We start from the raw sequence: 57,671 nt of genomic DNA, 5'->3' as shown, positions 1-57,671 counted from the left end.
GAACGTAAAAACAATCCTGCGGTTCCTAAAAGGTGTCAGGGACAGTAAAAAAATGCTCAAGGAATTCAAGCCAGATGTGGTCATTGGCACTGGGGGCTATGTTTGCGGTCCTGTGGTCTATGCGGCTGCGAAAATGGGCATACCTACAATTGTCCATGAACAAAACAGCGTTCCAGGTTTGACGAATAAATTCCTTAGCCGTTATGTTGATAAAATCGCGATTTGCTTTGAAGAAGCTAGGGAATTCTTCCCTGAGCAAAAGGTTGTGTTGACGGGTAACCCTAGAGCATCTGAGGTACTGGGGCAAGATGGAATCAAAGGCAGATTGTCTGCCGGATTAAAGCTTAAAATTCCTACTGTGCTTATTTTTGGCGGTAGCAGGGGTGCCAGGCCAATTAATGAAGCGGTCGTTAAAAGCCTTACTGAATTAAGCGGTAAATCATATCAAGTGTTATATGTTACGGGCGATGTTCATTTTGAAGATGTCCAGAAGGAAGTTGAACTTGTCGGTAATCCGGAAAATGTCATCATCAAACCATTTATTCACAATATGCCCGAGGTGCTATCCGGTGTTGATTTAACTGTAGCAAGGGCAGGAGCGACTACCCTGGCTGAACTTACTTCATTGGGGATTCCCAGCATACTGATTCCGAGCCCATATGTAACCGACAATCATCAAGAAAAAAACGCACGAGCATTAAGCGAAAACGGAGCAGCACGGCTGCTGCATGAAAAAGATCTTACAGGGCCTAAGTTGGTCGAAAGTATTGACCACATACTGGGCAATGAAGAGAAGCTGGCACATATGAAAAAGGCGGCAAAAAAACTAGGCATACCTGACTCAGCCCAGAGACTGTACCGTCTTATGGAGGAACTGGCGAAAAAGTAGCCTATAGGCATGCAGCTGCATAAAATGGTCAAAATAGCTGTATCGTGAAAGGAAGGTAATTATGAAGGATCTAGCTAACAAACTTAGGGAATTGAACATCGGTTCTGTAAAGGAAAATGAACCGCTGGCAAACCATACATCAATGAAAATTGGCGGACCTGCTGACATACTTATTGAACCTTCATCAATAGAAAATTTAAGAAAAGCGGTTGAAGTCATTAAGGATTCTGGTGTTGAATGGACCGTGATCGGCAGAGGTTCGAATCTCCTAGTTTCAGATAAAGGCATTGAAGGTGTTGTGATTAAACTCGGTTCCGGGCTTGATGATTTGGAGATCGATGGCACTAGAGTGACAGCTGGTGGAGGTCTTTCGCTAGTCAACTTTGCGATCACCATTAGCCGAAAAGGACTTTCAGGGCTTGAATTCGCTGGCGGAATTCCTGGGTCCATTGGCGGTGCGGTTTATATGAACGCAGGGGCCCATGGTTCTGATATCTCACAAATTCTGGAGAAAGCCTATGTGCTTTTTGAAGATGGCTCTCTTGAGTGGCTCGCTAACAAAGAAATGAAATTCTCTTATCGGACATCTGTCCTCCAGAAAGAGCGGCCAGGTGTAGTCGTAGGAGCCATTTTCCAACTTCAAGAAGGCAATAAGGATGAAATTGTGGCGGATCTTCAAAAAAACAAGGATTATCGCAAAGAAACCCAGCCATATAACTTTCCAAGCTGCGGCAGTGTCTTTAGGAATCCTCTTCCCAATTATGCTGGGAATTTAATCGAAAAATCAGGTTTGAAAGGCCATCAAATTGGCGGGGCACAAATTTCGGAGCTTCATGCGAATTTCATTGTGAACAAAGGAAATGCAAAGGCTGAGGATGTACTTGGTCTGATTCAGCATGTAAAGGATACTGTCCTTGATTTACATGGTGTGAAAATGGAGACAGAGGTAGAAATTATAGGTCGGAAATAGCAGGAAAGTGGTTCAAGCTGTCAAATTCTGTGATATAATAATTCATTAGATTAGGATGCTGTCCGGATAAGAAACGGCATGACAGATTCTCATGCCGTTGGTTCTTCTCTTATTTTGTGCTGTTGTACATACTTATTGTTTTCAATTCCAGGGAAAGCTTCTGATTCTAAATTTATTATAACGATGGCTTTAACCTGCAAGATCAAGAAAAAAGGATGTTATTCTTATTGGAAAAGGGTTCAGCCGATAAAGAGGGGATTGAAAATGGACAAGAGAAAAATCGTCTCAATTGAAGATCGGATTCCAAAGTTAAAACATCAAAGACGCAAGAAAGCTAATCGAAGGCTTATCATGCTTCTGGCTTTGTTTTTTATATTAATAGCCGGTGTTATCTATTTTCAGTCATCGCTAAGCAAGGTGAAAGAGATTACTGTTTCAGGAAATCAGTCCTATTCCTACGAGCACATCGTGGAAAAAAGCGGGCTAAGCTTCGAGTCAAATGTGTGGAAAATCGGCAAAGGCGAAGTTGAAGAAAAACTGGAGAAAATCCAGGAAATCAAACAAGCTACTGTGAACGTTAAGTTTCCGAATAAGGTCGCCATTGAGCTTGAAGAATATAGCAGGCTTGCCTACATTTCAAAGGGGAAGAATTTCTACCCGGTCCTTGAAAATGGAAATATTCTTGGAGAAAAGCAGATTGAAGAAATTCCTGTCAACGCGCCAATCTTAATAGGCTTTAAAGAAGGGAAGGTCCTGGATGAAATGATCGCTTCACTGGAGAAACTGCCTGAAGTTGTCATCAATTCAATCTCTGAAATTCACTCACAGCCAGTAAAGACGGATAAATATCTTGTTAAGCTGTATATGAATGACGGTTTCGAGGTAAATGCTACTCTCAGGACTTTTTCTGAAAAAATGGCACATTATCCTTCAATTGTCAGCCAGCTTGACCCTTCTAAAAAGGGTGTCATCGATCTCGAGGTTGGCTCTTATTTTAAAGCATATGAAGCAGAGGAAGCTGAGGAAGTTGAAATTGAAAAAGAAAGTGAACAGTAATCGTGTAATTCTTTCAATCGTTTTCCTGGTACTTGGCTTTATGGTCGCTTTTTCATTCCGTGTAACACAGGATGAGGGTGAAAAAGGCCAGGGCTTGACGGACAGGCAATGGGAAAAGCATTTAACTCTGAGAAACGATTTGATAGAAGAGGAAGAAAAAAACCGTGAGCTTCAAAAAGAGTTGAATGCCAAGCAGGAAAAGGTAAGGGAAATTGAGGCCAGCCTTTCCAAAGAAGCGCAGGTTTTCTTTAACATGGCTGAGGACGCTGAGAAATACCGTATGTTCCTTGGCAAGGTAGAGGTCAGTGGTAAGGGAGTAAAAGTAACTCTGGCTGATGGAGAATACGATCCTGATGAGGAGAATATCAATAATTATCTTGTCCACGAGCATCATGTGTTCAAGGTGATCAATGAACTGTACATTTCAGGAGCAGCAGCTATTTCTGTGAACGGGCAGCGAATTTCTCACAATTCATATATATTGTGTACAGGCCCCGTCATTACTGTTGATGGCTACCAGCATCCTGCCCCATTTGAAATCACTGCTATTGGTGACCCCGAGGTTCTTTCCTCCGCTCTCAATATTACCGGTGGGGTAAAAGATCAGCTTGTGAATGACCAAATTGTTTTTTCGTTAGAAGAAAAGGAAGATATTAAAATGGATCCGATTTTGGGGAAATGATGACGATCATCGCTTTTTTTCCAGAATACGAATGCCGTACATGAAATAGGTTAACAGGCTGTTTAGAATGGGATTGAATGAAAACCTCAAGAAATGGCCTAATAGAAAGCAAGGTGAATGCATTGGGCCGACCTAAGAATCTCAGCTTCAGTATTATAGCTGCAATTATTGGATTAATGGTCGCCATTCAGTTTCAAACCGTCAGGGAACCAGAAGTCAGGGATACACGTGACACTTGGCAGCTTCGTGAGGATTTAATGAAGGAGAAGGAATTACAGTCCAAGCTGCTTCTTGAAATCAGGTCTAATGAAGAAAAAATAGCTAAGTATGAAACTGAGCGGCAGCAAAGCAAGGAAGAGGTACTGCGGGAAACCCTCGCAGAATTGAAGGATGAGGCTGGACTGACCGAGGTCACCGGACCGGGGATAACTCTCTTGATTAAACCTGCTTTCAACTTGATTGTCGAAGGTGACAATCCGCCTTCGGTTTCTCCAGATATGCTTAAAAGGCTTTTGAATGAATTGAACCTGTATGGCGCGAAGCATGTTTCCATTGATGGCGAGAGGGTCATAAATACTACCGTCATCCGGGATATAAACAGGGTGACAAAAATCAATGGCCATTCTTTAAATCGTTTTCCTATTGAAGTTCGGGTAATTACGGAAAATGGAGATTCAGCTGAAAAGTTATACAATCGTATGAAGGTTTCCACGGTAGCCGAGGATTTTTTCATCGATAATCTAGAAGTGATAGTAAACAGGCCTGAGAGCACGCTGGTTGTACCTGCATATCAAGATACAATCAGGATCAGGTACATGGAACCCGTTAAAACAGACAAAGGGGGAGGCAACGGATAATGTGGCTTCCAATCATGGGGTTGGTCATCGGTGTAATCATTGGGCTATTGACCGATATCAAAATTCCTGAAGAATACTCCAACTATTTATCAATCGCGATCCTTGCAGCCCTCGATACTTTGTTCGGAGGGATCCGCGCCCAGCTGCAAAATATTTATGATGAAAAAGTTTTTGTATCAGGATTCTTTTTTAATATAGTATTAGCAGCAAGTTTAGCTTTTCTAGGTGTCCATCTTGGTGTAGACTTGTATTTAGCAGCAGTTTTTGCCTTTGGGGTAAGGCTGTTCCAGAATATAGCCGTCATCCGGAGAATAATATTGACAAAATGGTCAACAACAAGTGAAAAGTAGAAAAAAAAATGATATTTTAAAAGGGAAATATTTAATTGTGACGAATAAAGTAATGTAATTAAAAAATGAAACGCAATTAGATAGTGGCAAGAAATTGTTGTTCAAACACTAGGAATTGTTGAAGGAGGTGCCACAGAATGAACAGCAATGATATATATGTCAGTCTTGACATCGGTACATCCAGTGTGAAGGTAATCATTGGAGAAATGGTCAATGACACTTTAAATATAATTGGTGTTGGCAATGTAAAGTCCGAAGGGTTAAGAAAGGGCTCCATTGTTGATATAGATGAAACCGTTCATTCTATTAAAAGGGCAATCGAACAAGCTGAAAGAATGATAGGTTTAAAGATTAACCAGGTGATTGTAGGTGTCACCGGCAATCATGTTTCCCTGTTGCCATGCCATGGTGTGGTTGCAGTTTCCAGCGACAATCGCGAGATCACGAATGAGGACGTAGCGAGAGTCATTGATGCTGCACAGGTGGTATCGATTCCGCCTGAGCGAGAGATAATAGACGTGATTCCAAAGCAATTTATCGTTGACGGTCTTGATGAGATCAATGATCCAAGAGGCATGATCGGTGTTAGGCTTGAAATGGAAGGAACGATCATTACCGGATCAAAGACCATCTTACATAATACTCTTCGTTGTGTTGAGCGTGCTGGACTTGAAATCGTGGATATCGGCCTACAGCCGCTTGCTGCAGGAGCATTCGCGCTTTCAAAGGATGAAAAGAATATGGGTGTCGCGATGATTGATATCGGCGGCGGTTCATCAACTGTCGCTGTTTTTGAGAACGGACACTTAAGAGGTACATCTGTCATTCCGGTTGGAGGAGACCATATCACCAAGGACTTATCAATTGGTTTGCGCACGACAACTGAAGAAGCGGATAAATTGAAATTGAAGCATGGACATGCCTTTTATGACCATGCATCCGAAGAGGAAGTATTCGAGGTTTCAATCATCGGCAGCGACCAGCAGCAGCAGTTCAATCAGCTGGAAGTAGCCGATATCATTGAGGCAAGAATGGAAGAAATCTTCTCCCTTGTCCAGGATGAATTGAAACACATGAACATAAGGGACTTGCCGGGTGGTTTTGTCCTGACAGGTGGAACAGCCAATATGCAGGGTGTTCTGGAGCTTGCCCAGGATATTTTCCAAAGCAGGGTAAGAATCGCCATTCCGGATTACATTGGCGTAAGGGAACCCCAGTACACGACAGCAGTAGGCTTAATCCAATTTGCTTATAAAAACGCAAAATTAAAAGGAAAGAAAATGGAAGCAGCTTTTAGTGATTTAGAACCGAAAGAAAAGAGAGTTCAAAAACAGCCGCATCCAAAATCGAAGCCTGAGAAACAGTCTGAAGAAAAAGTCACCTCAAGAATGAAGAAATTTCTTGGCTACTTTTTTGAATAATCAGAGCTAACAGGAATTCGGCGAATTAGGAGGATTTGTCATGTTGGAATTTGATACAAATTTAGATTCACTTGCTACTATAAAAGTTATTGGTGTTGGCGGCGGCGGAAATAATGCGGTTAACCGAATGATCGAACACGGCGTACAAGGTGTGGAATTCATCGCGGTCAACACAGACGCACAAGCATTGAACCTTTCAAAAGCTGAAATCAGAATGCAAATCGGTGCGAAACTAACGCGTGGACTAGGCGCTGGCGCTAATCCTGAGGTCGGAAAGAAAGCGGCCGAAGAAAGCAAAGAACAAATCGAGGAAGTGCTAAAAGGCGCTGACATGGTATTCGTTACTGCCGGTATGGGCGGAGGAACAGGTACTGGCGCAGCTCCAGTTATCGCTCAAATCGCCAAGGACCTTGGAGCATTAACAGTGGGTGTAGTTACACGTCCATTTACATTTGAGGGACGCAAGCGTGCTGGACAGGCTGGCGGTGGAATCTCATCGATGAAGGAAGCAGTAGATACTTTAATTGTGATTCCTAACGACCGTTTGCTTGAGATTGTTGATAAGAGCACACCGATGCTGGAAGCTTTCCGTGAAGCGGATAATGTTCTGCGCCAGGGTGTCCAGGGTATTTCAGACTTGATCGCTACACCTGGTTTGATCAACCTTGACTTTGCCGATGTCAAAACAATTATGTCCAATAAGGGTTCAGCGTTGATGGGAATTGGTGTTGCTGCGGGTGAAAACCGTGCTACTGAAGCAGCTAAAAAGGCTATTTCCTCACCGTTGCTTGAAACTTCACTTGACGGTGCTCAAGGTGTTCTTATGAATATCACTGGCGGAACGAACCTTAGCTTATACGAGGTACAAGAAGCTGCTGACATCGTCGCCACTGCTTCAGACCAGGATGTAAATATGATCTTCGGTTCTGTCATCAATGAAAGCTTAAAAGATGAAATTATCGTTACGGTGATTGCAACTGGCTTCAATGAGGAAGTCGTCCAGCCTAAGCCGACAAGACCAGGTTTTGGAGGGCAGCAAAAGCCAGGTATGGGTGCTATCAAGCGCGAACAGCCTAAACGTGAAGAAATCCAGCAGGAAGCACCAAGAAGCAATCAATCTCCGCAGGGCGATGATGCTCTTGATATCCCAACATTCCTGCGCAATCGAAACAGAAGACGCTAATTTATACTTCAGCAGGGCATAGCCGAAATGGCTATGTCCTTTTTATGTATTTTTTAGAAATCTACTAAACAACATACTTTAGGAATATATGGCTACTAAAAATACAAGCATCATTTATTCCTAAAGTTAATAATCTGAAAATTGACAAAATCCGAAGGGAAAAGTGAAAATCTCTGTTGTTTTGGTGCCAGATTATGACACACTTCATAGGCCAATGACGATATACTTTTCCGTAACGGAATGATAGAGCAAGAAGCCAATCGGTGTTCATTTGCTTCAACAGTGGTTGCTAAGCTTTGCTCGGCGCTAAGTTGTTTTTTACCATCCAAAGTAGTTTGGGCGGTTTGCCAGATTGAACCGTTAAATAGCCGTTGGCATGCTTGATCATTTCAAGCAATAGGGATGAAGCTTCTGAATCTGAGTCTGGCCCAGCACTTTCAGCGGTCAAACAAGGCGTATGCGAATTCTGTACCTGTATAAGCGTTTAGAGTTTATACACTTAGATTAGTGTCTAGCTCCAGCGCCTAGCCAGTTTTCATCACTGAGAGTGCTTCTTCGAGTATCTTGCGAGAAGCGTTAGCTTTGAGCAGCTCGAGACGTTTGTCTAGTTTCGCCTCCTAGAAACGCCGAAACTTCAACTCCGGCGGCAGAAGCAAAATGCGCTTCTTTGTCGGAGTCTCCAGTTTCTGTGTTTCTGGGCAGTCGGCTACACATTTCGTTTACGGTCCGCCCAATGAAGTCAAAGAATGACTTCACTGGTCGGTCCTCCAACGCTTGTCGGGGCTGACCAAGGCGCTTGCGCTTTTCTTAGGAGGATGAGAGGTGAAGGTCTATCTGGATGTCATCTGGGCATTGAATTTATTATTTGATACGTTCCTTCTTTACTTGACTGCCATCATCCTGAAAAGACAGGTTAAGCTATGGCGGCTATGTGTGGGAGGGGCTATAGGTTCACTGCTCATTATATTATCAATTACTCCGTTTCATGCTGCAGCGGGGCACCCAGCGGGGAAACTGTTCTTTTCGATATTGATGGTCCTGGCAGCTTTTGGTTATAAAAGATTTCGTTTTTTCTTCAAGGCACTCATGACTTTTTATGTAACGACCTTTCTGCTTGGAGGCACTTTGACAGGAGTACATTACTTTATCCAATTTGATATGAACCTGGCATCGAATGTGGCCATGAACCATATTAAAGGGTTTGGCGATCCAATCAGCTGGCTGTTTGTATTGCTGGGGTTTCCGCTCGCCTGGCATTTTTCGAAGAGAAATATTGAACAATTCGAAATGACAAAGATTCAATATGAAGCACTGGCAACAGTTGAAGTGCAGTTCATGGAGATGGATTTTAACATTAAAGGATTGATAGATAGCGGCAACCAGCTTTATGATCCTATCTCAAAAATGCCAGTCATGATTTTATCCATAGCAGATTGTTTGGATAGTGTGCCAAGTGAAATCAAAAGAATTGCTGAAAATCCGGATTGTGTTTTGTCAGGTGAAGAAAACTTTTCGCAGCAGCTGGAAAATCGAATGAGAATCATTCCATGCAAGGTAGTCGGACAAGAGCATCAGTTAATCATTGCCTTTAATCCTGACAAGATCAAGATTAATACAGACGAAGGAACTTATATTGCAGAAAAGGGGTTAATATCTTTTACTGCGCAGGAACTTTCGGCTGATGGCAGTTTTCAATGTATTATCCATCCAAAAATGATGGCAGGGATGGCAAAACAAGAGCCAACGGTGAAGGTAAGCTAATATTACTATACTCAGAAATACATAATTTAGAAGGAGGACAATCAATGAAAAATTTGCGGCTTCGGATATCCTATTACTGGTATAAATTATTAATGAAACTGGGCTTGAAAACAGATGAAATATATTATATCGGCGGTAGCGAAGCGTTGCCACCTCCTTTAACGAAAGAAGAGGAAGAAGTGCTATTGAACAAACTTCCAAATGGGGATAAAGCGGCAAGGTCGATTCTCATCGAAAGGAATTTGAGACTCGTAGTCTACATCGCGCGTAAATTCGAAAACACGGGCATTAACATTGAAGACTTAATCAGTATCGGAACAATCGGATTGATCAAGGCGGTCAATACGTTCAATCCTGAGAAGAAAATTAAGCTAGCGACCTACGCTTCCAGATGTATTGAAAATGAAATCCTGATGTATTTGCGAAGGAATAATAAACTGCGGTCGGAGGTTTCCTTTGACGAGCCTTTGAATATTGATTGGGATGGAAATGAACTGCTTTTGTCCGATGTTCTTGGAACCGATGACGATATTATCACAAAGGACCTCGAGTCCAATGTGGATAAAAAATTGCTGGTTAAAGCGCTGCAGCAGCTTTCTGATCGTGAAAAGCAAATCATGGAATTGCGTTTTGGTCTAGGCAGTGGCGAGGAAAAGACGCAAAAGGATGTAGCGGATATGCTAGGAATTTCACAATCTTATATTTCACGTCTGGAAAAAAGAATCATCAAACGTTTGCGTAAAGAATTCAATAAAATGGTATAGCAGAAAAGTTTTCTATAAAAATTTTTTTCTCTCTGATAAAAGTGATAACTTGGCGGTTTTCCTGGCTGATTCTTCCTGAATTCAGTCCAGGCTTTAGGTAAATAGTGCATATTTTTCCTTCTTGCGGAGATACTGATTTTTGACAGCAGCTCCTGTGAGGAGGGAAAAGATTGACACGAAACAAAGTTGAAATTTGCGGTGTTGATACATCAAAGCTTCCCGTTCTTAAAAACGAGGAAATGAGAAAACTGTTTAGAGAAATGCAAAGCGGTGACATCACAGCAAGAGAGAAACTTGTGAATGGGAACCTAAGGCTTGTTTTAAGTGTAATCCAGCGTTTTAACAACCGGGGCGAGTTTGTTGACGATCTATTTCAGGTCGGATGTATAGGCCTTATGAAGTCCATTGATAATTTTGATCTGGGACAAAATGTTAAGTTTTCCACCTATGCCGTCCCTATGATCATCGGTGAAATTAGACGGTATTTACGAGATAATAATCCAATCAGAGTCTCACGCTCATTAAGGGATATAGCCTATAAAGCGCTTCAGGTCCGCGAAAGGCTGATGAGTGAGGCGTCAAGGGAACCAACTGCGGAAGAAATCGCCAAGGTTCTAGAGGTACCTCACGAGGAAATTGTCTTCGCTCTTGATGCGATTCAGGATCCCGTATCCTTATTTGAACCGATCTATAATGATGGCGGAGATCCAATCTATGTGATGGACCAGCTAAGTGATGAACGGAACAAGGATACAAACTGGATTGAAGAAATCGCCTTGAAGGAAGGTATGAGACGCCTGAATGAGCGTGAAAAGTTGATTCTAAGGAAGAGATTCTTCCAGGGTAAGACACAAATGGAGGTAGCCGATGAAATCGGCATCTCACAAGCCCAGGTGTCCCGTCTTGAAAAAGCAGCCATCAAACAAATGAATAAGAATATCCAAAGCTAAGCTGCCTTTTGGGCAGCTTTTTTATTTGCTTTATATAAGGGCATTAGGAAGTAGGACAACTTCATAAAAATCAAGATCCACTGAAGTAATTCATACATCTGTTTCCCCTTCATATATTTTATATAAGGGCTAATTAATGCCAAAGCGAAATCCGGAGGGATCTATATGGTTAAGGTGACAGAATTTCAAGTTAAAGATGTCGTTAATGTTTCGGATGGAAAAAGGCTTGGTAATATAGAGGATTTTGAAATCAATTTAAATACGGGTAAAATCGAGGCTGTTGTGATTGGGAGTTCAGGCAAGGTGCTGGGATTCTTCGGAAAGGAAGATGAGGTTGTGATTCCCTGGACAAATATCCTGAAAATAGGTGAAGATGTCATTTTAGTCCGGTATAAAGACAGCGGGGGATATCTGCAACAGAAAAGTGACGGTGATGAGTAACATCGTAATACTGTTGTAATGCGGTTTGTATGTGATAAACTATACAAAAACGTGTGAGGTAAAAATATGGAGCCATTCATCTTAGAAAGCCAGGAATATTTTAAAGTTAAAGAGTGGATGAAGTGTTATCCTGGACTTGAGGTTGGGTTCACGACGAAGAATGGTGGAGTGAGCCAACAGGATTCTTTTTCGGGTTTGAATTTCGGCTTTCATGTAGGAGACGAGCAGAATGCTGTTTGTGAAAATCGTCTCCTGCTGGCCGATAAGATCGAATTTCCTCTTTCCAGCTGGGTTGGAGCGGAACAAACTCATGATATCACAATCGTCAAAATTGGAAAATCAGATCAAGGAAGAGGCTCAACGACCTATGATACTTCTTTTTCAAGAACGGATGGCTTTTTGACAGAAGAGCAAGGGATCCTGCTGACACTTTGTTATGCAGACTGTGTACCGCTTTATTTCATTGAACCGGAGACCAGGCTGATCGGGGTCGCTCACGCTGGCTGGAAAGGCACTGTTCACGGTATTGCGGCGGAGATGGTCAGCAAATTTCAGCAAAATGGCGCAAAAACAGAAAAAATTTCTGCCATTATTGGCCCATCAATATGCAAAAAATGTTATATTGTTGATGAGAGAGTCATCAACTTAGTGAAAAATATACTAGATGGTGTCGATATATTACCATATAATCAATTTAGTGAAGGTCAATATTCTCTCGATTTAAAGGAATTGAACCGTCAGATCCTGTTAAAGGCAGGGGTGGAAGACGGGAATATACATGTAACCGATTATTGCACTAGCTGCCACAGTGAGCATTTCTATTCCCATAGACGGGATAAGGGTAATGCAGGCCGAATGATGGCTTATATCGGCTGGAAGGAGGATAGCCATCCATAATGAAAGTCAGAGAAAATCTGGAGGTTATCCAGAATCAAATAGCAGATGCCTGTAACAAAGCCGGGCGTAATCCAGAAGAGATCAAGATTATTGCGGTTACTAAATATGTTTCACCAGAACGGGCACAGGAAGCCATAGATGCCGGGGTCATCCATCTTGGTGAAAACCGGGATGAAGGACTCCTTGATAAAATTGGTCAAATAGAGGACAGGCCTGTATGGCATTTTATCGGTACGCTGCAAACGAGAAAAGTGAAAAACATCATTGAGCATGTTACATATATCCATTCATTGGACAGGCTGTCACTTGCAAAGGAAATCAATAAGCGATCCGATTCAAAAGTGAGATGTCTGATCCAGGTCAATGCATCCGGCGAAGAGAGCAAGCATGGGTTAAAACCGGATGATGTCATTGGTTTTGTACAAGAACTGAAGCAGTTTTCCAATATTGAAATCAGCGGATTGATGACGATGGCCCCTTTAACAGAGGATGAGCAATTGATCAGGGATTGCTTCAGGACAATGAAAAGGCTGCAAGCAGATATACAATCGCGGAAACTTGAATTTGCACCATGTAATGAACTGTCAATGGGAATGTCTAATGACTTTCAAATAGCTGTTGAAGAAGGATCAACAATGGTGCGTATTGGCACTGCCTTGGTAGGCAATGAATCGGAGGTGCATTAATATGAGCTTAAAATCAAAAATTAAGACATTTTTTTTCCTGGAAGATGAATATGACTATAATGATGAGGAAATGCTCGAGGAAGAAGCGGAGCCTTTCAAGCCCAATAAACAGCCTGTTCAGCAAAAGCAGAATGTGGTAAGCCTGCAGAGCGTGCAAAAGTCTTCGAAAGTGATCCTGATGGAACCTAGAATGTATGCGGAAGCACAGGATATTGCTGATCATTTAAAAAATCGCCGGGCAGTCGTCGTGAACCTGCAGCGCATCGAACAGGATCAGGCAAGGCGTATCGTAGATTTCCTCAGCGGAACAGTCTATGCGATCAGCGGGGATATCCAGCGGATCGGCATGAATATCTTCTTATGTACCCCGGATAATGTGGAAGTAACAGGAAATATTTCTGAGCTGATGCAGGAGCGGGATTACCAAGAGTCGAGGTGGTAGAGTAAATGGATTTAGTAATAGGTATAATAGCACAGGTAGTCAGTCTTTATCAGTGGGCCCTGATTATTTATATTTTCATGTCATGGTTCCCTAATGCAAGAGAAACAACAATCGGACAATTTTTAGCTCGTATTTGCGAACCTTTCCTGGAGCCTTTCCGCAGGATTGTTCCATCTATCGGCATGATAGACATTTCGCCAATCGTTGCTTTCCTAGTGTTGCGTTTTGCTGTCAGCGGATTATATCAGCTGGCTGCATGGTTTTAATAGTAATTAATTCTTCTCATGCAGGGTCTGAAATAGACCCTGCATGTTTTCTATCAAGGTAATAAAAAAAGGAGTACATAAATGTCTATTTACCAGCATTTCCGTCCCGAGGAACGGGAATTTATCGATCAAGTGATTAACTGGAAAGAATATGTTGAGCAAAATTATGCTCCGAAATTGACTGACTTCCTGGATCCGAGGGAGCAGCAAATTTTATCCACTGTCATCGGCAAGCATCCTGATGTAAAATGGGAGTTGTTTGGCGGTGCGCCGGGTGTCGAGAGAAAACGGACACTTTTGTTTCCTGAGTATTTGAATGCTAAGGAAGAGGATTTCCAGGTAAGGCTCTTTGGAATAGATTATGCAAAGAAGTTTGTGAATATTGAACACCGTCAAGTTTTGGGCAGCCTGATGTCCCTCGGATTAAAGCGCGGGAAATTTGGAGATATCCTGATTGACGGGGATAACGTACAATTTTTTGCAGCTGAGGAGATCGCTGATTATATCCGCGGCCAATTAGAATCGATTGGAAGGGCATCAATTGGCTTGTCTGAGCTTCCGCTTGAAAATGCTGTAGGTATTGCTGAAGAATGGAATGAAATGACCACTACCGTATCGTCAATGCGACTGGATACCGTCATGTCCGCACTGTTCAATATCTCAAGGCAAAAATCACAGCAGATCATCCAGCATGGCCAGGTTAAGGTCAATTGGACAGGTATTGAAAATACTGCTTTTGAATGCGGTGAAGGGGATGTCATTTCCGCACGTGGTTACGGGCGTGCGAAAATTATCACAATTGAAGGGAAAACAAAAAAAGATAAATATCGAGTTATTGCCGGGAGAAAAAAATAATTATATAGTAATAGAAGAAGGATTTTTAGTTTATTTGTCGAATCATAGCTTTAAGTACATAAAGGATTATAACTTAATGGGAGGTGGCGTCATGCCTTTAACGCCGTTAGATATACACAACAAAGAATTCAATAAGGGATTTCGCGGGTATGATGAAGATGAAGTGAATGAGTTTCTTGACCAGGTGATCAAGGACTATGAACTAATTATCCGTGAAAAAAAGGAAATGGAAGAAAAGCTTAATGAAATGAATTCCAGGCTTGGCCATTTTACAAATATAGAAGAAACCTTGAATAAATCAATTATAATCGCGCAGGAAGCTGGGGAAGAGGTCCGCCGCAACGCGCAAAAGGAAGCGAAGCTGATCGTCAAGGAAGCGGAAAAGAACGCTGACAGGATCATCAACGAATCCTTATCCAAGGCACGTAAAATCGCTCTGGAAATTGAAGAATTGAAGAAGCAGTCAAAAGTATTCAGGACAAGGTTCAAGATGCTGATTGAGGCACAGCTTGATATGCTGAACACCGATGATTGGGATCATCTGCTTGAATATGAATTGGATTCAACAGAATTGAAGGCTGCTGCAAGAGAAGAAGAAGATTCACTGGCTTGACGCGAGGCCGTTATTTCGCATATAATTTCATAACAAAGTGCAATACATGACAGAAACGATGACAGGGACAGTATGGCGTTCCAGTTGCTTGCTTTTCAGCGAAATGGGGAAGGTGGAAGCCCATTGCAAGCGGATAGCCAGAAAATCACCCGATAGTTCCGAGCTGAACATCCTTTTAGGATCAGTAAGCATAGGCGTGACATTCGCGTTAAGAATGCTAAGAGGACAGGATAATGAATCCTTGTCTATTTAGGGTGGTACCGCGGGAATTATAACCTTCTCGTCCCTTTTCAGGGATGAGGAGGTTTTTTTATTTTCATCGCCGTTTACTGACATGTTGTTGCAACGGTAAAAATAGGAGGAACAATAGAATGGAGTACAAAGATACTTTGCTCATGCCGAAGACCGAGTTTCCAATGCGCGGAAATCTCCCGAACAGGGAACCTGAGATCCAGGCAAAATGGGAAGAAATGAATATTTATGAAAAGGTTCAAAAGCACACAGAAGGACGCCCGCTGTTCATCCTGCATGACGGACCTCCATACGCTAATGGAGATATCCATATGGGCCACGCACTTAATAAGATCCTCAAGGATTTTATCGTCCGTTATAAATCAATGAGCGGTTTTTGTTCGCCATATGTACCTGGCTGGGACACTCATGGCTTGCCAATCGAGCAGGCATTGACGAACAAGGGTGTAAAACGCAAGGAAATGACTGTAGCTGAGTTCAGGAAGCTATGTGAAGAGTATGCCTATGAGCAAATCAACAACCAGCGCGAACAGTTCAAACGTCTTGGTGTTCGCGGAGACTGGGAAAACCCTTATATCACTTTAAAGCCAGAATATGAAGCACAGCAAATCAAAGTATTCGGCGAAATGGCCAAAAAGGGATATATCTACAAAGGCAAAAAGCCTGTTTACTGGTCCCCGTCAAGTGAGTCTGCACTTGCTGAAGCTGAGATTGAATATCAGGATAAACGTTCTGCTTCGATCTATGTTGGCTTCCCTGTACAAGACGGAAAAGGAGTTGTTGACCAGGATGTTGAGATCATCATCTGGACAACAACTCCATGGACGATTCCTGCAAATCTTGGAATCTCCGTCCACCCTGAACTGACATACGTTGTCGTAGAAGCTGATGGAAGGAAATTCCTGGTTGCTGAAGAGCTACTAGAAGCAGTTACAAGTGAAATCGGCTGGGAAAATACTTCAACAGTTAAGAAAGTTGCAGGTAAAGAGCTGGAAGGTGTCCTTGCAAAACATCCAATATACGACCGCACTTCACTCGTCATGCTTGGCGAGCACGTGACAACCGATGCTGGTACAGGGTGTGTTCACACTGCGCCAGGACACGGGGAAGATGACTTCCATGTTGGCCAGAAGTACGGCCTTGAAGTTTTATGCCCTGTAGATGATAAGGGTGTTATGACAGCTGAAGCAGAAGGCTTTGAAGGACTATTTTATGATCAGGCTAACAAGCCAATCACAGAAAAGCTTGAAGAAGCTGGTGCTTTACTGAAGCTAAGCTTCATCACGCACTCCTACCCGCATGATTGGAGAACGAAGAAACCTGTAATCTTCCGTGCTACAGCACAATGGTTTGCCTCTATCAAAGATTTCCGCGGTGAATTGCTAAAAGCCGTAGAAGAAACTAAATGGGTCCCAGCATGGGGTGAAACAAGACTGTTTAATATGGTCCGTGATCGCGGTGACTGGTGTATTTCGCGTCAGCGTGCATGGGGGGTTCCAATCCCAGTATTCTATACTGAAAACGGGGAAGAAATCATTACGGACGAAACAATCGACCATGTCTCAAATCTTTTCCGTGAGCAAGGCTCTAATATCTGGTTTGAAAAAGAAGCTAAAGAATTGCTACCTGAAGACTTTAGCCATCCTGGCAGCCCCAATGGGAAATTCACAAAAGAAACGGACATCATGGATGTTTGGTTCGACTCTGGCTCATCACACCAGGCAGTGCTTGTAGAGCGTGATGACCTCCAGCGCCCTGCAGACCTTTATCTTGAAGGATCTGACCAATACCGCGGCTGGTTCAACTCATCATTATCAACAGCAGTTGCAGTAACAGGCAAAGCTCCTTATAAAGGTGTCCTGAGCCACGGTTTCGCACTTGATGGCGAAGGCCGCAAGATGAGTAAATCAATCGGTAACGTTGTAGTTCCTTCGAAGGTTATGAACCAGTTGGGTGCGGATATCCTGCGTCTCTGGGTTGCATCCGTAGATTATCAATCAGATGTACGTGTCTCTGACGCAATCCTGAAGCAGGTTGCTGAAGTTTACCGTAAGATCCGTAACACGTACAGATTCTTGCTTGGCAATCTTTCTGATTTCAACCCTGAAACGGATGCAGTACCATTCGAGCAGCTGCGCGAAGTTGATCAGTTTATGCTAGTGAAGCTGAACAAATTGACCAAATATGTGCGCAATGCATATGACAATTATGAGTTTGCAGGCGTCTACCATGCGGTAAACAACTTCTGTACTTTGGATCTAAGCTCATTCTATCTTGATTTTGCAAAGGATGTCCTTTATATCGAAGCTGCAGACAACGCTGAGCGCCGCGCAATTCAGACTGTATTGCATGAAAGTTTGCTCACTTTGGTTAAGCTGACTGCACCAATCCTTTCGCACACTGCAGATGAGGTTTGGGCATTCATCCCATCAGCTAAGGAAGACAGCGTCCAGCTTACAGATATGCCTGAAGCCAAGGAAATCGCAAATGCAGAAGCACTTGAAAACAAGTGGAATGCGTTCATGAAGCTTCGAGACGATGTCCTAAAGGCTCTTGAAGAAGCAAGGAATCAGAAGGTCATCGGTAAGTCACTGACTGCAAAAGTGTCCCTATACGTAAACGACAGCACAAAAGAGCTCTTGGATTCAATCTCTGAAAACTTAAGCCAGCTGTTCATTGTTTCAGGGTTCGAAGTGGCAGGAAGCTACGACCAGGCTCCTGACAACGCGATCAAGCTTGAAAATACAGCGATTGTTGTTACAAAAGCTGAAGGCGAAACATGTGAGAGATGCTGGGTTGTCACACCAGAAGTCGGCAAGGTTGAAGAACACCCAACATTATGTGAACGCTGTGCAACTGTTGTAAAAGAAAATTACTAAGCATCCACTTGAACTCCGGAATTTTATCCGGAGTTCTTTTTTTTGCCAATTATCATCCTGCTTGGGAAATCCTGCAGTACATGTAAAAAGTTTAGCTGAGTCAGCAAATTGTTACGGGAAATAATAGCTGTAAACAGGAACGGGGGCAGATATATGGAAGGTAATCTTGATTACATTTACAATGAGCTCCGCGAAACGAGAACAGAATTGTTAGCGTACCTGAATCACGGCCAGAAAGATGAGAGGATTTTGCAATACATTGTTGATGAATTAAACGATATAGAAACTGCATTGGAGAAAATGGAATTTGGTGAGTATGGGAAGTGTGAAATATCCGGAGAATATTTACCCTACGAGTTTTTGCAGAGAATTCCTACAGCTAGATCAGCGAGTGAATTGGAGCAAATAGAACAATACTGTCGTAAGCCCATCTATTCGTAAGTTTTTGGGTCTTAGAAAAAGAGGTGGCACAATAAGTAAACTAAAGCTGAGAATTGGATGAAATCTACTGGAAAAAATCATTGATAATTTCCAAGTCGCCAATAAAAATCGATTATCGCCAATAAACAGCTCAATTTCGCCAATAAAATTATATTATCGCCAATAAAAATCGAAAATCGCCAATAAAAAAATTTTTATCGCCAAATAAACCATTTTAACCAGTTCAGTTATTGTTAAAATCATGATCCTAAACCACTATTTTTAGTTAGAACATTTCTTTTAGTAGGTGTTTTTTTACTAAAACTTATAATATCTGTCGTTTTAAACTTATATGTGCTAAAATTCAAAGGTAATGAATTGATGTGGAGGTTACCTTTGTGTTTTATTACATAATTGCACTGTTTGTTATTTTGCTTGACCAGGTTACTAAATGGTTTATTGTCAAAAACATGGAACTTGGAGAGAGCATAAAGGTCATAGAGAATTTTTTGTATATTACTTCGCACCGTAACCGTGGTGCTGCATGGGGAATCCTGCAGGGACAAATGTGGTTCTTCTATGTCATTACCATTATCGTGGTAATTGGCCTTGTCGTCTATATTCAAAAAGCAGCTAAGGGCAAACTTCTGCTGGGTGTTTCGCTTGGTTTCATGCTGGGCGGGGCGATTGGGAATTTTATCGACAGGGTATACCGAAAGGAAGTTGTTGATTTCATCAACACATATATTTTCGGATACGATTTCCCTATTTTCAATATCGCGGATTCTGCGCTGGTGATCGGTGTAGGATTATTGATGATTGACATGATCAGGGAAGAGAGAGAGGCGAAAAGAAAAGCTTATGGAGAAAATGGAACACATCATCAGTGAGGAACAGGCTGGTGACAGAATAGATAAAGTAGTTTCGACACTTGATGCAGATTGGTCGAGGAGCCAGGTGCAGCAATGGATCAAGGATGGCAGCGTTCTTGTAAATGGAGCTCAAGTCAAAACAAATTATAAATGCAGCTTGAATGACAAGCTGGAAATCACCATTCCGGAGCCAGAAGTGCTAGATGTAATTGCTGAGGAAATGGACCTTGAAATTTATTATGAGGACGCAGATGTTCTTGTTGTGAACAAACCCAAAGGAATGGTCGTCCATCCAGCGCCTGGACATTTGACTGGGACGCTTGTTAACGGGCTGATGGCGCATTGCAAGGATTTATCAGGCATTAATGGCGTTCTCCGCCCGGGGATCGTCCATAGGATTGATAAGGATACATCTGGACTCTTGATGGTTGCTAAAAATGATATGGCACACGAGAGCCTGGTAAACCAGCTCGTAGCCAAAAGTGTTACTCGCAAATACAAGGCACTCGTTCATGGAATTATCCAGCATGATCATGGGACAATCGATGCTCCGCTTGGGCGCGATCAAAAAGACCGCCAGAGTATGACAGTAGTCGATAATGGCAAACATGCTGTCACACATTTTAATGTAATCGAACGTTTAAAGGACTTTACTTTTGTTGAGTGCCAGCTCGAGACAGGCAGGACGCACCAAATTCGTGTCCATATGAAATATATCGGCTATCCGCTCGCCGGAGATCCAAAATACGGTCCGAAAAAGACGCTAGATATCGGCGGACAGGCACTGCATGCTGGTCTGCTTGGATTTGAGCATCCAAGGACTGGAGAATATCTCGAGTTTGAAGCTCCTCTGCCGGAGTTTTTCGTAAAGCTTTTAAATGATTTAAGAGAAAATGATTGACAAAATTCAACATGTATTTTAAGATGACTATAGTTTAATAAGTCCTTTAAAGACAGTCCCGTGAGGCTGAGAAGGAAACGGATTTGCAGGCAGGCATATGATGTATGTTCTGATGCATGCTAACACCACACGTTTACCCTCTTGCCGATACAGACAAGAGGGTTTTTTACTGGTCCGTTTTCAATCATAGACAGAGAAGGAGTGAAAACAAATGGCTGAAAAAGCGGTTGTGCTTGACAACCAGGGAATCCGCAGGGCACTGACGAGGATTGCCCATGAAATCATCGAAAGAAACAAAGGGATCGAAGACAGCGTCATTGTCGGTATCCGTACCAGAGGAATTTATATCGCCCAAAGGTTGGCGGAAAGAATCCGTGAGATCGAAGGAGCAGATATCCCGGTTGGTGAGCTTGATATCACCCTGTATCGCGATGACTTGACGAAGAAGACGGATGACCAGGAGCCTGAGGTAAAAGGATCGGATATCCCGGTCGACATCTCGAATAAAAAGGTGATTCTGGTGGATGATGTCCTTTACACAGGCAGGACAGTCCGTGCGGCGATGGATGCATTGATTGACATCGGCCGGCCGGCGACCATCCAGCTTGCTGTGCTGGTCGACAGAGGACACAGGGAGCTGCCGATCAGGGCGGACTTTGTAGGGAAGAACATACCGACATCAAGCTCGGAAAGAATCGTCGTCGAGCTTCAGGAAGTAGATGAAGAAGAACGCGTAAGCATTTTTGAAAAATAAATAATGCCCTTTTAAATGCAGTCCAGAGAGGCTGAAAAGGGGGAACACATCGCTGATGGCTTTGTGCGGGTTTTTTAACCCTTACCCTCTTTGTATCTACTGGCAAAGAGGGTTTTTGTTTTTAAAACAGAGAGGGGAATAAATATGAACAAACCGATCCTAGATATTAAAGATGTACCATCACCATTCCAATGGTTCACACTTAGTATTCAGCACTTATTCGCCATGTTTGGCGCGACAATCCTTGTACCTTACCTGGTCGGCTTAAGTCCGGCAATCGCTTTGATTTCAAGCGGACTTGGAACGATAGCTTTCCTGATCATCACAAAATTCCAGGTTCCGGCTTACCTAGGTTCATCCTTCGCTTTCATCGCTCCTGTCATAGCAGCCAAAGCAGGCGGCGGACCTGGTGCCGCAATGATTGGAACATTCCTTGCCGGACTCGTTTATGGAGTTGTTGCTCTAATTATCAAGAAGGCAGGATACCGCTGGATCATGCGCTTGCTGCCACCGGTTGTAGTTGGCCCAGTCATCATTGTTATTGGACTTTCACTTGCAGGAACAGCGGTCAGCATGGCAATGAATGTCCCTGGAACTACTGAGTACAGCTTGATTCATTTCTCTGCGGCTTTAGTAACTCTTGCAGCGACAATCGTCTTCTCGATTTACGGAAAGGGAATGCTCAGTATGGTCCCAATCCTTGCTGGCATCATTGTGGGTTATCTTTACTCAATGGCAATAGGCATCGTAGACTTCAGCGGAGTAAAAGAAGCAGATATTTTCGAGATGCCAGACTTTATCTTCCCATTCGTTCATTACAATGTAAGTATCAGCTGGGAAATCGTCATGCTGATGGTTCCAGTAGCGGTCGTCACATTGTCGGAACATATCGGCCACCAGCTTGTTCTGAGCAAGGTTGTCGGCAGAGACTATATAAAAGAGCCAGGTCTTCACCGCTCCATCCTGGGAGACGGAATGGCGACGATGATTTCCGGTTTGATCGGCGGACCGCCAAAGACGACTTACGGCGAAAACATTGGTGTCCTTGCGATTACCCGAGTGTACAGCGTGTATGTACTGCTAGGCGCAGCCATCATCGCGACAGTATTCGGATTCATTGGTAAAATTACGGCATTGATCAGCTCAATTCCAACACCTGTCATGGGCGGCGTCTCAATCCTGTTATTCGGGATCATCGCTTCATCAGGTTTGAGAATGCTTGTGGACAGCAAAATCGACTTTGGCAACACAAGAAACCTTGTCGTCTCATCGGTCATCCTGGTTATCGGGATTGGCGGAGCATTCATTAAGCTAAATGAAAACTTTGAAATACATGGCATGGCTTTAGCTGCCTTGATTGGCGTCATCCTTAACCTTGTCCTGCCAGGACGTCCTGATATTGAAGAAGATATGTTTGAAGTGGAAGAAGAAAAAAAAACTGAGAAAAAGAACGATGTAGCATAGTACCACCTTTTAATAAAGTCCAGAGAGGCTTAAAAGGGTGTTATGAGCGAACCGGCTTATTCAAGATGCACGCAACCCCGGTTTTACCGGGATTATGCCGGCAAGCTCATAGTCAAGCACCCTGTTGAACATAAAACAGGGTGCTTTTTTTCTTGAAAAAATGGAGGGGAATCAGCCATGAAATGGGATTTACTGACGACTTCACAGCTTAGTGCAACAGAAATACAGGAAATTATTTTATCCGCAAGTGAATTTGCCGGCGGGAAGATTTGGCAGCCAAAAGAGAGGCTGTTCATCAGCAATTTATTTTACGAGCCAAGCACGAGGACGAAGTCGAGCTTCGAGGTGGCTGAACGCAAGCTGGGACTTGAGGTGATCCCTTTTGAGGTCCAGACATCCAGTGTACTAAAGGGCGAAACATTGTACGACACCGTAAAAACACTTGAAGCGATTGGCACCGACGCTGTAGTCATCAGGCATAGTGCAGACAATTATTTTTCAGAACTAGAAAAAGGTATTTCAATCCCGATCATCAATGCCGGTGACGGAAAAGGGCATCATCCAACACAATCATTGCTTGACCTAATGACAATCCAGCAAGAATTCGGAAGTTTTACAGATCTTACAGTCACGATCATCGGTGATATCCTCCACAGCCGTGTCGCAAGGTCCAATGCAGATGCACTTTTGAGACTTGGAGCAAAAGTTGTTTTTTCGTGGCCTGAAGATTGGGTGAATCACAACCAGCTTCCTGCTGGCTGCTGCTATATGTCAGTAGACGAGGCGATCGAGTTGGCTGATGTGGTCATGCTCCTTCGAGTCCAGCATGAACGGCATGATGGCAAGCTTCTGTTTGATAAAAATGAGTACCATAAATCATATGGTTTAACGCTTGAAAGAGAAAAGTTGATGAAGAAGGGTAGCATTATTCTCCATCCAGCACCGGTCAATCGCGGCGTCGAAATTGCAGATGAATTAGTTGAAAGTCAGAAGTCACGGATTTTTAAACAAATGGAAAATGGTGTGTACATTAGGATGGCAGTATTAAAAAGAGCACTTGAAAATAGGAATGGGGGAATGGAATATGTCGATGCTAATCAAAAATGGCAAACTAGTTACTGAAAACGGGTTTGAATCAGTAGATATTTTAATAGAAAACGGAAAAATCATAAAAGTTGGCCCTGAAATCTCTGCAGATGCTAAGCAAATTATTGATGCAGAAGGTAAGCTGGTTGCGCCTGGGTTGGTTGACCTGCATGTTCATCTGCGCGAGCCTGGCGGAGAGAAGAAAGAGACAATTGCAACAGGGACACTGGCTGCTGCTAGGGGCGGCTTCACAACAGTAGCTGCTATGCCGAACACCAGGCCTGTTCCGGACTCAAAAGAACAGATGGAATGGCTTCAGAGAAAAATTGAGGAAACATCTTCAGTAAGGGTGTTGCCATATGCCTCTATTACTGTACGTGAACTAGGTCAGGAGCTAACGAATTTTGCAGAATTAAAAGAAGCGGGTGCATTTGCCCTGACTGATGATGGAGTGGGAGTCCAGTCAGCAGGAATGATGCTTGAAGCAATGAAAAGGGCTGCAAAGCTTGATATGACAATTGTCGCACATTGCGAAGACAATACATTGATCAATAAAGGCTCTCTCCATGAGGGTAGGAAAGCTGATGAACTGGGACTCAACGGAATCCCGTCAGTGTGTGAATCTGTACATATAGCAAGAGATATCCTGCTTGCGGAAGAAGCAGGATGCCACTACCATGTCTGCCATATCAGCACGAAAGAATCTGTCAGGGCAGTCCGGGACGCAAAGAGATATGGCATAAAGGTCACAGCGGAAGTAACTCCGCATCATTTGCTTTTAAATGAAGATGACATAACCGGAAATGATGCCAATTATAAAATGAATCCACCACTTAGAAGCAAGGCGGACCAAGAGGCATTAATTGAAGGACTGCTTGACGGGACAATCGATTTTATCGCCACTGACCACGCACCGCATACGATCGAGGAAAAAGCAGAGGGAATCCAGCTAGCGCCTTTTGGGATTGTCGGGCTTGAAACAGCGTTCCCGCTCTTATATACGCATATGGTCAAAACAAACATCATTACCTTAAAACAGTTGCTTGAGTTTTTGACTGTCAAACCAGCGAAAGCATTCGGATTGCCTTATGGAGAGCTGAAAGCTGGCGCACCGGCCGATGTGATATTGGTTGATCTTGATGAAGAAAAGGAAATCAATCCAGATGAATTTTTATCAAAAGGAAAGAATACACCATTTGCAGGCTGGAGTTGCACGGGTTGGCCAGTAATGACGATTGCTGAAGGAAAAATAGTCTGGGAAAAGGGAGTTGTGAGCGTATGAAGAAGCAGTTGATCTTAGAGGATGGCACGGTATTTGTTGGAGAAGGCTTTGGAAGTGAGACGGCGACGATTGGGGAAGTTGTCTTCAACACAGGAATGACTGGCTACCAGGAAATCCTGTCAGATCCATCATACTGCGGGCAAATTGTCACCCTGACATATCCGCTAATCGGAAATTATGGAATCAACCGAGATGATTTTGAATCAATCAGTCCTGCTGTCCGGGGGCTCGTCGTGAAGGAAAATGCCGAGTATCCATCCAACTGGCGCTCAGAACTGTCTTTGGACGCTTATCTTAAAATGAAAGACATTCCGGGCATAGCTGGAATTGATACTAGAAAGCTAACAAAAATCATTCGTAAACACGGAACCTTGAAGGGTTCAATTTGCGGGATCGATGAAAATCCCCAGGAGATTATTGCGGCTCTTGAAAGCAGAACCCTGCCGAACAATCAGGTGATGGAAGTATCAACGAAAACAGCTTATCCGAGTCCAGGTCGCGGCCACAGAGTTGTCCTTGTTGATTTTGGCCTAAAGCATGGGATTTTGAGAGAACTGAATGACCGTAATTGTGATGTGGTTGTCGTCCCTTACAATACGACTGCCCAAGAAATTCTCAGTCTGAGCCCGGATGGCATCATGCTGTCAAATGGACCTGGGGACCCGAAGGATGTTCCAGAAGCAATCGAAATGATTCAGGGCTTGCTGGGCAAGGTTCCATTGTTCGGGATTTGTCTCGGCCACCAGCTGTTCGCACTTGCCTGCGGTGCAAATACAGAGAAAATGAAATTCGGACATCGCGGCTCAAACCATCCTGTGAAGGATTTGCGAACAGGGAAAGTAGCGATGACCTCGCAAAACCATGGATATACAGTTACTGAAGACTCTGTCGCAGGGACCGAGCTTGAGGTTACACATATAGCTTTAAATGATGGAACGGTTGAGGGTCTTGCCCATAAAACCGCGGCGGCATTCACTGTCCAATATCACCCGGAAGCGTCACCAGGACCGGAGGATGCGAACGGATTGTTCAACCAATTCATCGAGCTAGTAAAAGCAGAAAAAAAGGAGGCTGTCACAAATGCCAAAGCGTAAAGATGTTAACAGTATTTTAGTCATAGGATCAGGACCGATCATCATCGGCCAGGCAGCAGAATTCGATTATGCAGGAACACAGGCGTGCATCGCTTTGCGTGAAGAAGGCTATAAGGTAATCCTCGTTAACTCGAACCCTGCTACAATCATGACTGACACAGAAATTGCGGATGTTGTATATATAGAACCTCTTACCCTTGATTTTGTCGCAAGGATCATCCGAAAGGAGCGTCCGGATGCCATCCTGCCTACTCTGGGAGGACAAACAGGATTGAACCTGGCTGTTGAGCTTGCCAATGCAGGAGTGTTGGAGGAATGCGGCGTCGAAATCCTTGGTACAAAGCTTGATGCAATCAACCAGGCAGAAGACAGGGAGTTATTCAGGAACCTGATGAACGAGCTCGGACAGCCGGTCCCTGACAGCGACATCATCCACAATCTTGAAGAGGCTTATACCTTTGTGGAAAGAGTCGGATATCCAGTGATTGTCCGCCCTGCTTTTACGATGGGAGGCACTGGGGGCGGTATCTGCAGCAATGAAAAAGAATTGATTGAGATTGTGTCGAGCGGAATTAAAAATAGCCCCGTAGGTCAATGCTTGCTTGAAAAGAGCATTGCCGGGTTCAAGGAAATTGAATATGAAGTGATGCGTGACAGCAATGATAACGCCATTGTAGTCTGCAATATGGAAAACTTCGATCCGGTTGGAGTCCATACAGGAGATTCGATTGTCGTGGCACCGAGCCAGACATTAAGTGACCGCGAATACCAGCTGCTGAGGAATGCCAGCCTGAAAATCATCAAGGCCCTGAAAATCGAAGGTGGCTGCAATGTCCAGCTCGCACTTGACCCTGACAGCTTTAACTATTATGTAATCGAAGTGAATCCACGAGTCAGCCGATCCTCTGCCCTTGCATCGAAAGCGACGGGCTATCCAATTGCCAAGCTTGCAGCGAAAATCGCTGTTGGATTGACACTTGATGAAATGCTGAACCCTGTGACGGGTAAAACATATGCTTGCTTCGAGCCTGCGCTTGATTATGTTGTAACAAAGATCCCACGCTGGCCATTCGATAAATTCGAATCAGCAAACCGGACACTTGGAACGCAAATGAAAGCAACCGGTGAAGTTATGGCAATCGGCCGTACTTTCGAAGAGTCACTGCTAAAAGCAATTCGTTCGCTGGAAGCCGATGTGATCCACCTTTCTTTGAACAATCAAAGCGAAATCAACGATGAATTGCTTGAAAAGAGAATCCGCAAAGCTGGTGACGAGAGATTATTTTACCTGGCAGAGGCAATCAGAAGAGGCATTTCCATTGAAACTCTTCACAGCTGGAGCAAAATCGATTTATTCTTCCTTCATAAATTAGAGAGATTAATAGCTTTTGAGCAAGAGCTTGCTGAAAAGAAGTTTGATCTGGAAACAGCCAAATCAGCAAAGCAGAAAGGATTTGCCGATAAGGTAATTGCCGATCTGTGGGATGTCGAAGAATTGGAAGTATACCAATGGCGGCTTGAAAACAATCTGACCCCTGTTTTCAAAATGGTCGATACTTGTGCCGCTGAGTTCGAGTCGGAAACTCCATACTTCTATAGCACATATGAAGAAGAAAATGAATCAGTAGTGACAGAAAGAAAAAGCGTCATTGTACTGGGATCCGGCCCAATCAGGATCGGTCAGGGCATCGAATTCGATTATGCAACTGTTCACTCGGTCAAAGCGATTAAAGAAGCAGGTTATGAGGCAATCATCGTCAATAACAACCCTGAAACGGTCTCTACGGATTTTAGCATCTCAGATAAATTGTATTTCGAACCGTTAACCATTGAGGATGTCATGAACATTATCAATCTCGAAAATCCAATTGGCGCTGTCGTCCAATTCGGAGGCCAAACTGCGATTAACCTGGCTTCAAAGCTTGTTGACAGGGGAGTGAAGATTCTTGGAACAAGCCTTGAGGACCTGGACCAGGCTGAGGATCGCGACAAGTTTGAACACGCCCTTTCTAAGCTTGAAATCCCGCTTCCGAAGGGAAGCACGGCAAAGTCTGTCGAAGAAGCAGCGTTGATTGCAGCTGATATTGGCTACCCGGTTCTTGTCCGCCCATCCTATGTTCTCGGCGGCAGGGCAATGGAAATTGTCTATAAAGAAGACGAACTTCTGCATTATATGAAAAACGCAGTAAAAGTCAATCCGGAATATCCGGTGCTGATTGACCGTTATCTGACTGGAAAAGAAGTGGAGGTCGATGCGATTTCCGATGGTAAAAACGTTCTGATACCGGGAATCATGGAACATATCGAAAGAGCTGGCGTCCATTCGGGTGATTCAATCGGTGTCTATCCGCCACAAAGCCTTAGCGTGGAAATTAAACAGAAGCTGGTGAACTATACAATCGATCTTGCAAGAGGGCTGAACATTGTCGGTTTGCTAAATATTCAATATGTCATTGCAAATGAAGAAGTCTATGTGCTCGAGGTAAACCCGCGCTCTAGCCGTACGGTACCATTTCTGAGCAAAATCACGCATGTTCCGATGGCGAAAATCGCTACGAAGGTCATCCTTGGCCAGAGCCTGCCTGAGCAAGGCTACGAAACCGGTCTTGTACCTGAGCAGGATGGAGTTTTTGTTAAGGTACCAGTGTTCTCTTTTGAAAAATTACGCCGCGTAGACATCACGCTCGGACCAGAAATGAAGTCTACCGGGGAAGTTATGGGCAAAGATACAACACTGGAAAAGGCTTTATATAAAGGCATGATCGCTGCCGGTATGAAAATAAAAGAATTCGGGACAGTCCTGCTTACAGTCGCAGATAAGGATAAAGAAGAAACATTGGCACTTGCGAAGAGATTCTCGAACATTGGCTATCAATTGATGGCGACAGAGGGTACAGCTAAATATCTCCAGAATGCCGGCATTAAGGTGAAAACCGTCGGAAAAATCGGCTCAGAAGGACCAAACCTGATTGATGTAATCAGAAAAGGAGAAGCACAGATGGTCATCAATACGCTGACAAAAGGCAAGCAGCCTGAACGAGATGGGTTCAGGATCCGTCGCGAATCTGTGGAAAATGGTGTGCCTTGCCTGACTTCACTTGATACTGCAAAAGCGATATTAAGAGTCATTGAATCTATGACATTTTCAGCTGATGCCCTAAAGCCGATGAAGTCGGCCAAAGAAGGTGTGCTTTCATGATCAGGCAGGAAAACTGCAAGATAGTCAGCAACAGACCAATTGCAGATAACATCTTTGAACTAGTCCTGGAAGGTGAGCTTTCAGCTGAAATGGCACAGTCCGGACAGTTTGTACATGTAAAGGTGGCAGACGGATTCGATCCGCTGCTGCGCAGGCCGATAAGCATCGCTTCAATCAATGATGGATCATTCACGATTATTTACCGCAGGCAGGGAAAAGGAACCTCCCTGCTTGCCGATAAATCCATAGGAATAAGTGTCGATGTCCTCGGACCATTAGGCAATGGCTTTCCTGCGGATGAAGCGAAGCCGGGACAGACAGCTGTCCTGGTAGGCGGCGGCGTAGGTGTTCCACCGATGTATGAGCTTGCTAAGCAGCTGGCCCGTAAAGGGGTAAACGTCATAAGCATTATCGGATTCCAGTCATCAAATGCTGTTTTTTACGAAAAAGAGCTGGCTGAATTCGGGGAAGTTTATGTGGCGACTGTTGATGGATCATATGGAAGAAAAGGATTTGTCACTGATATTCTTGATGGATTAGAGGGTCAAGCAGATATTGTCTTTGCTTGCGGTCCGACACCGATGTTGAGGGCAATCGAGAATGGTGCATATGCACCGAAAACATACTTATCGCTAGAAGAGCGGATGGGGTGCGGGATTGGAGCATGCTTTGCATGTGTCTGCCATACGAAGGATGATCCACAAGGCTTTTCATATAAAAAGGTCTGCAGCGATGGGCCAGTTTTCCAAGCAGGGGAGGTTGTCATATGAGTTCGCTATCCATTCAGCTGCCAGGGCTCAATTTGAAGAACCCGGTAATGCCGGCTTCAGGATGCTTTGGTTTTGGGAGAGAGTTCAGCCAATTATATGATTTGAGTGGGCTTGGGGCAATTATGATTAAAGCGACTACTCCTGAACCGCGATTCGGGAATCCAACTCCAAGAGTTGCCGAGACGCCAGGCGGAATGTTGAATGCAATTGGCCTGCAAAACCCTGGACTCGAAAAGGTCTTTAATGAAGAGCTTCCTTGGCTTGAGCAGTTTGATGTGCCAATCATGGCGAACATCGCTGGTTCAACAGAGGATGATTACGTAAAAGTAGCAGAACAATTATCGAAGGCTCCGAATGTCCATGCACTTGAACTAAACATATCATGTCCAAATGTCAAAACAGGCGGGATCGCATTTGGCACGGACCCGGAGATGGCCAAGGCACTTACCCGAAAGGTAAAAGAAGTGTCTGAAGTGCCTGTGTATGTGAAGCTTTCTCCCAATGTATCTGACATTGTCAAGATCGCCAGGGCAGTTGAGGAAGGCGGTGCGGATGGACTTACGATGATCAACACTTTACTTGGCATGAGGATCGACCTTATGACAGGGCAGCCGATTCTTGCGAATAAAACCGGCGGCTTGTCAGGGCCTTCCGTGAAGCCAGTCGCCATCAGGATGATCTATGAAGTCAGCCAGCGCGTATCGATCCCGATCATTGGAATGGGAGGAATTCAATCCGCTGAAGATGTCATCGAGTTTTTCCTTGCCGGTGCAAGTGCTGCTGCAGTTGGAACACAGAACTTTGTTGATCCATTTATTTGTCCCAAAATCATAGAGGAATTACCGGAGATGCTAGCAAAGATGGGAGCAGACCATATTTCGGAGTTAACGGGAAGGAGCTGGAAGAAGAATGAAAGACTCGCTTATTATCGCCCTTGATTTCCCTGGAAAAAGCCAGGTCATGGAATTCCTGAAGCCTTTTGAGCAGGAACAGCTATTTGTGAAGGTCGGAATGGAGCTTTTTTATGCGGAAGGACCGTCAATCATTGAGGAGTTAAAGAAGCAGAATCATAAAATCTTTCTTGACCTGAAACTCCATGACATTCCTAATACGGTAAAAAGTACGATGAAGTTGCTCGCTGGACTGGAATGTGACCTTGTCAATGTCCATGCTGCTGGAGGTTCAGAAATGATGAGCGCGGCACTGGAGGGACTTGAATCTGGCACAGCACCTGGACAAAAGAGACCTTACTGTATCGCAGTCACCCAGCTCACAAGCACATCTGAATGTCAGGTTAAGCAGGAACAACAAATTGTAGTAGGCTTGCAGGAATCGGTATTGAATTATGCGAAACTAGCACAAAATTCTGGCCTCGATGGGGTAGTTTGTTCTCCGCATGAAGCTGGTTTGATTCATGACAGGTTTGGCACAGACTTTATCACCGTAACCCCTGGCATCCGGCCGGCTGAAAGTGCGCTAGAGGACCAGAAGCGTACAGCTACGCCTGAATTTGCAAGGAAACAAGGTATATCCGCAATCGTTGTCGGCAGACCGATTACACGTGCCGCCAATCCCCTTGAGAGCTACCTGGCGATTAAAAGTGAATGGAAGGGTGTATATCAATGAAAAAAGAAATAGCAGAAGCATTGCTTGAAATTGAAGCCGTCAGCCTACAGCCGGATCAGCCGTTTACATGGTCTTCCGGCCTGAAATCCCCTATCTATTGTGATAACCGTCTGACTCTGTCATACCCGGCAGTTCGCAGGAAAGTAGCTGAGGGACTTAAAAACTTAGTTTCTGAGCATTTTCCTGAAGCAGAAATGGTCGCAGGAACGGCTACTGCCGGAATCCCGCATGCAGCTTGGGTGAGCGAACTGCTTGATTTGCCAATGAGCTATGTTCGCTCGAAAGCAAAGGGACACGGAAAAGGGAATCAGATAGAAGGAAAGGTGACCGAAGGCCAGAAGGTCGTCGTTGTTGAGGATTTAATCTCAACAGGAGGCAGTGTTATTGAAGCAGTTGAGGCATTGCGAGAAGCAGGCTGCGAAGTACTCGGGGTTGTTTCGATTTTTACATATGAACTAGAGAAAGGAAGGCAGCAGCTTAGCGCCGCTAATATCATAGCATATTCTTTGACTGACTTTACGATACTTGCAAACCTGGCAGAGGAAAAAGGGCTGATCACAAAGGAAAATCTTGATAGCCTGGCAGAATGGCGGAAGGATCCATCTGAATGGGGAGTAGCTGAGCATAAATAAATAAATAAATAAATAAATAAATAAATAACATGCAGCCATGAAAGGCTGCATGTTTTTCATATCAAATAATATAACGGTAGACCTAATGGAACTTATCAGTTACTGGCTATTGGATAACTCATCTTTATCATCGGCCATTGGTGGCCGCTCAAGCCATCCATTTTTTATTAACAGCTGAGCCCCATCTTCAGCATATAATCCGATTTCTGTGACAAGTCCTGTGTACTCCAATGCAAGATCTCGTCTTTGTGATACTGACAATCCTGCGCTATAAAATCCAACAGCTGCAGAAACTAATGTGACGATGTGGAATAACATCAGTTTGTCTGAAAATGGAGGTACAGTTGAATTGCTAACTTCTGATATCCATAAATTTGGAGAAGACAAATTGTCTTTAATTAAAAATGACCTAAAAGTCTCGAAATGTTTCTTACAGATATCTCTTCCTTTGTTAAAGTACTTCTGGAGTTCTTTTGATTGGCAGGTTTGTCCAAATCCAATTTCCAGCACAACTTTTACTGCTGTCTTTTGCATATTGAAACTAAGCCCGCTAATTTCCATTGCATTTAACGGACGCTTTTTTCCAAACCAGCCAGATAAATAACTTTTATTGTCTACAAAATCTATTTTTTCTGGACTATTGATATGTGGTGTTCTGCTATATATGCCTTTTTTTAGCATTAAGTGTACAGTTCGTTCGTATAATTCCATAGCTTCCTTATTGCATTCAATAAAATAGGTGATTTGGTCAGCACGAACTGAATTGCCTACTGCTCCGGCATAGCCTGTCATTCCATGCAATGTCATAATATGCATATATACCAACATAAAGGTATCTGAAAATAAGGGGGGAGCATTAAGGTTAATATCTTGTTCTATTGTAAAACCTTTTGGAACCGGGTAATTTTCTTGCTTCAGAAACTCTTTAATCTTTACAATATGAGGTTCGGCAAGGCTAAGGGCAAATTGAAGAATTTCCTTGATGTCTTCATCTTGTACCTTTTTAATGGAATGATTTAGTACACAAATTGTTAGTGAATCATTCATGTATTGTGTCCAAAGGTTCGCTAATTCCCCTGATGTCAGGCTAACGTTATGATTAATATCTTCCACGAAAAAACCTCCAACAATAAATCACATTTACATGTACGTATGTATTTTATAGATAATTACTAATGTGACGTTATTATTCGACGATAACTATCTTTTTATCCAATAACACTTTCTGCTTGTAATCTGTGTTTCAAGGTGAGTAGAACAATGATCAAATTTGGGTGGGTATACATTTTTAGGTACAAAAACGAATTCTGTCTGGTTCTTCCATTTGGCAAACTGACATAAGAATATGTTTCAATAGATATATAGCGAAATATTTACGTTCATGAGATCTAGTAGGGGGATAGACTAATGGATCAAACTATTCAGTTGCTGAAAAACATTGATAGTAGTCTCCACTACTATATTGATGAGTATGGGGCAGCCATTTATATACTATTGTTTTTGATTGTTTATTTTAAAACGGCTTTTGTTATCCTGACATTTTTGCCAGGGGATTCAATGGTCTTTGCGAGCGGTACTTTGGCGGCTACTGGAGATTTGGATTTTAAAAGCTTGTTTATGCTCTTTGCGATTGCAACTGTTTTGGGTGATAGCCAGAATTTCTTCATCGGCAAGCAGCTTGGGAAATTACAATCCCATAATCATTTTCTAGATCGAATCACTTCAGATAAATCGATTGGCAAAGCAAGAACTTTTCTGACTGACTATGGAAGAATAGCCATTACGGCATCAAGGTTTGTACCGCTTATGCGAACCTCGGTACCATTAGTCTCAGGCTATACAGGATATGAGTACAGAACATTTTTGAGCTACAATCTTATTGGAGGGATCGTATGGACTGCGTTCTGGTTAACCGCAGGATTTTTACTAGGAAATATAGCATGGGTAGAGAATAACTTATTCCTTACTTTATTAATGGTATCTTCTACTGCTTTCATTCCTGCCATCATCGGTTTTGTGAAACAATATAAAAAGAAAAAAGAGGCAATAGCCTGATAGCATGACAGATATGAGTTTAATGGTCAGAAAAAACAAAACCCGCCGGTGGATTACCTGGCGGGTTTCTTGATGCTAGTGTTTCAATTTCAAAATCATATCTTCATCCGGCGTGACGTATACGGTCTGCTGCTGTTCATAAATAACGAACCCAGGCTTTCCTCCGGCTGGCTTCTTCACATGACGCACCTTGGTAAAGTCGACAGGAACTGAGCTGGAATTCCGTGCTTTGCTGAAGTAGGCCGCAATCTGTGCTGCTTCGAGAATCGTTTCTTCAGATGGCTCTTTACTACGGATGACCACATGCGATCCTGGGATATCTTTTGTGTGGAGCCATATTTCATCGCGTGCAGCTACCTTGTTTGTTAAGTAATCATTTTGCTTATTATTTTTTCCGACAAGGATTTCAGTATCATCTGAAGAGCGGTATTTTTCAAGAATCGGCTTTAAGTTTTGCTTGTTCTTATTCCCTTTTTTCTGGCGGGCGCGGATATATCCGCCCTCAACCAACTCTTCCCTGATCTCTTCAATATCCTTTGGTGAAGCGGCTTCGACCTGCTGTAGGAGGGAATCGAAGTAGGAAACCTCGGCTCTGGCTATTTCAATTTGTTCTTTTACAATATTGACGGATTTCTTCGCCTTTTGATACTTGGTAAAGTATCTTTGGGCATTTTCCGAAGGTGTTTTCCTGGGCTCCAGCGGTATCGTGATTGATGCACCATCTTCGTCATAATAATTAACGACGGTTATTTCCTTCATGCCCTTTTCAACCATAAAGATGTTAGCGGTCAGCAGCTCTCCATATAATTGGTGTTGTTCTGCCTTTTTTGCATCTTCAAGAGTTTGTTCTAGTTTTAAGATTTTCTTCTCATTCTTCTCTTTTTCATTAGCGATCAGACGTTCTAGGTCATTGCCCTGCTGCTTGACGCGGTCCCGTTCCGCTTTGCCAAAATAAAAACGGTCGAGCAGGCGGCTCAGCGAATCAAAGGATTTTGCTTCACCCTTCAAATGTTCAATCGGAATCAGGTAAAATGCTTCTTTATTGCTCCCATTAGTAATGGAAGGTTTGTAGTGGTGTTCTCTGAAATCACTCATCATGGAGGTGAAGGCCTTTGGAATGGTCGAGCGGTTTGCGAGGCCAGCTTTAAAGACTATTTCTCTGGCCAATACCGGTGACACTCCAGCAAAATTTGAAACTAGCTGCTTATCGAGTTTGCCTGCATTAAAATCGATTACTCTTAGCACATCTTCTTCCTGGGCCTCAAACGGGTTCATTTTCTCCTGTTGGGGAGGCAAGACATACTCTTGACCAGGCATAATTGCCCTGTGCGTATTAACGGCAAATGAAACATGCTTGATGCTGTCAAGGATCATGTTCCTGTTTTTATCGACGATGATAATGTTGCTGTGGCGTCCCATGATTTCAACAATCAACTGTTTGTAGGAAATATCGCCTATTTCATTTCTTCCTTTTACTTCAAAAATAATCATCCGATCAAGGCCGGCCTGTTTGATATCTTCTATCATGAACCCTTCAAGGTGTTTGCGCAGAAGCATGCAGAACATTGGTGGTTCGTTAGGGTTATCATATTGCTCGTTTGTGATTTGAACTCTGGCGTAGCTCGGGTGAGCAGACAATAGCAGCTTATGGTTAACGCCATTTGCCCTCACAGCCAGGATAATTTCATTTTTATAAGGCTGGTGAATTTTATTTATTCGCCCCCCTTTTAAAAGGGAGGAAAGTTCGTTTGTGATGGCTCTTGTAAACAATCCGTCAAATGACATATGAATTACATCCTTTTCTATTTATCTGAAGCCTTGTCTGGTCTTACCAAGGCGCTTCCGCTTTTCTATTGTCCAGCTCCAGCGCCTAGCCCCTCGAGTCGCTTCGGTCCGCCCAATGAAGTCAAGGAACGACTTCACTGGTCGGCCCTCCAGCGCTTGTCAGGGCTGACCAAGGCGCTTCCGCTTTTCTATAAACATCTTATCATTTTTTTGGACAGGGCTGAATAAGCTTTCTTTAGAGTAGGACAAACAAGGAGGAAGTGTGATGGCCCCATGAAGTTCCATGAGATGAATGAAAATGAAATAGCGAGTGCCTTAAGAACAGATTTTACAGAAGGATTGGAAGAAAAGGAAGTAAAACGCAGACGTGAACAGCATGGATATAATGCATTGGCCGAGGGGGAGAAACAATCGGCCCTGTTATTATTCTTCAGCCAGTTCAAGGATTTCATGGTACTGGTGCTCCTTGCAGCAACTTTGATATCAGGCCTTCTCGGTGAAATGGTCGATGCGATCGCCATCATAGCCATAGTTCTTGTTAATGGGATTTTAGGTTTTTTCCAGGAAAGGAAGGCGGAAAAATCACTTGATGCCCTGAAAGAGCTTTCTGCTCCGCAGGTCCATGCTTTGCGAGATGGAGAGTGGACCAAGATTCCGTCAAAGGAAGTCGTACCTGGAGACATCCTTAAATTTATAAGCGGGGACAGGATTGGTGCGGATATCCGCTTGATTGAATCCAGAAGTCTGGAAATTGAAGAGTCAGCGCTTACGGGAGAGTCAGTCCCAGTGCAAAAAAACACAAGTCCGTTGAGAATTCCTAACCCGGGACTTGGTGATATGGAAAATATGGCGTTCATGGGCACGATGGTTACAAGGGGAACTGGAAGCGGTGTTGTTGTTGCTACAGGAATGAAAACAGCAATGGGCCAGATCGCTGACTTGCTCCAGACGGCCGAAACACAGGAAACACCGTTGCAGCGCAGACTGGAACAGTTGGGCAAAATCCTGATTACAGCAGCTCTTTTCTTAACACTATTGGTAGTAGGAATTGGAGTGCTTCAGGGACATGATCTATATACGATGTTCCTTGCGGGTGTCAGTTTGGCGGTAGCCGCCATTCCGGAAGGACTTCCTGCAATTGTAACTGTGGCATTGTCACTTGGTGTCCAGAGAATGATCAGGAAGAATGCGATCGTCAGGAAGCTGCCGGCTGTGGAGACACTGGGCTGTGCGTCTGTCATTTGTTCTGACAAAACAGGGACGATGACGCAAAACAAGATGACGGTCACTCATCTTTGGAGTGGCAATAAAACTTGGACAGTCGACGGTGTAGGATACTCACCGACAGGGTTGTTCTTTCATGATGATAAAAGCGTGGACCCGCAAAACGAAAAATCTCTGCAGCAGCTGCTGACATTTGGCATGCTTTGTAACCACGCTGAAATGATTGACAAAGATGGTGAGTACGCAATTGATGGTGACCCAACTGAAGGTGCTCTGCTGGTTGCCGCAATGAAAGCCGGCTACAGAAGAGAGAATTTGCTCAACCAGTTTGAAATTGTAAATGAGTTCCCATTCGATTCCCAACGAAAAATGATGAGCATGATTGTGAAAGATAATACGGGACGTAAATTCGCTGTTGTAAAAGGCGCACCGGATGTGCTGATTGGATTAAGTGATTCAATCCTTTGGGACGAAAGGCAGCAGCGCCTGACAAAAGATTTGACTTCTAAAGTCCAGGGCGCGATTGACGAGCTAGCTGGCAACGCATTAAGAACGATTGCGATTGCCTTCAAACCGATTCCTCAAAACACTGTAGTCCTTCATGAAAATGAAGCCGAAAAAGACCTGGTTTTCATCGGATTGCAAGGTATGATTGACCCGCCGCGACCTGAGGTGAAGACAGCTGTAAAAGAATGCCGGGATGCAGGGATCAAAACTGTGATGATTACTGGTGATCACGTCATTACAGCAAAGGCAATTGCGAATCAGTTAGGTATTTTAACCAAAGGCAGCAAAGTATTGGATGGAAAAGCGTTATCAGAGATGTCCGTTTCTGAGCTGGAGGATATCGTCGATGATGTCTCCGTCTTTGCGCGAGTTTCGCCAGAACATAAACTAAAGATCGTCAAGGCCCTGCAAAACAGAGGACATATCGTCGCTATGACAGGCGATGGTGTAAACGATGCACCAGCAATTAAGGCTGCAGATATTGGTGTGGCTATGGGGATCACAGGTACAGATGTAGCAAAGGAAGCTTCTTCACTCGTACTTCTCGATGATAACTTTGCCACTATTAAAGCAGCAATAAAAGAAGGCCGTAATATCTATGAAAATATCAGGAAGTTCATCAGATACCTGCTGGCTTCCAATGTTGGGGAGATACTGGTCATGCTTTTCGCGATGATCATGGGTTTGCCGCTGCCACTAGTGCCGATTCAAATTCTGTGGGTTAACCTGGTAACAGATGGTCTGCCTGCGATGGCATTAGGGTTGGACCAGCCTGAGGAAGATGTAATGAAAAGGGCTCCGCGCCATCCTAAAGAAGGGGTATTTGCCAGGGGGTTAGGCTGGAAAGTCGTTTCAAGAGGCTTCTTGATTGGATTAATGACTTTGTTCGCATTTATGATTGTCTATAATAGAAATCCGGATGACCTGGTATATGCCCAGACGATTGCATTTACTACGCTCGTGATGGCACAGCTGATCCATGTATTCGACTGCCGAAGCGAGAAATCAATCTTTGCCCGCAACCCGTTTGAGAACAAATATTTAGTTTGGGCTGTCATTTCATCGTTGGTCATGGTCCTTGGCGTTATTTATTCACCTGTCTTGCAGCCAATATTCCATACCGTTCCAATCCTGGCGGTTGACTGGTTATTAATCCTTGGCTTATCGGCAATTCCTACATTTTTGCTTGCAGGAACATTTTTTGCAAGAAAAACAAAGAGAAATATGATATAATCCGTTAGGTAATAGAGAAGGCTCTATTGCCTTTCTTTTTTTTGTAATACTTTCTTGCACTTACTGCTAAAAGTTTTATGAAAATTAATACGTTCTTGGTCTCGGGATTTCCTCTCGAGGTGAGAGCGGGAAAAAACAAGTATTAGAGATTACATAAATGAATAAGCCTGTTCCACGGGTCTACAGGAAACTCGACTTTTTAGAAGGCTCTTTTCTCAAACTTTGTTGCTATTGGCTACGAAATAGGATTAAGTGACCTATTGTCTATTCACAAAATCAAAGATTATTAGGAGAAAAGAGCAAGCACACTAAATACCGAACTACAAAATGGCTTTTATCACGTTAAAATCGGCTTTAGGATTTTAACAAAAATCTTTACGAAAACAGCCTTTTAGAAAGAATGGATGTGTCTGAAATGGTCGTCAGTATGACTGGGTTTGGAAGGAGCAGGGCTGAATCAGAGAGGTTCAGTGTCACAGTCGAGGTAAAAACGGTCAATCACCGTTTTTGTGAATTCCATATTCGCATGCCCCGACAGCTCCTGAAAACGGAAGAAAAAATAAAGAAGAAACTTGGCGAACACATAAAAAGAGGGAGAGTCGAAGTATTTGTAACTTTGGAGGGCGAAGGCATAGTTAGCCGAAGTGTACATATTGACTGGAAAGCCCTGGACGAATTAGTCCATCACATATCAGAAATTAAAAACAGGTACAGCATAACGGGGGATATTGAGCTCCGTGATATTGTCAGCAGGGAAGAAATCATCCATATTGAGGAAATAGAAGCTGAAAATGAAGAACTTGAACTTCTTGTCCTTTCTGCCGTTGAGGATGCAGGCAACCAGCTGGTCCAAATGCGCAGGCTGGAAGGATCAGCACTTGAAAAGGATGTATTGCAGCATATCGAACAGCTAAAAGAGAACATTTCGAGCGTGAACAAGCTGGCGCCGAATGTTGTAGAGCAGTACCGCGAGAGGCTTCATAAGAAAATGGCTGAATTTATGGATAGCCAGACAGATGAGGACAGAATCCTCACTGAGGTTGCCTTCTTTGCAGATAAAGCTGATATCAGTGAAGAGATTGCCCGGCTTGAAAGCCATGTAAGTCAATTCAAAGATATAGTGAAGGCGAATGAGCCTCTTGGAAGGAAACTTGATTTTCTGCTTCAGGAAATGAATCGCGAGGTCAATACGATTGGTTCCAAGGCGAATGATTCAAGAATTGCCAGGGAAGTTGTCGAAATGAAAAGCCTCCTGGAAAAGGTTAAGGAACAAGTGCAAAATATAGAGTAGCGTTTAGAAAGGGTCATTAAAGGCCAAAATAAATAACTGATGATTGGGGGACCATCATGGCAATAAAGCTTATAAATATAGGCTTCGGTAATATTGTTTCAGCTAACAGGATCATTTCGATCGTAAGTCCTGAATCAGCTCCTATAAAACGGATCATCCAGGACGCTCGCGACCGAGGATCGTTAATAGATGCTACATACGGAAGAAGGACGAGGGCTGTCATCGTCATGGACAGCGACCATGTCATTCTCTCCGCGGTACAGCCGGAAACGGTAGCTCACCGCCTGAATGATCGTGATGATATTATTGATGAAGGGTAGGACTAATTAATGCAGGAAAAAGGTTTGTTGATTGTTCTTTCAGGACCATCAGGAGTTGGCAAAGGAACAGTCCGGAAAGAATTATTTTCCCAGCACGATACAGCTTTTGAATATTCCGTGTCCGCGACAACGAGGCTGCCTCGTGAAGGTGAGCAAAATGGAGTGGATTATTTCTTCAAGACAAGGGAAGAGTTTGAAGAGATGATCAGAGAGGACCAATTGCTAGAGTTTGCGGAGTTTGTTGGCAATTACTATGGAACTCCAGTTGAGTACGTCCGCGAAACACTTGATGCGGGAAGGGATGTTTTCCTTGAGATTGAGGTTCAGGGAGCAAGCCAGGTAAGGAAGAAATTCCCGGAGGGACTTTTCATTTTCCTTGCACCGCCCAGCCTTTCAGAGCTTGAAAACCGGATCGTGACACGAGGCACTGAAACGGAAGATATCATCAAAGGCAGGATGAAAGCTGCAAGAGAAGAACTTGAAATGATGGAATTATATGATTATGTGGTTGAAAACGATCATGTTGAAAACGCAGCTAATCGAGTTAAGTCAATCGTTGTGGCGGAGCACTGCCGCAGGGAACGCGTTCAACATCGTTATAAAAAAATGCTGGAGGTAGAATAAATGCTTAACCCTTCTATTGACTCTTTAATGACTAAAATTGATTCGAAATATTCATTGGTATCGGTTGCTGCAAAGCGCGCGCGCAGCATGCAGGTGCACATGGATGCTAAATTAGATAAGTATGTTTCCCACAAATTCGTCGGCAAGGCACTTGAAGAAATCAACGCAGAAAAGCTTCACTTCAAGACAGCAGGAAGCCATGAAGAGTTAAATATCAACGAATAACACCGCGATAACAACCTATTTATTGGGTTGTTATTTTTTTATTTGGGTCTTTATGGGACATAGAAAACTTTATAAGCCCGAAACGGGTTATTTGCTAGTAAAAGGTCCTATAGAAATTTTTTATAAGCCCAAACCTGAAATTTTTTCCGCAAAAAGAGTCACATAGACAAACACAATAACCTAATAAACAGTGACCCAGTCAAGGCAGGTCATTATGTAAGGCTCTGTTCATGTCCCAACGATATATTAAAGTAGCTATCTTGCCTTTTTCATGCTTAATCTGTGAAAAAATGTTATAGTTCAATCATAATGATAGTTTGTTGTAAAATGGGGGTTCTCTGACATGCTGAACGGTAAAAAAATTCTATTGTGCGTGACCGGTGGGATCGCTGTATATAAGGCTGCTGCGCTGACGAGCAAGCTTACCCAGGCTGGCGCTGAAGTGAAGGTAATCCTTAGTGACTCAGCGGCTAAATTCGTAACTCCGCTCACTTTTCAGGCACTGTCCAGAAGTGAAGTTTATACAGATACATTCGACGAGAAAAATCCTGAAAATATCGCCCATATCCATTTAGCTGATTGGGCTGATTTGATTTTAATTGCTCCGGCAACTGCCAACATCATTGGCAAGCTTGCAAACGGGATCGCTGACAATATGATATCTACTACGCTCCTGGCTGCGACTGCACCGGTATGGGTTGCACCAGCGATGAATGTACATATGTACCAACATCCTGCTGTCAAGAAAAACATGGAAACTCTAAGGAGCTTCGGATATGAATTTATTGAACCGGGTGAAGGGTATTTAGCGTGTGGATATACAGGCAAGGGCCGTCTTGAGGAACCTGAGACAATCGTAGAGCTTGCACGCCAATTTTTTAATAACCAGAGCAGGGAACTTTCGGGGAAAACTCTTTTGATTACCGCGGGCCCTACAAGGGAGAAAATCGACCCTGTCCGTTTCCTCACCAACCATTCAACTGGCAAGATGGGGTATGCGATAGCAGGAGAAGCTGTGAAAATGGGAGCAAGAGTGTTCCTTGTTTCTGGTCCAGTCAATCTTGAGCCTCCGAGTGGAGCCGAATTGATCAAGGTTGAAAGTGCTGAGGACATGTATCAGGCTGCACTAGCACAATTCGATGAAGCAGACGTCATGATTGGCACCGCGGCAGTCGCAGATTACCGTCCAAAATATATATATGAAGAGAAAATGAAGAAAAAAGAAGGCGACCAGGCCCTAGAACTGGAGAGAACTAGGGATATTCTTTTTGAGCTTGGTCAAATGAAAAAGGACCAGGTGATTGTGGGGTTCGCGGCTGAAACGAATGATGTCGAAAACCATGCAAAAGGCAAGCTTGCCAGGAAAAATGCAGACATGATTGTGGCGAATAACGTTAAGCAGGAGGGTGCTGGCTTTGGTGCTGATACGAATATCGTCACCATTTACAAAAAAGATGGTACGAACATCGAACTGCCTTTGATGCCAAAAGCAGACGTAGCCCGAAATATCCTTACCGAAGTTGTTCAATTGTTAAAAAAGGATGAAAGCATATGAATATAGCAAGTGTTATTGTCGATGTGCCTGCAAAGCAAACCGACAAAACTTTTGACTATAAAATTCCTGAAAAATACAAAGATGTGATCAAGCCTGGGACAAGGGTGATCGTCCCCTTCGGTCCAAGGAAAATCCAGGGTTTTGTCAGGGATCTTAAGGGAGAGTCCAGTTTTTCGAAGCTGCGGGCAATCATCGAACCTCTTGATTTGACACCGGTATTGAATGAGGAACTTCTACAGCTGGGTGACTGGTTGACTGAGCATACATTAAGCTATAAAATCTCCTCTTATCAGGCAATGCTTCCAGCAGCATTAAAGGCTAAATATGAAAAGAAAATTGTCCTGGCAAAAGGAACAGAGATAACCGACCTGTCTGGGAATTTAATAGAGTTATTCAGAGAAAATAGAGAAATTAAATGGGAGGATGCCGTTACGAAGGGGCTTGTCCAGCAACTCCAAAAGGAGGCGGCGTCTGGCAGGGTAGATGTTGTTTACCAGGTGAAGGACAGGGTACGCAAAAAGCTGCTCAAGCATGTTTCCCCAGCAATCGATCCTGATCAGCTGAAGGAGACAAGGGATAAACTTCCACCACAGGCGTCAGGGCAACAATCTGTACTCGACTTCTTCCTTGAACATCCGGATCCTGTGGAACAAAGGCTAATACTCTCCACTCTTGGAATCTCCCAGGGATCAATACAATCACTTGTTAAGAAAGGTATACTGAAGATTGAAGAGTTAGAGGTCTACAGAGACCCATATTCAGAACGGGAATTTGAACGTAAATTCGCTCTGGACTTAACGAATGAGCAAGAAAAAGCGATTAGTCCAATACTTTCTGCAATAGAAAAGGATCTGCATGAAGTCTTTCTTTTGTATGGTGTTACAGGCAGCGGGAAGACGGAGATCTATCTGCAATCAATCCAGGAGGTCTTAAGGAAAGGCAAGGAAGCGATTGTGCTTGTGCCTGAAATTTCATTAACGCCGCAAATGGTCACGCGTTTCAAAGAACGGTTTGGTGATTTGGTGGCTGTCATGCATAGCGGCCTGTCGGCTGGGGAGAAGTATGATGAATGGCGGAAAATCCAGCGAAAGGAAGTAAAAGTTGTTGTAGGTGCGAGGTCAGCGATTTTTGCTCCATTCGAGAATATAGGAATCATCATCATTGATGAAGAACATGAAACGAGCTACAAGCAAGAAGAGAACCCAAGATACCATGCAAGGGACGTCGCAATCCAGCGGGCTAAAACATATGCCTGTCCAGTCGTCCTTGGCAGTGCAACACCTTCGCTTGAATCATTTGCACGGGCGCAAAAAGAAAGGTATACTCTTCTATCTCTGCCAAAGCGGATGAACAACCAGGCATTGCCAACTGTAGAAATCGTTGACATGCGTGAGGAATTGCGGACGGGAAACCGTTCGATGTTTTCGGTAAAGCTTTTTGAAAAGATAAAAGACAGGCTTGAGAAAAAAGAGCAGACCGTCCTATTTTTAAATAAACGCGGACATTCGTCGTTTGTAATGTGCCGTGATTGCGGATATGTCATGAACTGCCCGCATTGCGATATCACGTTGACATACCACAGATATAATGAGCAGATGAAATGCCATTACTGCGGTTATGAAGACAGGGTGCCGACAATTTGTCCTGAATGCAACAGTGAGCATATCCGCTATTTCGGGACCGGGACTCAAAAGGTTGAGGAAGAATTGTTAAAATTGATTCCTGAAGCGAGAATTATCAGGATGGATGTCGATACAACCGGCAGGAAAGGTTCACATGAAAAGTTACTGACTGCTTTTCAGGAGGGCCAGGCAGACATTTTACTCGGAACGCAAATGATTGCGAAAGGGTTGGATTTTCCAAATATTACATTAGTAGGTGTTCTTTCAGCAGACACAATGTTGAATCTGCCTGATTTCCGGTCCTCGGAAAAAACATTTCAGCTTTTGACGCAGGTTAGCGGCAGGGCTGGAAGACACAAGCTTCCTGGAGAGGTAGTGATCCAGACTTATACTCCTGAGCATTACAGTGTTGAGCTTGCCGGGACACAGGATTACGACCGGTTTTACCAGCAGGAGATGCTGATCCGGAAGGTTCATCAGTACCCGCCATTTTATTACCTTTCCCTGGTAACTGTCAGCCATGAAGAATTGATGAAAGTCGTATCAGTTACTGAAAAGATCGCAAAATTCATCTCCTCAAGGCTGACGAATGAAGCAGTCGTTCTGGGTCCTGTAGCATCACCAATCCCACGGATCAACGATAGATATCGCTATCAATGTCTGATAAAATACAAAAAGGAACCAGAACTTAAAAATGCCTTAAAAACAATACTGGATCATTACCAGCAGGAAACAGGCACAGGAGCGTTGCAGATTTCTGTCGACCTGAACCCTTATATTCTGATGTAAGGATATTTTTAAACTTATGCATTGATTGCTGCTTTCCGAGCAATAAAGTTTTCGGAATGAGCCTTCAGGAAAGTTTATGAAAAAAGATGATTGAACAAGATAATACTAATATTTAATGGATTTATTGGAGGATTTATTTTGGCAGTAAGAAAAATAGTTAATTACCCAGCAGACATTTTGGAGCAGGAATGCGAAAAGGTCACAGCTTTCGATAAAAAACTGGCAAAGCTGCTGGATGACATGTATGATACAATGATTGAATTTGATGGTGTTGGCCTGGCCGCCCCTCAAATAGATATAAAGAAGCAGATTGCGATTGTCGATATTGATGATGAGCACGGTACAATTGAATTGATCAACCCGGTGATTCTCGAGACTCGCGGTGAGCAGACTGGACCTGAGGGATGCTTAAGTTTCCCGGGATTATACGGAGAGGTCACTCGCCCCAACTATGTGAAGGTAAAGGCACAGGATCGCAAAGGCAAAAGCTATGAATTAGAAGCAGAGGAGTTTTTGGCAAGAGCGATTTTGCATGAGATTGACCATCTTCACGGTGTGTTATTCACCACTAAAGTGTCAAGATATATCGAAGAAGCTGAGTTAGAGGAGTTGAACCAGGAATGACAAGAATCGTATTTATGGGGACTCCGGACTTTTCTGTCCCGGTTTTGAGAAGATTGGTCGACGAGGGCTATAACGTCATTGGAGTTGTTACCCAGCCCGACCGCCCAGTTGGCAGAAAAAGGGTCCTGACTCCGCCCCCTGTAAAAGCAGAAGCGTTGAAACATGGCATCCCGGTTTATCAGCCAGAGAAAATCCGCCAGCCGGAAGAGCTGGATAAAATCCTGGCACTTAATCCGGATTTAATTGTCACTGCTGCCTTTGGTCAAATTTTACCAAATCAGCTCCTCGAGGCACCGAAGTATGGCTGCATCAATGTCCATGCATCCCTTCTGCCAGAGCTTCGCGGCGGTGCACCAATTCACTATGCCATCATTGAAGGAAAAGGAAAAACTGGAATAACTATCATGTATATGGTCGAAAAGCTGGACGCTGGCGATATCCTGACTCAGGTGGAAGTATCAATTACCGAAACAGATACAGTTGGATCATTGCATGATAAAATGAGCGCAGCTGGTGCAGACCTTTTGTCAGAGACGGTTCCAAAGCTGTTAAAAGGAGAAATCACTCCTGTTCCACAAAATAATGAAGAAGCTACATTTGCATGGAACATCAAGCGCGAACAGGAAAAAATCGATTGGAACAGAGCTGGCGCCGATATATACAACCATATCCGCGGCATGAACCCTTGGCCTGTTGCCTATACCACTATGGATGGATCGGTAATGAAGCTATGGGGTGCCGAAAAAGCAAACCATAAAGGAAGCGACCAACCTGGGACGATCGTAAAAGTTGAAGAAGATGGTTTTGTTGTTGCGACTGGTGATGAAACCGCAATAAAAATCACAGAACTTCAGCCAGCCGGCAAGAAAAAGATGGATGCGAAGCAATTCTTGCGTGGGGCAGGGGCAAACTTAGAGCCAGGTGTTAAGTTAGGAGACATCAATGAGTAAAAAGAAAAATGTAAGAGATACTGCATTGCAGCTCCTGGAAACAATTGAAAAGAACCAGGCATACAGCAATCTGCTCTTGAACAGCGCGATAGATAAAAATGAAATCAATCCGATCGATGTAGGGCTGCTGACAGAATTGGTATATGGCACGCTTCAGCGCAAAATGACCATCGATTTTTACCTAAAGCCTTTTATCGAGAAAAACAAAAAGCTTCAAAGCTGGGTCATCAATCTGCTTCGCATGACAGTTTACCAGATGGTTTACTTAGATAAAATCCCTGAAAGAGCGGCAATTTTTGAAGCGGTGGAAATCGCAAAACGCAGGGGACACAAGGGCATTGCCAGTCTTGTGAATGGTGTGCTCAGGAGCATCCAGAGAAATGGATTACCTTCACTTGATTCCATTGCGGATCCTGCGGAAAGAATATCCATAGAGACCAGCCATCCATTGTGGCTTGTAAGAAGGTGGGTAGACCAATTCGGTGAGGAAAAGACACTGGAAATGTGTGAAGTGAATTTAACTGCACCGCTGCAGACAGGCAGAGTCAATCTGACGAGAATTTCTCGTGATGAGTGCCTCGAGCTTCTGGAGGAAGAAGGTTTTGAGGTAGAGCCCAGTCCAATTCTACCAGAAGCAGTCAAGTGTCTGAGAGGCAATCTGGCCTCATCTAAAGCTTTCAAATATGGGTTGTTGACCATCCAGGATGAAAGCTCCATGCTGGTTGCCAACGCACTAGGCATTAGAGAAGAAGAAGTTATTCTTGATGCATGTGCTGCACCTGGAGGGAAAACTACTCATATCGCCGAGAAGCTTGGAAATAGCGGGAAGGTGATATCACTTGACCTTCATGAGCACAAAGTTAAGCTTATCTCTGAGAATGCTGAGCGTTTGGGTCTCGAAAATATCGAAGCTCAAAAAATGGACAGCCGTCAGGCAGCCACCCATTTTGAAAAAGAATCAATTGACAGGGTATTGCTGGATGCTCCCTGCTCTGGTCTTGGAGTAATGAGACGAAAGCCGGATATGAAGTATACTAAGAAAGAACAGGATTTATCACAGTTGCAAACCATTCAGCTGAGCCTGCTACAATCAGTCGCCCCGCTCTTGAAGGCTGGTGGCACACTGGTATATAGCACATGCACGGTTGACCGTGAAGAAAACCAGGAAGTAATCGAAAAATTTTTACACGAGCATCCGGAATTCGAAGGAGATACAACATTTGCAGAAAGAATGCCAGTGGCTATCAAACCATTGATCAATGGCTATGATGTGCAAATTCTTCCGCAGGACTTTGGCTCTGATGGGTTTTATATTGCTTGTTTAAGAAAGAAGGTGGAATAACATGGAACAAGAAAAAACAACTAGAAATGAAGCAACCGAGGATACAGCAAAAAAGTCCATTTATTCACTTCAGCTTGAAGAACTGAAGGATTGGCTGAAGGATCAAGGAGAAAAACCGTTCAGGGCAGAACAAATATATGACTGGCTCTACAAAAAAAGAGCAGCTTCTTTTGAAGATATGTCCAATTTGCCTAAGCCTTTGAGGGACAAGCTAGACGAGCATTTTGTCCTGACAACCCTGAGTACAATCATTCAGCAGACATCATCTGACGGAACAATCAAATTTTTATTTGAATTGCAAGATGGAGTATCAATTGAAACGGTGCTCATGCGGCACGAGTATGGAAACTCTGTCTGTGTAACGACACAGGTTGGCTGCAGGATCGGCTGTACTTTCTGTGCTTCTACCCTTGGCGGTTTGAAGAGGAACCTGGAATCAGGAGAAATCGTTGCCCAGGTCGTAAAAGTACAACAGGCACTTGATGAGACGGATGAAAGAGTAAGTTCGATTGTAATCATGGGTATCGGCGAACCGTTTGATAACTATGACCATATGCTTTCATTCTTGAAAATTATGAACCATGACAAAGGCATGAATATTGGTGCACGCCATATTACCGTATCTACAAGCGGTATCATCCCTAAGATCTATCAATTTGCGGATGAAAATATGCAAATAAACTTTGCGATTTCCCTGCATGCTCCAAATAATGAATTGCGCAGCAGGCTGATGCCGATTAATCGCGCATACAAGCTTCCTGATTTAATGGACGCAGTCCGTTACTATGTGAACAAGACAGGAAGAAGAATCAGCTTTGAATACGGCCTGTTCGGGGGTGTCAATGATCAGGTTGAGCATGCTGAAGAGCTTGCACAACTGGTTAAAGGTTTGAAATGCCATATCAATTTGATTCCGGTCAACTATGTACCTGAACGTGATTACGTAAGAACACCAAAGAGCCAAATCTTCAAGTTTGAACGTACTCTTCGCGACCGTGGAGTGAATGTGACAATCAGAAGAGAACAAGGGCATGACATTGAAGCAGCTTGCGGACAACTTCGGGCGAAAGAAAGAAAAGAAGAGACGAGGTGACAAGATGAAAGCTGTTTTCATGACAGACAGGGGAAAAGTCCGCCTGCATAATGAAGACAATGGAGGCATCTTTGTAAATCCTCACGGTCAGCGCCTTGCCATCGTAGCAGATGGCATGGGCGGCCACCGTGCGGGGGATGTTGCCAGTGAAATGACCACCAATCATTTAAAAAATCTTTGGGAAAAATCAACTCAGATACATACAGCAGAAGAAGCAGAAAAATGGATGGAAGAAGCGGTATTGCAAGCTAACAAGGAAATATTCGAGCACTCTATGAAAAACACCGAATGTGAAGGCATGGGCACGACAATCGTGGCGGCCATTTGTACGAATCTGTTCGTTACCATCGTAAACATAGGGGACAGCCGTTGTTACTTATTAAACGAAACGGGATTTAAGCAGTTGACGGAGGATCACTCTCTTGTTAACGAACTCGTTCGTTCTGGACAGATTTCCAGGGAAGATGCAGAGCATCATCCGCGGAAAAATGTCCTCTTAAGGGCGCTCGGAACTGAAGAGTCGGTTGAGATGGACGTGAAAACAATCATCTTTGAAGAGGAAGATGCATTGCTGCTTTGTTCAGATGGCCTTTCCAATAAAGTAAGCCAGGAAGAAATGGAGAGTGTCATAACAAACAAAGAACTGTCCCTCGAAGATAAGGCGGAAGAATTTATCAAAAGGGCAAACCAATATGGCGGCGAAGATAATATTACTCTTGCTATCGTCGAATACCAGGAATTCAACGAGGGCAGGTGAAGAATATGATTATCGGAAAAAGAATCAGCGGGCGTTATAAGATCAAGGATATGATTGGCGGCGGAGGCATGGCGAATGTCTACCTTGCCCATGATATGATTCTCGACAGAGATGTAGCGGTCAAGATGCTGCGTCTTGATTTTGCCAATGATGAAGAATTCATCCGCAGGTTCCATAGAGAAGCGCAATCCGCAACAAGCCTTGCCCATCCAAATATCGTCAGTATTTATGATGTCGGTGAAGAGGACGGGCTATACTATATTGTGATGGAATATGTCGATGGACAGACGTTGAAGCAGTACATACAGCAACATGCACCTGTTCCAGTTGAAGAAGCCCTGGACATCATGAAGCAGCTTACTTCGGCAATTTCAGATGCTCACCATAACCATATTGTCCACCGGGATATCAAGCCACACAATATCCTGATCGACAGCAGCGGTACAGTGAAAATTACCGATTTCGGTATTGCGATGGCTTTGAGTGCGACCAGTATTACTCAAACCAATTCAGTGCTGGGATCTGTTCATTACCTTTCTCCTGAACAAGCAAGAGGTGGCATGGCGAATAAGAAATCGGATATTTATTCGATTGGTATTGTCATGTTCGAATTGCTCACCGGCAGGCTTCCGTTTTCAGGTGAATCCGCCGTTTCCATCGCCCTGAAGCATTTACAGTCGGAGACTCCTTCCTTAAAAAGGTGGAATCCGCAAATTCCTCAAAGCGTTGAGAATATTGTCCTCAAGGCGACTGCGAAGGATCCCTTCCATCGCTATGATAATGTCGATGAAATGGAAGATGATTTGCGAACGGCGCTTGACTCAAAGCGTTTGAATGAAGGAAAGTTCGTCATTCCGGAAGACGATGAAGCTACAAAAGCGATACCAATCATAACCAATGACCGGCCTTATCATAATCTTGATGAAACAATCATACGGAAAGATGCTCCCGCTTCACAGGAATCAAATGGAAAGCCTGAGAAAAAGAAGAAAAAGAAATGGCCAATTATCATGACGGTTTTGTTTTTGTTGATCCTGACTGCGGGAATAGTAATGGTGACAATGGGACCTGAAATATTCGGTCCGAAGGAAAAGGAAGTTCCGGATGTTAGCAGCATGGAAGTAGAAGATGCAGTCGCTGAACTTATGTCTGAAGGTTTTATCATTGGAGATAGAAAGGAAATCAGTGATGATGAAGTCGAGGAAGGAAATGTCATCCGCACCAATCCGAAAGCCGGAAAAATGATCAAGGAAGGCAATGAAATCGACTTGTATATTAGTACCGGTAAAGAAAAGGTAGAATTATCGGATTATACTGGCAGGAATTACGACGATGTCCGCAAGCTGCTGGAAGGGAAAGGCTTCAAAGATATCATAAAAACCGAAGAGCATGCCGATAGTGAAGCGGGTACCATCCTTGAGCAAAATCCATCAGGTGGTGAATCCGTCATTCCTGAGGAGACAACTTTGGAATTTAAAGTCAGTAAGGGTCCAGAATTGGTAACATTGCGTGATTTAAAAGGATACAACCAAGGCAACCTCGATGTATATGAAGAAACCACTGGCCTCGTCATTGAGAGATCTGAGGCGTTTCATGATACGATACAAGCCGGATCGGTCATTTCCCAAAAACCTGAAGCAGGCACGCAACTGCCGCCAGGGAGTAAGGTAAGTGTTGTTATTTCGCAAGGGAAAAAATTGGTTCCGCAAGAAGTAACAAAGGAGATCATCATCCAATATGACCCTCAAGAAGAAGGAGTACCTCAGGAAGTCAAGATCTACATCAGTGACATGAATCGCGATGAATCAGTTCCTGCAGAGACCTTTAAGATCACTGAGGATACAACCCGTAAACTCACTTTTATGATAGCGCCAGGACAAGAGGCTTATTATAAAGTGACGGTGGACGATACACCTTATACAGAGGCCGGTGTTCCTTATCCAGAAGACTAACAGACAGGGAGTGTTGCTATGCCTGAGGGCAAAATTATCAAGGCGCTGAGCGGTTTTTATTATGTTGCTAATGAGGATGGAGTTGTCCAATGCCGAGGTCGCGGGGTTTTCCGCAAAAACAAGGTAACACCGCTTGTAGGTGACGAGGTCGTTTTCCAGGCTGAAAACGACACGGAAGGCTATATCATGGAAGTCAAAGAGCGGAAGAATGAGTTAGTCCGACCTCCAATCGCAAATGTGGATCAGGCAATCCTTGTTTTTTCAGCTGTGGAACCCGACTTCAGTACAGCCCTGCTCGACCGGTTTTTGGTTCTTGTTGAATATAACCATATCGAGCCACTCATCTGCATTACGAAAATGGATTTAACCAAAGAAGAGCAGCAGGTCCGACTTGAAAAATACGCAGAGGATTACCGAAAAGCAGGTTATGAGGTTATTTTTACTTCATCTGAAACTTCTGAGGGTCTGGAAAAATTAAAACCCCACATTGAAGGGAAGATCTCTGTATTTGCTGGTCAATCTGGAGTTGGAAAGTCATCCCTGCTCAACGCAATCCGTCCAGACCTTGAATTGAAGACCGATGATATATCTTCACATTTGGGCAGGGGCAAGCACACGACAAGACATGTCGAGCTGATTACCATCAATAATGGTCTTGTTGCCGACACGCCTGGATTCAGTTCTCTGGAATTTACCGAGATTGAGGCTGAAGAGTTGAATTCATGCTTCCCGGAAATTCGGGAAATCAGCGAGGATTGCAAATTCAGGGGATGCCTCCATATGGCTGAACCTAAGTGTGCAGTTAAAGCGGCAGTCGAGTCTGAAACTTTGCCTGAATACAGATATTCGCATTATAAGGACTTTTTGTTAGAAATCAAAGATAGAAAGCCGAGGTACTGAACCATGGTTAAAATTGCACCTTCAATCTTATCAGCTGACTTTGCCCGTTTAGGCGAAGAGATCAAGGATGTCGAGCGGGGTGGGGCTGATTATATTCATGTGGATGTAATGGATGGGCATTTCGTGCCGAATATTACAATTGGCCCGTTGATTGTCGAGGCAATCAGGCCAATAACGAAGCTTCCGCTTGATGTCCACCTGATGATCGAAAATCCTGATCAATATATCGAAGCTTTCGCAAAGGCCGGAGCTGACTACATTACCGTCCATGTTGAAGCGAGCAGGCATTTGCACAGGACGATCCAGCTGATTAAATCTACCGGTGTAAAAGCTGGAGTTGTCCTGAATCCAGCCACTCCTGTTGACAGTCTGAAGCATATTATCGAGGATATAGATATGGTGCTGCTTATGTCTGTCAATCCAGGTTTTGGCGGCCAAAAATTCATCTCCTCCGTACTTCCGAAAATCAGGCAGGTAAAAGAGCTCGCAGACTCACTTAACCCTGAACTCGAAATCGAAGTCGATGGCGGAGTGAATGAAGAGACAGCCAAGCTTTGTGTAGAAGCAGGAGCGAACGTTCTTGTAGCAGGTTCAGCTGTTTTTAATAAGGAAAACAGGGGAGCAGCCATCGCAAGCTTAAGACCATAAAATAAAGCCAGCCGTCACATGCGGCTGGCTTTATTTAGCTTATTGATTTTAGACAATTTCCTATCTTTAATAGGTCAAAAAGGAGAATGTTTTTATGAAAATAAATTTAGTAGCAGGAGGCCCGGCAAACCTGATACCAGATTTCCATTTATATGATGAAATGAATGTTATCTGGATTGGGATTGATAGAGGTGTATTTTATTTATTGAAGGCGGGTATCAAGCCATCAGCAGCTTTTGGGGATTTTGACTCCGTTTCAGAAGCAGAGTTGACAGAGATTGAAGAAGCTGTTTCGGACCTTAATAAATTCAAACCTGAAAAAGATGAGACAGATATGGAACTAGCTTTAAACTGGGCTCTTGAGCAGGAACCAGAATCCATAACGATATTTGGCGCAACCGGAGGAAGGTTAGACCACTTAATGGCTAACATCCAGCTGCTGGTCAAACCTCTTCAGCAGGGTTCTGCACTCCATATCGAAATGATTGATGCAAAAAATATTTTATTTGTTAAAAAACCAGGATGCTACTCCGTCAGTAAATTGGACGAATATAAATATATTTCCTTCCTCCCTGTTACACCAGCAGTCTCGGGAATGACACTGAAAAATTTTAAATACCCATTAAATGACTGTCATATTCCTATGGGATCGACACTATGTATTAGTAATGAACTTATTAGAGGTCATGGTACTTTTTCATTTTCTGAAGGCATATTATTAGTTGTAAGGAGCAAGGATTGAAGGTCTTCTTGGGGAGCTCTATTCATGATTCCACGGATTCATATGTAAGGAGCAATTTTTGCATACCCGCGAATATACTATACGGATGCAGAAAGAAGACTGGTTTGCGAGAGATGGTGAGGAGGGACGGTATGAGATTCTATACAATCAAACTGCCTAAGTTTTTAGGTGGCCTCGTACGGGCAATGTTAGGTGCATTTAAAAAGGATTAGAACCGATAACAAAGAATAAGCAAAGAAGGAAAGTATATGAATGCTCTTTGGCACCCTGGAAACGGGGTGCTATTATTTTACCGCCAATTGGGAAGAATGAGCATGAGGACGAAATAAAATCTGTCAGAAAATAAAAAAGGCACCCACATGGATGCCGTGCAGTTTCCTGCCGGCTACTTGAGCCAGGCAGAAGGTCTGCAACTTTTTTAATTATACGCGTTCAACTTTACCTGATCTTAGAGCTCTTGCAGATACCCAAACACGCTTAGGCTTACCGTCTACAAGAATACGTACTTTTTGAAGGTTAGCACCCCATGTACGCTTGTTAGCGTTCATTGCGTGAGAGCGTGCGTTACCAGAACGAGTTGATTTACCAGTTACTACACATTTACGTGGCATATGATTTCCCTCCTAACTGACAAAAGCTGAAACTATTTTTTGCTGCAATTATTTGCATATCGTCAGAACTGCGATTTAACAGGATAACCTTTTCTCTGACATACTTTAATAATTTATCATAGAAATTTCCCATTTGCAATAGTTCTGGCGAAAGCTATAAAGAAAAAAACCTTGACATATAGTTGGGATTCTTGCTGAATAATAAAGGGAAGATCAGAATAACTTTAAAAATTGATTGGTTTATAGTAAAATAACTGTAGCATAACGCTATTTTTCCAAAGGGGGAACGAATCATGTCCATCGAGCTAAAAACGAAGTACGGACAAATTGATATATCAAATGATGTAATTGCAACGATTGCAGGCGGCGCAGCAGTTGATTGTTATGGTATTGTCGGGATGGCTTCAAAGAATCAGATCAAGGACGGATTAACAGATATTTTGCGCAGGGAGAATTTCACTCGCGGAGTAATCGTTCGCCAGGAAAACGAAGAAGTACATATCGATATGTATATTATTGTGAGCTATGGGACGAAAATTTCCGAGGTTGCCCACAATGTCCAGTCAAAGGTAAAGTACACTCTTGATAAAACTGTAGGGCTGGCAGTTGACTCGGTCAATATTTACGTTCAGGGAGTTCGTGTAACGAACCCGTAAGAGGAGGAAAGATTTGTGTCTATTAATGTTCTAGACGGAAAACGTTTTGCGGAGATGGTCATCCAGGGCGCCAACCATTTGGCGGCGAATGCCAAGTATGTCGACGCGCTGAACGTCTTCCCTGTTCCTGATGGAGATACGGGAACAAATATGAATTTATCCATGACTTCCGGAGCTAAGGAAGTAAAGAACCATGTACAGGAGCATATCGGGAAGGTGGGTTCCGCGCTTGCTAAGGGCCTGCTTATGGGAGCAAGAGGAAACTCCGGTGTTATCCTTTCCCAGTTATTCCGTGGTTTTGCAAAAGCAATCGAAAGTAAGCCAACTGTGAACTCTGTAGAGTTTGCCGCTGCGTTGAATGCAGGTGTTGAAACAGCTTATAAGGCTGTCATGAAACCTGTGGAAGGCACGATTTTAACAGTAGCAAAGGATGCTGCCAAGCATGCTGTAGCTGTTGCCAAGAACCATGAAAGCCTTATTGGTTTGATGGAAGAAGTGCTGAAAGAAGCGAAGGCATCATTAAACCGCACGCCAGACTTGCTGCCAGTCCTAAAGGAAGTAGGAGTAGTCGATAGTGGCGGACAGGGTCTTGTATTCGTTTATGAAGGTTTCCTTGCAGAATTGAAGGGCGAAAAGCTTCCTGATTCCCCATCTGCAATGCCTAACATGAATGAGCTTGTCAGCGCTGAGCACCATAAGAGCGTTCAGAGCCACATGAATACTGAGGATATCGAATTCGGCTATTGTACTGAATTCATGGTTAGGCTTGAAGGGAAAGAAGCATTTTCTGAGGAAGATTTCCGCCAGGACTTGAGCAAATATGGAGATTCTCTTCTCGTTATTTCAGATGACGAGGTTGTAAAGGTACATATCCACTCAGAACAGCCTGGAGAGGTTCTGACTTATGGTCAAAGATACGGAAACCTGATCAATATGAAAATTGAAAATATGCGCCAGCAGCATACTGATATTGTCGGAGAATCGACAACCCCTCTTCGAACACAGGCTAGTGAGCCAAAGAAAGAAAAGCGGGAATACGGAATCGTCGCTGTCTCAATGGGTTCCGGAATTGCTGAGCTTTTCCGCAGCATTGGTGCCAATGCGGTAATCGAAGGCGGCCAGACAATGAATCCGAGCACAGAGGATATCATTACGGCGATCAAAGAAGTAAACGCGCGCAAGATAATCATACTGCCGAACAATAAAAACATTATCATGGCTGCTGAGCAGGCTGCTGAGGTAGCGGAACAAGAAGTGGTAGTCATTCCTTCAAAGACTGTTCCTCAGGGAATGACAGCGTTGCTTTCCTTTAACCCCTCAGCTGAAGCTGGTGACAATAAAGAAGCGATGACTGAAGCCATGCAGCATGTGAAAACGGGCCAGCTGACATATGCTGTCCGTGATACAAGTATTGACGGTCTTGAAATTTCAACAGGTGATTTCATGGGTCTTGCCGATGGGAAGATCATCCTGAAGGATCAGGATAAAGTCAAGGCGGCCAAGGACCTATTGGACCAGATGCTTGATGAAGACTCTGAGATCCTGACAATCCTAAAAGGTGAAGACGCTTCAGATGAAGATGTCGATTCAATCGTCGAGTTTGTTGAAAGCAATTACGGCGATGTAGAAGTAGAAGTCCATAATGGAGAACAGCCATTATACGCCTTCATCTTCGCGATTGAATAAATTTTCCGGCAGTGCTGATTCTCCTGCTGGACAAATAAAATTGTAAATATGATACTAAGAAATAGAAGGGGATTCCCCTTCTATTTCGTTTTGTATAAAAGGGATTTTCCTATTTTGATTCATAGAGAGCGCTGTTATATGTGAAAAGTTAAGCGTAATAGTATTT

General features: G+C 43.6%; 56 protein-coding genes and 1 other annotated feature (1 of these 57 running past the window's edge). Of the genes, 52 read left to right on the top strand and 4 right to left on the bottom strand.

Annotated features, from left to right (window positions below):
• From murG to ftsZ, 8 genes are all read left to right on the top strand, one after another.
• Positions 1-889: the 3' portion of an undecaprenyldiphospho-muramoylpentapeptide beta-N-acetylglucosaminyltransferase gene (gene murG / locus TY49_RS11330; RefSeq protein ID WP_041966025.1), read on the top strand. The gene continues 206 nt to the left of window position 1, outside the view; only the last 889 of its 1,095 coding nucleotides appear in the window; its start codon lies off the left edge, out of view; its stop codon occupies positions 887-889.
• A 61-nt stretch (positions 890-950) separates the two neighbouring features.
• A complete protein-coding gene (gene murB, locus TY49_RS11325) occupies positions 951-1,859 on the top strand; it encodes a UDP-N-acetylmuramate dehydrogenase (RefSeq protein ID WP_041966024.1) in 909 nt (302 codons plus the stop codon).
• A gap of 264 nt (positions 1,860-2,123) precedes the next feature.
• A complete protein-coding gene (locus TY49_RS11320; protein ID WP_041966023.1) occupies positions 2,124-2,915 on the top strand; it encodes a cell division protein FtsQ/DivIB in 792 nt (263 codons plus the stop codon).
• Positions 2,863-3,597 carry a DUF881 domain-containing protein gene (locus TY49_RS11315; RefSeq protein ID WP_041966022.1) on the top strand — a complete coding sequence of 245 codons (735 nt, stop codon included), beginning with the start codon at positions 2,863-2,865 and terminating at the stop codon, positions 3,595-3,597. The genes TY49_RS11320 and TY49_RS11315 overlap by 53 nt, the downstream gene beginning before the upstream one ends.
• 77 nt (positions 3,598-3,674) lie before the next feature.
• Complete coding sequence (locus TY49_RS11310; protein WP_084135453.1) at positions 3,675-4,454, top strand: DUF881 domain-containing protein; 780 nt, start codon at positions 3,675-3,677, stop codon at positions 4,452-4,454.
• Positions 4,454-4,804 carry a small basic family protein gene (locus TY49_RS11305; RefSeq protein ID WP_041966021.1) on the top strand — a complete coding sequence of 117 codons (351 nt, stop codon included), beginning with the start codon at positions 4,454-4,456 and terminating at the stop codon, positions 4,802-4,804. Before TY49_RS11310 ends, TY49_RS11305 begins: the two co-directional genes overlap by 1 nt.
• 137 nt (positions 4,805-4,941) lie before the next feature.
• Complete coding sequence (gene ftsA, locus TY49_RS11300; RefSeq protein ID WP_041966020.1) at positions 4,942-6,225, top strand: cell division protein FtsA; 1,284 nt, start codon at positions 4,942-4,944, stop codon at positions 6,223-6,225.
• A 40-nt stretch (positions 6,226-6,265) separates the two neighbouring features.
• Positions 6,266-7,408: a cell division protein FtsZ gene (gene ftsZ / locus TY49_RS11295; protein ID WP_041966019.1), complete on the top strand. Its 1,143-nt coding sequence runs from the start codon at positions 6,266-6,268 to the stop codon at positions 7,406-7,408.
• 576 nt (positions 7,409-7,984) lie between these two features.
• Here the strand turns inward: ftsZ and TY49_RS11290 are convergent.
• The gene (locus tag TY49_RS11290; protein ID WP_041966018.1) at positions 7,985-8,164 is read right to left on the bottom strand and encodes a hypothetical protein; all 180 of its coding nucleotides are present in this window, start codon (positions 8,162-8,164) and stop codon (positions 7,985-7,987) included.
• Positions 8,165-8,230: 66 nt separating this feature from the next.
• Between TY49_RS11290 and spoIIGA the strand changes: the two genes are divergently transcribed.
• The 24 genes from spoIIGA to pyrE all read left to right on the top strand — a co-directional run bounded on the left by spoIIGA (position 8,231) and on the right by pyrE (position 32,314).
• The gene (gene spoIIGA / locus TY49_RS11285) at positions 8,231-9,169 is read left to right on the top strand and encodes a sigma-E processing peptidase SpoIIGA (protein WP_041966017.1); all 939 of its coding nucleotides are present in this window, start codon (positions 8,231-8,233) and stop codon (positions 9,167-9,169) included.
• Between the two features lie 44 nt (positions 9,170-9,213).
• Positions 9,214-9,933, top strand: a complete 720-nt coding sequence (gene sigE / locus TY49_RS11280; RefSeq protein WP_041966016.1) for an RNA polymerase sporulation sigma factor SigE — start codon at positions 9,214-9,216, stop codon at positions 9,931-9,933.
• Between the two features lie 170 nt (positions 9,934-10,103).
• On the top strand, positions 10,104-10,883 hold the full coding sequence (gene sigG / locus TY49_RS11275; protein ID WP_023614979.1) for an RNA polymerase sporulation sigma factor SigG: 780 nt from the start codon (positions 10,104-10,106) through the stop codon (positions 10,881-10,883).
• Positions 10,884-11,048: 165 nt separating this feature from the next.
• A complete protein-coding gene (locus TY49_RS11270; RefSeq protein ID WP_041966015.1) occupies positions 11,049-11,324 on the top strand; it encodes a YlmC/YmxH family sporulation protein in 276 nt (91 codons plus the stop codon).
• 66 nt (positions 11,325-11,390) lie between these two features.
• Positions 11,391-12,221: a peptidoglycan editing factor PgeF gene (pgeF, locus tag TY49_RS11265; RefSeq protein ID WP_041966014.1), complete on the top strand. Its 831-nt coding sequence runs from the start codon at positions 11,391-11,393 to the stop codon at positions 12,219-12,221.
• A complete protein-coding gene (locus tag TY49_RS11260) occupies positions 12,221-12,907 on the top strand; it encodes a YggS family pyridoxal phosphate-dependent enzyme (RefSeq protein WP_041966013.1) in 687 nt (228 codons plus the stop codon). Before pgeF ends, TY49_RS11260 begins: the two co-directional genes overlap by 1 nt.
• A gap of 1 nt (position 12,908) precedes the next feature.
• Complete coding sequence (locus TY49_RS11255; RefSeq protein WP_041966012.1) at positions 12,909-13,349, top strand: cell division protein SepF; 441 nt, start codon at positions 12,909-12,911, stop codon at positions 13,347-13,349.
• 5 nt (positions 13,350-13,354) lie between these two features.
• Positions 13,355-13,615 carry a YggT family protein gene (locus TY49_RS11250; RefSeq protein ID WP_041966011.1) on the top strand — a complete coding sequence of 87 codons (261 nt, stop codon included), beginning with the start codon at positions 13,355-13,357 and terminating at the stop codon, positions 13,613-13,615.
• Between the two features lie 81 nt (positions 13,616-13,696).
• Positions 13,697-14,470: a YlmH family RNA-binding protein gene (locus TY49_RS11245; RefSeq protein ID WP_041966010.1), complete on the top strand. Its 774-nt coding sequence runs from the start codon at positions 13,697-13,699 to the stop codon at positions 14,468-14,470.
• Positions 14,471-14,561: 91 nt separating this feature from the next.
• Positions 14,562-15,083 (top strand): DivIVA domain-containing protein, encoded by a 522-nt coding sequence (locus tag TY49_RS11240; RefSeq protein ID WP_041966009.1) that lies wholly within the window; start codon positions 14,562-14,564, stop codon positions 15,081-15,083.
• 49 nt (positions 15,084-15,132) lie between these two features.
• Positions 15,133-15,374 (top strand) — a binding site (T-box leader).
• Positions 15,375-15,454: 80 nt separating this feature from the next.
• Positions 15,455-18,214, top strand: a complete 2,760-nt coding sequence (ileS, locus tag TY49_RS11235; protein ID WP_041966008.1) for an isoleucine--tRNA ligase — start codon at positions 15,455-15,457, stop codon at positions 18,212-18,214.
• A 153-nt stretch (positions 18,215-18,367) separates the two neighbouring features.
• Entirely contained in the window at positions 18,368-18,655 is a 288-nt protein-coding gene (locus TY49_RS11230) for a TraR/DksA C4-type zinc finger protein (protein ID WP_041966007.1), read from the top strand.
• A 377-nt stretch (positions 18,656-19,032) separates the two neighbouring features.
• On the top strand, positions 19,033-19,524 hold the full coding sequence (gene lspA / locus TY49_RS11225) for a signal peptidase II (RefSeq protein WP_023614969.1): 492 nt from the start codon (positions 19,033-19,035) through the stop codon (positions 19,522-19,524).
• Positions 19,496-20,407, top strand: a complete 912-nt coding sequence (locus TY49_RS11220) for an RluA family pseudouridine synthase (protein WP_041966006.1) — start codon at positions 19,496-19,498, stop codon at positions 20,405-20,407. Before lspA ends, TY49_RS11220 begins: the two co-directional genes overlap by 29 nt.
• 211 nt (positions 20,408-20,618) lie before the next feature.
• The gene (gene pyrR, locus TY49_RS11215; protein WP_041966005.1) at positions 20,619-21,161 is read left to right on the top strand and encodes a bifunctional pyr operon transcriptional regulator/uracil phosphoribosyltransferase PyrR; all 543 of its coding nucleotides are present in this window, start codon (positions 20,619-20,621) and stop codon (positions 21,159-21,161) included.
• A gap of 144 nt (positions 21,162-21,305) precedes the next feature.
• Positions 21,306-22,625 (top strand): solute carrier family 23 protein, encoded by a 1,320-nt coding sequence (locus tag TY49_RS11210; RefSeq protein ID WP_041966004.1) that lies wholly within the window; start codon positions 21,306-21,308, stop codon positions 22,623-22,625.
• 177 nt (positions 22,626-22,802) lie between these two features.
• Entirely contained in the window at positions 22,803-23,747 is a 945-nt protein-coding gene (locus TY49_RS11205) for an aspartate carbamoyltransferase catalytic subunit (RefSeq protein ID WP_041966003.1), read from the top strand.
• Positions 23,710-24,993, top strand: coding sequence for a dihydroorotase (pyrC, locus tag TY49_RS11200; protein WP_041966002.1), 1,284 nt, complete (start codon positions 23,710-23,712; stop codon positions 24,991-24,993). Before TY49_RS11205 ends, pyrC begins: the two co-directional genes overlap by 38 nt.
• On the top strand, positions 24,990-26,087 hold the full coding sequence (locus tag TY49_RS11195) for a carbamoyl phosphate synthase small subunit (protein ID WP_041966001.1): 1,098 nt from the start codon (positions 24,990-24,992) through the stop codon (positions 26,085-26,087). Before pyrC ends, TY49_RS11195 begins: the two co-directional genes overlap by 4 nt.
• Positions 26,074-29,286, top strand: a complete 3,213-nt coding sequence (carB, locus tag TY49_RS11190; RefSeq protein ID WP_041966000.1) for a carbamoyl-phosphate synthase large subunit — start codon at positions 26,074-26,076, stop codon at positions 29,284-29,286. Before TY49_RS11195 ends, carB begins: the two co-directional genes overlap by 14 nt.
• Positions 29,283-30,056 (top strand): dihydroorotate dehydrogenase electron transfer subunit, encoded by a 774-nt coding sequence (locus TY49_RS11185; protein ID WP_041965999.1) that lies wholly within the window; start codon positions 29,283-29,285, stop codon positions 30,054-30,056. The genes carB and TY49_RS11185 overlap by 4 nt, the downstream gene beginning before the upstream one ends.
• Entirely contained in the window at positions 30,053-30,994 is a 942-nt protein-coding gene (locus TY49_RS11180; RefSeq protein WP_041965998.1) for a dihydroorotate dehydrogenase, read from the top strand. Before TY49_RS11185 ends, TY49_RS11180 begins: the two co-directional genes overlap by 4 nt.
• Entirely contained in the window at positions 30,966-31,682 is a 717-nt protein-coding gene (gene pyrF / locus TY49_RS11175) for an orotidine-5'-phosphate decarboxylase (RefSeq protein ID WP_041965997.1), read from the top strand. Before TY49_RS11180 ends, pyrF begins: the two co-directional genes overlap by 29 nt.
• Entirely contained in the window at positions 31,679-32,314 is a 636-nt protein-coding gene (pyrE, locus tag TY49_RS11170) for an orotate phosphoribosyltransferase (protein ID WP_041965996.1), read from the top strand. The genes pyrF and pyrE overlap by 4 nt, the downstream gene beginning before the upstream one ends.
• 99 nt (positions 32,315-32,413) lie before the next feature.
• Here pyrE and TY49_RS11165 read toward each other — a convergent pair whose 3' ends face one another.
• On the bottom strand, positions 32,414-33,427 hold the full coding sequence (locus tag TY49_RS11165) for a DUF3231 family protein (RefSeq protein WP_041965995.1): 1,014 nt from the start codon (positions 33,425-33,427) through the stop codon (positions 32,414-32,416).
• Positions 33,428-33,721: 294 nt separating this feature from the next.
• On the opposite strand from TY49_RS11165, the gene TY49_RS11160 reads away from it, so the two are divergent.
• Positions 33,722-34,369: a DedA family protein gene (locus TY49_RS11160; RefSeq protein ID WP_041965994.1), complete on the top strand. Its 648-nt coding sequence runs from the start codon at positions 33,722-33,724 to the stop codon at positions 34,367-34,369.
• Between the two features lie 75 nt (positions 34,370-34,444).
• Here TY49_RS11160 and TY49_RS11155 read toward each other — a convergent pair whose 3' ends face one another.
• Complete coding sequence (locus TY49_RS11155; RefSeq protein WP_041965993.1) at positions 34,445-36,154, bottom strand: Rqc2 family fibronectin-binding protein; 1,710 nt, start codon at positions 36,152-36,154, stop codon at positions 34,445-34,447.
• A gap of 273 nt (positions 36,155-36,427) precedes the next feature.
• Here TY49_RS11155 and TY49_RS11150 point away from each other — a divergent pair, with 273 nt between their 5' ends.
• From TY49_RS11150 to spoVM, 17 genes are all read left to right on the top strand, one after another.
• On the top strand, positions 36,428-39,118 hold the full coding sequence (locus TY49_RS11150; protein WP_041965992.1) for a calcium-translocating P-type ATPase, SERCA-type: 2,691 nt from the start codon (positions 36,428-36,430) through the stop codon (positions 39,116-39,118).
• Positions 39,119-39,533: 415 nt separating this feature from the next.
• The gene (locus TY49_RS11145; RefSeq protein ID WP_041965991.1) at positions 39,534-40,409 is read left to right on the top strand and encodes a YicC/YloC family endoribonuclease; all 876 of its coding nucleotides are present in this window, start codon (positions 39,534-39,536) and stop codon (positions 40,407-40,409) included.
• 56 nt (positions 40,410-40,465) lie between these two features.
• Positions 40,466-40,729 carry an extracellular matrix/biofilm regulator RemA gene (gene remA / locus TY49_RS11140; RefSeq protein ID WP_023614949.1) on the top strand — a complete coding sequence of 88 codons (264 nt, stop codon included), beginning with the start codon at positions 40,466-40,468 and terminating at the stop codon, positions 40,727-40,729.
• A gap of 9 nt (positions 40,730-40,738) precedes the next feature.
• The gene (gene gmk, locus TY49_RS11135; RefSeq protein WP_041965990.1) at positions 40,739-41,353 is read left to right on the top strand and encodes a guanylate kinase; all 615 of its coding nucleotides are present in this window, start codon (positions 40,739-40,741) and stop codon (positions 41,351-41,353) included.
• On the top strand, positions 41,354-41,578 hold the full coding sequence (gene rpoZ / locus TY49_RS11130; protein ID WP_041965989.1) for a DNA-directed RNA polymerase subunit omega: 225 nt from the start codon (positions 41,354-41,356) through the stop codon (positions 41,576-41,578).
• 343 nt (positions 41,579-41,921) lie between these two features.
• Positions 41,922-43,133 carry a bifunctional phosphopantothenoylcysteine decarboxylase/phosphopantothenate--cysteine ligase CoaBC gene (gene coaBC / locus TY49_RS11125; protein ID WP_041965988.1) on the top strand — a complete coding sequence of 404 codons (1,212 nt, stop codon included), beginning with the start codon at positions 41,922-41,924 and terminating at the stop codon, positions 43,131-43,133.
• The gene (gene priA, locus TY49_RS11120; RefSeq protein ID WP_041965987.1) at positions 43,130-45,544 is read left to right on the top strand and encodes a primosomal protein N'; all 2,415 of its coding nucleotides are present in this window, start codon (positions 43,130-43,132) and stop codon (positions 45,542-45,544) included. The genes coaBC and priA overlap by 4 nt, the downstream gene beginning before the upstream one ends.
• Positions 45,545-45,682: 138 nt before the next feature.
• Positions 45,683-46,168 carry a peptide deformylase gene (gene def, locus TY49_RS11115; RefSeq protein ID WP_041965986.1) on the top strand — a complete coding sequence of 162 codons (486 nt, stop codon included), beginning with the start codon at positions 45,683-45,685 and terminating at the stop codon, positions 46,166-46,168.
• The gene (gene fmt, locus TY49_RS11110; protein WP_041965985.1) at positions 46,165-47,118 is read left to right on the top strand and encodes a methionyl-tRNA formyltransferase; all 954 of its coding nucleotides are present in this window, start codon (positions 46,165-46,167) and stop codon (positions 47,116-47,118) included. The genes def and fmt overlap by 4 nt, the downstream gene beginning before the upstream one ends.
• Positions 47,111-48,460, top strand: coding sequence for a 16S rRNA (cytosine(967)-C(5))-methyltransferase RsmB (gene rsmB / locus TY49_RS11105; RefSeq protein ID WP_041965984.1), 1,350 nt, complete (start codon positions 47,111-47,113; stop codon positions 48,458-48,460). Before fmt ends, rsmB begins: the two co-directional genes overlap by 8 nt.
• 1 nt (position 48,461) lies before the next feature.
• Positions 48,462-49,553 carry a dual-specificity RNA methyltransferase RlmN gene (gene rlmN / locus TY49_RS11100; protein ID WP_041965983.1) on the top strand — a complete coding sequence of 364 codons (1,092 nt, stop codon included), beginning with the start codon at positions 48,462-48,464 and terminating at the stop codon, positions 49,551-49,553.
• A 4-nt stretch (positions 49,554-49,557) separates the two neighbouring features.
• Positions 49,558-50,310: a Stp1/IreP family PP2C-type Ser/Thr phosphatase gene (locus TY49_RS11095; RefSeq protein ID WP_041965982.1), complete on the top strand. Its 753-nt coding sequence runs from the start codon at positions 49,558-49,560 to the stop codon at positions 50,308-50,310.
• Positions 50,311-50,315: 5 nt separating this feature from the next.
• Complete coding sequence (gene pknB / locus TY49_RS11090) at positions 50,316-52,262, top strand: Stk1 family PASTA domain-containing Ser/Thr kinase (RefSeq protein ID WP_041965981.1); 1,947 nt, start codon at positions 50,316-50,318, stop codon at positions 52,260-52,262.
• A gap of 18 nt (positions 52,263-52,280) precedes the next feature.
• Positions 52,281-53,162, top strand: a complete 882-nt coding sequence (rsgA, locus tag TY49_RS11085) for a ribosome small subunit-dependent GTPase A (RefSeq protein ID WP_041965980.1) — start codon at positions 52,281-52,283, stop codon at positions 53,160-53,162.
• Positions 53,163-53,165: 3 nt separating this feature from the next.
• Positions 53,166-53,810, top strand: coding sequence for a ribulose-phosphate 3-epimerase (rpe, locus tag TY49_RS11080; RefSeq protein ID WP_041965979.1), 645 nt, complete (start codon positions 53,166-53,168; stop codon positions 53,808-53,810).
• A gap of 94 nt (positions 53,811-53,904) precedes the next feature.
• A complete protein-coding gene (locus TY49_RS11075; RefSeq protein WP_041965978.1) occupies positions 53,905-54,552 on the top strand; it encodes a thiamine diphosphokinase in 648 nt (215 codons plus the stop codon).
• Positions 54,553-54,683: 131 nt separating this feature from the next.
• Positions 54,684-54,764: a stage V sporulation protein SpoVM gene (gene spoVM / locus TY49_RS11070; RefSeq protein ID WP_023614935.1), complete on the top strand. Its 81-nt coding sequence runs from the start codon at positions 54,684-54,686 to the stop codon at positions 54,762-54,764.
• A 210-nt stretch (positions 54,765-54,974) separates the two neighbouring features.
• Here the strand turns inward: spoVM and rpmB are convergent, their stop codons facing one another.
• Complete coding sequence (gene rpmB / locus TY49_RS11065) at positions 54,975-55,163, bottom strand: 50S ribosomal protein L28 (protein WP_023614934.1); 189 nt, start codon at positions 55,161-55,163, stop codon at positions 54,975-54,977.
• A gap of 293 nt (positions 55,164-55,456) precedes the next feature.
• On the opposite strand from rpmB, the gene TY49_RS11060 reads away from it, so the two are divergent.
• Both TY49_RS11060 and TY49_RS11055 read left to right on the top strand, forming a co-directional pair.
• Positions 55,457-55,819: an Asp23/Gls24 family envelope stress response protein gene (locus tag TY49_RS11060; protein ID WP_041965977.1), complete on the top strand. Its 363-nt coding sequence runs from the start codon at positions 55,457-55,459 to the stop codon at positions 55,817-55,819.
• Between the two features lie 15 nt (positions 55,820-55,834).
• The gene (locus TY49_RS11055) at positions 55,835-57,505 is read left to right on the top strand and encodes a DAK2 domain-containing protein (RefSeq protein WP_041965976.1); all 1,671 of its coding nucleotides are present in this window, start codon (positions 55,835-55,837) and stop codon (positions 57,503-57,505) included.
• Positions 57,506-57,671: the final 166 nt, after the last annotated feature.

It is taken from the genome of Mesobacillus selenatarsenatis SF-1 (genome assembly GCF_000813125.1).
Classification (GTDB): Bacteria; Bacillota; Bacilli; order Bacillales; family Cytobacillaceae; genus Mesobacillus; species Mesobacillus selenatarsenatis.
This window is presented reverse-complemented; position numbering and strand designations above follow the sequence as displayed.

Bases quoted from the DNA above. Each gene is read 5' to 3' on its own strand.
- murB (WP_041966024.1), top strand. From the start codon at position 951: ATGAAGGATCTAGCTAACAAACTTAGGGAATTGAACATCGGTTCTGTA.
- TY49_RS11320 (WP_041966023.1), top strand. From the start codon at position 2,124: ATGGACAAGAGAAAAATCGTCTCAATTGAAGATCGGATTCCAAAGTTA.
- TY49_RS11315 (WP_041966022.1), top strand. From the start codon at position 2,863: ATGAAGCAGAGGAAGCTGAGGAAGTTGAAATTGAAAAAGAAAGTGAAC.
- TY49_RS11310 (WP_084135453.1), top strand. From the start codon at position 3,675: ATGAAAACCTCAAGAAATGGCCTAATAGAAAGCAAGGTGAATGCATTG.
- TY49_RS11305 (WP_041966021.1), top strand. From the start codon at position 4,454: ATGTGGCTTCCAATCATGGGGTTGGTCATCGGTGTAATCATTGGGCTA.
- ftsA (WP_041966020.1), top strand. From the start codon at position 4,942: ATGAACAGCAATGATATATATGTCAGTCTTGACATCGGTACATCCAGT.
- ftsZ (WP_041966019.1), top strand. From the start codon at position 6,266: ATGTTGGAATTTGATACAAATTTAGATTCACTTGCTACTATAAAAGTT.
- sigE (WP_041966016.1), top strand. From the start codon at position 9,214: ATGAAAAATTTGCGGCTTCGGATATCCTATTACTGGTATAAATTATTA.
- TY49_RS11270 (WP_041966015.1), top strand. From the start codon at position 11,049: ATGGTTAAGGTGACAGAATTTCAAGTTAAAGATGTCGTTAATGTTTCG.
- pgeF (WP_041966014.1), top strand. From the start codon at position 11,391: ATGGAGCCATTCATCTTAGAAAGCCAGGAATATTTTAAAGTTAAAGAG.
- TY49_RS11260 (WP_041966013.1), top strand. From the start codon at position 12,221: ATGAAAGTCAGAGAAAATCTGGAGGTTATCCAGAATCAAATAGCAGAT.
- TY49_RS11255 (WP_041966012.1), top strand. From the start codon at position 12,909: ATGAGCTTAAAATCAAAAATTAAGACATTTTTTTTCCTGGAAGATGAA.
- TY49_RS11250 (WP_041966011.1), top strand. From the start codon at position 13,355: ATGGATTTAGTAATAGGTATAATAGCACAGGTAGTCAGTCTTTATCAG.
- TY49_RS11245 (WP_041966010.1), top strand. From the start codon at position 13,697: ATGTCTATTTACCAGCATTTCCGTCCCGAGGAACGGGAATTTATCGAT.
- TY49_RS11240 (WP_041966009.1), top strand. From the start codon at position 14,562: ATGCCTTTAACGCCGTTAGATATACACAACAAAGAATTCAATAAGGGA.
- ileS (WP_041966008.1), top strand. From the start codon at position 15,455: ATGGAGTACAAAGATACTTTGCTCATGCCGAAGACCGAGTTTCCAATG.
- TY49_RS11230 (WP_041966007.1), top strand. From the start codon at position 18,368: ATGGAAGGTAATCTTGATTACATTTACAATGAGCTCCGCGAAACGAGA.
- TY49_RS11220 (WP_041966006.1), top strand. From the start codon at position 19,496: ATGGAGAAAATGGAACACATCATCAGTGAGGAACAGGCTGGTGACAGA.
- pyrR (WP_041966005.1), top strand. From the start codon at position 20,619: ATGGCTGAAAAAGCGGTTGTGCTTGACAACCAGGGAATCCGCAGGGCA.
- TY49_RS11210 (WP_041966004.1), top strand. From the start codon at position 21,306: ATGAACAAACCGATCCTAGATATTAAAGATGTACCATCACCATTCCAA.
- TY49_RS11205 (WP_041966003.1), top strand. From the start codon at position 22,803: ATGAAATGGGATTTACTGACGACTTCACAGCTTAGTGCAACAGAAATA.
- pyrC (WP_041966002.1), top strand. From the start codon at position 23,710: ATGTCGATGCTAATCAAAAATGGCAAACTAGTTACTGAAAACGGGTTT.
- TY49_RS11195 (WP_041966001.1), top strand. From the start codon at position 24,990: ATGAAGAAGCAGTTGATCTTAGAGGATGGCACGGTATTTGTTGGAGAA.
- carB (WP_041966000.1), top strand. From the start codon at position 26,074: ATGCCAAAGCGTAAAGATGTTAACAGTATTTTAGTCATAGGATCAGGA.
- TY49_RS11185 (WP_041965999.1), top strand. From the start codon at position 29,283: ATGATCAGGCAGGAAAACTGCAAGATAGTCAGCAACAGACCAATTGCA.
- TY49_RS11180 (WP_041965998.1), top strand. From the start codon at position 30,053: ATGAGTTCGCTATCCATTCAGCTGCCAGGGCTCAATTTGAAGAACCCG.
- pyrF (WP_041965997.1), top strand. From the start codon at position 30,966: ATGAAAGACTCGCTTATTATCGCCCTTGATTTCCCTGGAAAAAGCCAG.
- pyrE (WP_041965996.1), top strand. From the start codon at position 31,679: ATGAAAAAAGAAATAGCAGAAGCATTGCTTGAAATTGAAGCCGTCAGC.
- TY49_RS11160 (WP_041965994.1), top strand. From the start codon at position 33,722: ATGGATCAAACTATTCAGTTGCTGAAAAACATTGATAGTAGTCTCCAC.
- TY49_RS11155 (WP_041965993.1), bottom strand. From the start codon at position 36,154: ATGTCATTTGACGGATTGTTTACAAGAGCCATCACAAACGAACTTTCC.
- TY49_RS11150 (WP_041965992.1), top strand. From the start codon at position 36,428: ATGAAGTTCCATGAGATGAATGAAAATGAAATAGCGAGTGCCTTAAGA.
- TY49_RS11145 (WP_041965991.1), top strand. From the start codon at position 39,534: ATGGTCGTCAGTATGACTGGGTTTGGAAGGAGCAGGGCTGAATCAGAG.
- remA (WP_023614949.1), top strand. From the start codon at position 40,466: ATGGCAATAAAGCTTATAAATATAGGCTTCGGTAATATTGTTTCAGCT.
- gmk (WP_041965990.1), top strand. From the start codon at position 40,739: ATGCAGGAAAAAGGTTTGTTGATTGTTCTTTCAGGACCATCAGGAGTT.
- rpoZ (WP_041965989.1), top strand. From the start codon at position 41,354: ATGCTTAACCCTTCTATTGACTCTTTAATGACTAAAATTGATTCGAAA.
- coaBC (WP_041965988.1), top strand. From the start codon at position 41,922: ATGCTGAACGGTAAAAAAATTCTATTGTGCGTGACCGGTGGGATCGCT.
- priA (WP_041965987.1), top strand. From the start codon at position 43,130: ATGAATATAGCAAGTGTTATTGTCGATGTGCCTGCAAAGCAAACCGAC.
- fmt (WP_041965985.1), top strand. From the start codon at position 46,165: ATGACAAGAATCGTATTTATGGGGACTCCGGACTTTTCTGTCCCGGTT.
- rsmB (WP_041965984.1), top strand. From the start codon at position 47,111: ATGAGTAAAAAGAAAAATGTAAGAGATACTGCATTGCAGCTCCTGGAA.
- rlmN (WP_041965983.1), top strand. From the start codon at position 48,462: ATGGAACAAGAAAAAACAACTAGAAATGAAGCAACCGAGGATACAGCA.
- TY49_RS11095 (WP_041965982.1), top strand. From the start codon at position 49,558: ATGAAAGCTGTTTTCATGACAGACAGGGGAAAAGTCCGCCTGCATAAT.
- pknB (WP_041965981.1), top strand. From the start codon at position 50,316: ATGATTATCGGAAAAAGAATCAGCGGGCGTTATAAGATCAAGGATATG.
- rsgA (WP_041965980.1), top strand. From the start codon at position 52,281: ATGCCTGAGGGCAAAATTATCAAGGCGCTGAGCGGTTTTTATTATGTT.
- rpe (WP_041965979.1), top strand. From the start codon at position 53,166: ATGGTTAAAATTGCACCTTCAATCTTATCAGCTGACTTTGCCCGTTTA.
- TY49_RS11075 (WP_041965978.1), top strand. From the start codon at position 53,905: ATGAAAATAAATTTAGTAGCAGGAGGCCCGGCAAACCTGATACCAGAT.
- spoVM (WP_023614935.1), top strand. From the start codon at position 54,684: ATGAGATTCTATACAATCAAACTGCCTAAGTTTTTAGGTGGCCTCGTA.
- rpmB (WP_023614934.1), bottom strand. From the start codon at position 55,163: ATGCCACGTAAATGTGTAGTAACTGGTAAATCAACTCGTTCTGGTAAC.
- TY49_RS11060 (WP_041965977.1), top strand. From the start codon at position 55,457: ATGTCCATCGAGCTAAAAACGAAGTACGGACAAATTGATATATCAAAT.